The 43,090-nt window shown below is 73.9% G+C and carries 11 protein-coding genes and 2 pseudogenes; 11 read left to right on the top strand and 2 right to left on the bottom strand.

Going from position 1 to position 43,090, the window contains the following annotated elements; genetic code table 11:
- The 5 genes and pseudogenes from OO63_RS41850 to OO63_RS47285 form a co-directional block, all read left to right on the top strand.
- Positions 1 to 5,608, top strand: a pseudogene (locus OO63_RS41850) (type I polyketide synthase); the annotation flags it as partial.
- Between the two features lie 185 nt (positions 5,609 to 5,793).
- Positions 5,794 to 9,235: pseudogene (locus tag OO63_RS47875) on the top strand (type I polyketide synthase); the annotation flags it as partial.
- 106 nt (positions 9,236 to 9,341) lie between these two features.
- Positions 9,342 to 21,416 carry a type I polyketide synthase gene (locus OO63_RS47295; protein ID WP_051811740.1) on the top strand — a complete coding sequence of 4,025 codons (12,075 nt, stop codon included), beginning with the start codon at positions 9,342 to 9,344 and terminating at the stop codon, positions 21,414 to 21,416.
- A 130-nt stretch (positions 21,417 to 21,546) separates the two neighbouring features.
- Positions 21,547 to 23,382 carry a beta-ketoacyl synthase N-terminal-like domain-containing protein gene (locus tag OO63_RS47660; RefSeq protein ID WP_051811737.1) on the top strand — a complete coding sequence of 612 codons (1,836 nt, stop codon included), beginning with the start codon at positions 21,547 to 21,549 and terminating at the stop codon, positions 23,380 to 23,382.
- Complete coding sequence (locus OO63_RS47285) at positions 23,345 to 34,237, top strand: SDR family NAD(P)-dependent oxidoreductase (RefSeq protein WP_346009357.1); 10,893 nt, start codon at positions 23,345 to 23,347, stop codon at positions 34,235 to 34,237. Before OO63_RS47660 ends, OO63_RS47285 begins: the two co-directional genes overlap by 38 nt.
- Before the next feature lie 170 nt (positions 34,238 to 34,407).
- Here OO63_RS47285 and OO63_RS40005 read toward each other — a convergent pair whose 3' ends face one another.
- Positions 34,408 to 35,880 (bottom strand): ArnT family glycosyltransferase, encoded by a 1,473-nt coding sequence (locus OO63_RS40005; protein WP_199819564.1) that lies wholly within the window; start codon positions 35,878 to 35,880, stop codon positions 34,408 to 34,410.
- A gap of 416 nt (positions 35,881 to 36,296) precedes the next feature.
- Between OO63_RS40005 and OO63_RS40000 the strand changes: the two genes are divergently transcribed.
- The 5 genes from OO63_RS40000 (at position 36,297) to OO63_RS39980 (ending at position 42,068) form a co-directional block, all read left to right on the top strand.
- Positions 36,297 to 37,733, top strand: a complete 1,437-nt coding sequence (locus OO63_RS40000; protein ID WP_030363529.1) for a class I adenylate-forming enzyme family protein — start codon at positions 36,297 to 36,299, stop codon at positions 37,731 to 37,733.
- A gap of 72 nt (positions 37,734 to 37,805) precedes the next feature.
- Positions 37,806 to 38,759 carry an ACP S-malonyltransferase gene (locus OO63_RS39995; protein WP_051811733.1) on the top strand — a complete coding sequence of 318 codons (954 nt, stop codon included), beginning with the start codon at positions 37,806 to 37,808 and terminating at the stop codon, positions 38,757 to 38,759.
- A complete protein-coding gene (locus OO63_RS39990) occupies positions 38,759 to 40,030 on the top strand; it encodes a cytochrome P450 (RefSeq protein WP_051811731.1) in 1,272 nt (423 codons plus the stop codon). The genes OO63_RS39995 and OO63_RS39990 overlap by 1 nt, the downstream gene beginning before the upstream one ends.
- Positions 40,031 to 40,095: 65 nt before the next feature.
- Positions 40,096 to 41,214 carry an agmatinase family protein gene (locus OO63_RS39985; protein WP_030363526.1) on the top strand — a complete coding sequence of 373 codons (1,119 nt, stop codon included), beginning with the start codon at positions 40,096 to 40,098 and terminating at the stop codon, positions 41,212 to 41,214.
- Positions 41,215 to 41,318: 104 nt separating this feature from the next.
- Positions 41,319 to 42,068: a thioesterase II family protein gene (locus OO63_RS39980; protein ID WP_030363525.1), complete on the top strand. Its 750-nt coding sequence runs from the start codon at positions 41,319 to 41,321 to the stop codon at positions 42,066 to 42,068.
- Positions 42,069 to 42,253: 185 nt separating this feature from the next.
- Here OO63_RS39980 and OO63_RS39975 read toward each other — a convergent pair whose 3' ends face one another.
- Positions 42,254 to 42,454, bottom strand: coding sequence for a hypothetical protein (locus tag OO63_RS39975; RefSeq protein ID WP_051811729.1), 201 nt, complete (start codon positions 42,452 to 42,454; stop codon positions 42,254 to 42,256).
- 384 nt (positions 42,455 to 42,838) lie between these two features.
- Between OO63_RS39975 and OO63_RS39970 the strand changes: the two genes are divergently transcribed.
- Positions 42,839 to 43,090 (top strand): hypothetical protein (locus OO63_RS39970; RefSeq protein ID WP_157854138.1); only part of this gene is annotated, 252 nt, incomplete at its 3' end.

The raw sequence follows: 43,090 nt of genomic DNA, 5'->3' as shown, positions 1-43,090 counted from the left end.
GGCGGGCAGGGCGCGTACGCGGCGGCCAACGCCTACCTCGACGCGCTCGCCGAGGCCCGCCGCGCCCGCGGCCTGACCGCGACCAGCGTCGCCTGGGGCGCCTGGGGCGGCAGCGGCATGGCGGCGGCCGAGGAGGCCGAGGAACACCTGCGGCGCCGGGGCGTGACGGCGATGGCGCCGGAGCGGGCGGTCGCGGCGCTCGCGCAGGCGGTCGCTCACGACGAGACGTTCCTGGCCGTGGCGGACGTGGACTGGGAGCGGTTCGCGCCGTCGTTCACGTCGGTGCGGCCGAGCCCGTTCCTCGGGGACCTGCCGGAGGTGCGGCGGGCGCTCGCCGGGCCCGGGACGGCCCTCGCCCCGGGAACGCGGGGCTCGGTCACGGCCGTCGAGGTGCGCAACCGCCTCGCCGCCGCGACCGGCCTGAAGCTCCCCACCACCCTCGTCTTCGACTACCCGACGTCCGCCGTCCTCGCGGCCTACCTGCGGGCCCGCCGCTACCCCGGCGGCGCCACCAGCCCCGACGCCCTGTGGCGCCTGGTCTCCGACGGCACCGACGCCATCTCCGTCTTCCCCGCCGACCGCGGCTGGGGCCCCGACGGACTGTTCCAGCCCGAGGAGGGCCGCACCGCCGACGCCGGTTTCGCCGCGCAGGGCGGATTCCTCTACGACGTCTCCGAGTTCGACGCCGGGCTCTTCGGCATCTCGCCGCGCGAGGCCCTGGCCATGGACCCGCAGCAGCGGCTCCTCCTGGAGACCTCCTGGGAACTCTTCGAGCGCGCGGGCATCGCCCCGTCGGCCCTGCACGGCAGCAGCACCGGCGTGTTCGTCGGCGCCTGCGCCCAGGGCTGGTCCGCGGGCCTCGCCAACGCGCCGGAAGGCGTCGAGGGCTACCTCATGACGGGCGACGCCACCAGCGTCATCTCCGGCCGCCTCTCGTACTCCTTCGGCCTGGAGGGCCCCGCCGTCACCGTCGACACCGCCTGCTCCTCCTCCCTCGTCGCCCTGCACCTCGCCGCCCAGGCCCTGCGCCAGGGCGAGTGCGACATGGCGCTGGCGGGCGGCGTGACCGTCATGGTCAGCCCGGCGGCCTTCCACGAGTTCAGCCGCCAGCGCGGCCTCGCCGCCGACGGCCGCTGCAAGCCCTTCGCGGAAGCCGCCGACGGCACCGGCTGGGGCGAGGGCGTCGGCCTGCTCCTCCTGGAGCGTCTTTCCGACGCGCGCCGCAACGGCCACGAAGTCCTCGCCGTCGTCCGCGGCTCGGCGATCAACCAGGACGGCGCCAGCAACGGCCTCACGGCCCCCAACGGCCCGTCCCAGCAGCGCGTCATCCGCGCCGCCCTCACCGGCGCCGGACTCACCGGCGCCGACGTCGACGCCGTCGAGGCCCACGGCACCGGCACCACCCTCGGCGACCCCATCGAGGCCCAGGCACTCCTCGCCACGTACGGCCAGGACCGCCCCGCCGAACAGCCCCTGTGGCTCGGCTCCATCAAGTCCAACATTGGCCACACCCAGTCCGCCGCGGGCGTCGCCGGAGTCATCAAGATGGTCATGGCGATGCAGGAGGGCGTGCTGCCGCAGTCCCTGCACGTGGACGAGCCGAGCACACACGTCGACTGGTCGACCGGTGCCGTGGCGCTGCTCGCCGAGGCACGTTCCTGGCCGGAGGCCGGGCGTCCCCGCCGCGCGGGCGTGTCCTCGTTCGGCGTCAGCGGCACCAACGCCCACGTGATCGTCGAGCAGGCACCCGCGGCCGAGCCCGCGGCCGTCGCCGAGCCGGTCACCGGCACGCCCGCGACCGCCCTGCCCTGGCTGGTGTCGGCACGCACCGCCGACGCGCTGCGCGCCCAGGCCGACCGCCTCCGCGAGCACGTGCGCGCACCTGGACGGGCTGCTGGAACGCCCGCTCAAGGACGTCATGTTCGGCACGGACGCGGAGCTCCTTGAGCGGACCGAGTACGCGCAGCCCGCCCTGTTCGCCGTCGAGGTCGCGCTGTTCCGCCTCGCCGAGTCGTTCGAGGTGCGGCCCGAGGTGGTCGGTGGGCACTCCATCGGTGAGCTTGCCGCCGCGTACGTCGCCGGACTGTGGTCCCTGGAGGACGCCGCTCAACTGGTCGCCGCGCGCGGCAGGTTGATGCAGTCGCTGCCCGAGGGCGGGGCCATGCTGGCCGTGCAGGCCGCCGAAGCCGACGTACTGCCGCTGCTTGAAGGACTCTCGGAGAGTGTCGGCGTCGCGGCGGTCAACGGTCCGTCTCAGGTCGTGCTCTCCGGTGAGCGGGCCGCGCTGGCGGGCCTGGAGGAGAAGCTGCGGGGTGAGGGCCGCAAGGTGCGGTGGCTGAAGGTGTCGCACGCCTTCCACTCGCCCCTCATGGACCCCGTCCTGGAGGACTTCCGCAAGGTCGCCGAGGGACTGGCGCACGACACGGTCACCGACCCGGACGCGCAGGCCGGTCTCGTCGCGGCGGTGCGCAAGGACCGCCCGGAGCCGGACACGTTCCTGGCGGCGCTGGCCCACCTGCACGTGCGCGGAGTCGAGGTCGACTGGACGCCGCTGTACGTGTCGACGCCGAAGCGCCGCGTGGACCTGCCCACGTACGCCTTCCAGCGGCGCCGCTACTGGCCGAGCGCGGCCGTCGGCGCGGTCGGCGACGTGTCCGGCACGGGGCTCACCCCGGCCGGGCACCCGCTGCTCGGGGCGGCCGTGCCGCTGGCGGGCACGGACGGATACCTGTTCACCGGACGCCTCTCGGTGGCCACGCACCCGTGGCTCGCCGACCACGCCGTCGCCGGGCGGGTGCTGCTGCCCGGGACCGCCTTCGTGGAGCTGGCCGTGCGGGCCGGTGACGAGGTGGGCTGCGGGACGCTGGAGGACCTGACGCTTGCGGCTCCGCTCGTACTGCCTGCGCGTGGCGCCGTTCAGGTCCAGGTCAGCGTCGGTGCCGCGGACGACGACGGGCGGCGGAGCGTCGCCCTGCACTCCCGCGAGGAGCGCGACGACCACGCCGACGACGGCGGGTGGACCGCCCACGCGAGCGGTGTCCTCTCCGGCGGCGGCCAGCCGCAGGCCGCGTTCCGGCTCGCCGAATGGCCGCCCCGCGACGCCGCCGAAGTCGATGTCGAGGACCTGTACCGGCACTTGACGGAGCTGGGCTTCGCCTACGGAGAGGCCTTCCAGGGACTGCGCGCGGCCTGGCGGCGCGGCGACGAGGTCTTCGCCGAAGTCGCCCTGCCCGAGGAGCAGCACCAGAACGCGGACTCCTTCCGGCTGCACCCCGCCCTCCTGGACGCGTCCCTGCACGTGCTCGGCCTCGGCGTGCTCCGCGACGACACGCGGACTGACGGCGAGAGCGGCGGCGCACGGCTCCCGTTCGCCTGGACCGGCGTCTCGCTGCACGCGACCGGCGCCTCCGCGCTGCGCGTCCGGCTGACCCCGGCGGGCGACGGCGGCGTGGCGCTCGCCGTCGCCGACGGGCTCGGCGACCCGGTCGCCACCGTGGACTCCCTGGTGTTCCGGCCGGTCGAGGTGGACCGGCTCGGCGGCGGGTCGGCCGACGACTCGATGTTCCACGTCGCCTGGCAGCGGCAGGCCGAGACCGCGCCCGCCGAGCGGGTGCCGTCGGCGCAGCTCGGGACGGGCGCCACGGTGACCGGTGCGCCGGTCTTCGCGGACCTCGCGGCGCTGGCCGCCGCGGTGGACGCGGGGGAGGAGGTTCCGGCTGCGGTGGTGTGGTCGGCCGGGGCCGGGCCGGTCCCCGCCGCCGACGGCCGCGACGGCTCTCACGGCGCGGACGCCCGCGACGGCTTCGACGCCCGCGAGAGCTTCGATGCCCGCGACGGCTTCGTACGACCCGAGTCCGTCTCCGCCGTGCTCGCCGAAGCCCTCGCCGTCGTGCAGGGCTGGCTCGCCGACGTGCGGTTCGCCGACGCGCGGCTCGCCGTGGTGACGCGGGGCGCGGTCGCGGCAGGCGACACGGTGGCCGACCCGTTGGGCGCCGCGGTGTGGGGCCTGGTGCGGTCGGCGCAGGCCGAGCACCCCGGACGGTTCGTCCTCGTCGACACGGACACGGACACGGACGCGGATGCGGACGAGTGCCTGGTCGACGACTCGACGCTGGCCTCCGTGCTCGCATCGGGCGAGCCCGAAGCGGCGGTCCGCGACGGCGAGGTGTGGGTGCCCCGACTGGCCCGCGTCACCGCCGCCCAGGCCGCCGACGTCACCGCTCCGTTCGGCACGGGCACGGTCCTCGTCACGGGCGCCTTCGGCGGTCTCGGTCGCGTCGTGACGCGACACCTCGCCGAGCACCACGGCGTACGCGACCTCCTCCTGGTCTCCCGCCGAGGCAAGGACGCGGCAGGAGCAGACGAACTCGCCGCCGAACTCGCCGAGTCGGGCGCGGACGTCACCGTGGCCGCGTGCGACATCGCCGACCGCGACGCGCTGCGCGCCCTCCTCGAGCGGACCGGCGGCGCACTGTCGGCGGTCGTCCATGTGGCGGGCGTACTCGACGACGGGGTGATCACGTCCCTGACGCCGGAGCGCCTGGACACGGTGCTCCGCCCGAAGGTGGACGCGGCCCTCAACCTGCACGAGCTGACGGCCGGCCTTGACCTGTCCGCGTTCGTCCTGTTCTCCTCCGCCGCCGGAGTCCTCGGCGGCGCCGGGCAGGCCAACTACGCGGCGGCGAACGCCTTCCTGGACGCCCTCGCGGCCGCCCGCCACGCCGAGGACCTGCCCGCGACCTCCCTCGCCTGGGGCCTGTGGGCGCAGGGCAGCGACATGACCGACGGCCTGGCCGGCGCGGACCTGGAGCGCATGGCGCGCGGCGGCGTCGCCGCACTGTCCACGCAGGAGGGCCTCGCCCTCCTCGACACCGCGGTGACCCGCACCGCACCGCCGCACCCGTCGGCCCCCGCCGCCCTCGTACCGCTGCGCCTGGACACCGCGTCCCTGCGCGCCACTGCGGGCACGGACGCCGACGCCGTCCCGCCGCTGCTGCGCGGCCTGGTCCGCACCCCGCTGCGGCGGACCGCCGCTGGTGCCGCCACGAGCGCGCCCACCGGCCAGGCCACGCTGCTCGCCAAGCTCGGCGGCCTCGACGCGGCGGAGCGCGACAAGGTGCTCACCGAACTGGTCTGCACCCACGTCGCCGCGGTCCTCGGCTACGAGTCCGCGGCCGCCGTGGAGGCCCACCGCGCCTTCCGCGAGCTCGGTTTCGACTCCCTCACCGCCGTCGAACTGCGCAACGCCGTGAACGGAGCCACCGGACTGCGCCTGCCCGCCACCCTGATCTTCGACTACCCGAACCCGGCCGCCCTCGCGGCCCACCTGGCCACCGCCCTCCCCCTCGGCGAGGGACCGGGCGGCGGCGGGCCCTCGGTGCTCGACGAACTGGACCGCCTGGAGTCGTCGCTGCTCGCGATGGAGGCGGACGGCGGCATCCTCCACTCGAAGATCACCATCCGGCTCCAGACCCTCCTCTCGCGGTGGAGCGCACCCCAGGGCCAGGGCCCCGGCGGCGCGGGTCCGCAGGACGACGACCTGGACCTGGACGCCGTATCGGACGAGGAACTCTTCGATGCGCTCGACGACGAACTCGGACTCGACTGACGTGCCGGAAGCCCACGAAACACCCGTAGCCCACGAAACACCTGTAGCCCCCGCAACGCCTGTAGCCCCCGAAGTACCAGAAGTCCCTGAAGCATCCGTAGTCCCCGAAGCACCTGAAGCAATCGACCGCACGACCAGCGCCACCAGCGCGGCCTTCATCAACACCACGAGGAGCTGACGACCAGATGTCGAACGAGGAGAAGCTTCGGGACTACCTCAAGCGGACGACATCCGACTTGCGTCAAGCTCGTCGCCGTCTGCGCGAGGTGGAGGAGCGGGACCAGGAGCCCATCGCCATCGTGTCGATGAGCTGCCGCTACCCCGGCGGCGTCCGTACCCCGGAAGAGCTGTGGCAGCTCGTCTCCGAGGGCACCGACGCCCTGACCCCGTTCCCCACGGACCGCGGCTGGGACGCGGACGCGCTGCACGACCCGGACGGCGACGACAGCCCCTACGCCCGCGTGGGCGGATTCCTGCACGACGCCGACCGGTTCGACGCCCCGTTCTTCGGCATCTCGCCCCGCGAGGCGCTGGCCACCGACCCGCAGCAGCGCCTGCTCCTGGAGACCTCCTGGGAGCTGTTCGAGCGCGCGGGCATCGACCCGGCCTCGCTGCGCGGCAGCCACACCGGTGTCTTCGCCGGCGTCATGTACCACGACTACGCGTCGCGGCTGCACTCCGTGCCGGAGGACGTCGAGGGCTACCTCGGCACCGGCGCGTCCAGCAGCATCGTGTCCGGCCGCGTCGCCTACACCTTCGGCCTCGAGGGACCGGCGGTCACCGTCGACACGGCCTGCTCGTCGTCCCTGGTCGCCCTGCACCTGGCCATCCAGGCGCTGCGCCAGGGCGAGTGCTCCCTCGCCCTCGCGGGCGGCGTCACCGTGATGTTCACGCCCGGCACGTTCGTCGACTTCAGCAAGCAGCGCGGCCTCGCCTCCGACGGCCGCTGCAAGCCGTACGCCGACGCGGCGGACGGCACCGGCTGGGGCGAGGGCGCGGGCCTGCTCCTCCTGGAGCGCCTGTCCGACGCCCGCCGCAACGGGCACCAGGTCCTCGCCGTCGTCCGTGGCTCCGCCGTGAACCAGGACGGCGCGTCCAACGGTCTGACCGCCCCCAACGGCCCCTCCCAGCAGCGCGTCATCCTCCAGGCCCTCGCCAACGCCCACCTGGCCCCCGAGCAGATCGACGCCGTCGAGGGCCACGGCACCGGCACCACGCTCGGCGACCCGATCGAGGCCCAGGCCCTGATCGCCACGTACGGCCAGGACCGGCCCGCCGACCGGCCGCTGTGGCTCGGCTCCGTGAAGTCCAACCTCGGCCACACGCAGGCCGCCGCCGGTGTCGCGGGCATCATGAAGATGGTCATGGCGATGCGGGCGGGCGTCCTGCCCCAGACCCTGCACGTCGACGAGCCGAGCACCCACGTCGACTGGTCCGTCGGCGCCGTGGAACTCCTGACCGAGGCCCGCGCCTGGGCGGAGCGCGAGGACGGCGTGCCGCGCCGCGCGGGCGTCTCGTCCTTCGGCGTGAGCGGCACGAACGCTCACGTCATCGTGGAACAGGCCCCGGTGGAACAGGCCCCGGTGGAACAGACTCCGGTGGCGGAGTCCGCAGCGGCCCCCGAGGCCTCCGCGTCGGCCACCCCGGCCACCGCCCTCCCGTGGCTGGTGTCGGCCCGCACCGCCGACGCCCTCGGCGCACAGGCCGCCAAGCTCCGCGAACACGTGGCCGCCCGCACCGACCTCGACCCCGCCGACGTCGGCTGGACCCTCCTGTCGGCCCGCGCCCTGCACGAGCACCGCGCTGTCGTGTTCGGCCAGGACCGGGAGCAGTTCCTCACCGGCCTTGAGGCACTGGCGTCCGACGGGGGTGCGGCCGGAGATTGTCGGCGGGCACTCGATCGGTGAGCTGACGGCCGCGTACGTGGCCGGACTCTGGTCCCTGGAAGACGCGGCTCAACTGGTCGCCGCGCGCGGCCGGTTGATGCAGTCGCTGCCCGAGGGCGGGGCCATGCTGGCGGTGCAGGCCGCCGAGGCGGACGTGCTGCCGCTGCTGGCCGACCTGGAGGGCCGCGTCGGACTGGCTGCCGTCAACGGTCCTTCGCAGGTCGTGCTCTCCGGTGACCGCACGGCCCTGGAGGGCCTGGAGGGGAACCTCCGCGGAGAGAGCCGCAAGGTCCGCTGGCTGAAGGTCTCCCACGCCTTCCACTCACCCCTCATGGACCCGATCCTGGACGAGTTCCGCGCGGTCGCGCAGGGGCTGACGTACGAGACCCCGAAGCTGCCCGTCGTCTCCAACGTCACGGGCGAACTCGCCGAGCCCGCCCAGCTCAAGGACCCCGACTACTGGGTCCGGCACATCCGCGAGGCCGTCCGCTTCCACGACGGACTCGCCACCCTCACCCGCTTCGAGGCGTCCACGCTCCTCGAACTCGGCCCCGACGCCGTCCTGACGGCGATGGCCCACGACACGATCACCGACCCGGTCGCCCAGGCGGGCCTCGTCGTCGCCGCCCGCAAGGACCGCCCCGGGCCCGACACGTTCCTCACCGCCCTCGCCCAGCTCCACGTGCGCGGCATCGACGTCGACTGGACGCCGCTGTACGCCCCCGTCGCGTCCCGCGCCCGCGTCGACCTGCCCACCTACGCCTTCCAGCACCAGAGCTACTGGCTGCACGCCCCGGCCCTCACCGGCGACGTCACGTCGGCCGGACTCACCGACGCCGACCACCCCCTGCTCGGCGCGGCCGTCCAGGTCGCCGGGAGCGACGCCCGGCTCTTCACGAGCCTGCTCTCGGTCGACGCGCACCCCTGGCTCACCGACCACGTCGTCGCCGACCGGACGCTCCTGCCCGGCACGGCCTTCGTCGAACTGGCCGTGCGCGCCGGTGACGAGGTCGGCTGCGACCTGCTCGAAGAGCTGATCCTCGAAGCCCCGCTCGTCCTGCCCGACGACGGCACCGGCGTCCAGCTCCAACTGTGGGTCGAGGAGCCCGACGACACCGGCCGCCGCCCCTTCACCCTGCACTCGCGGCGCCAGAACGACGTCCCCGACGAGCCGTGGACCCGGCACGCGGCCGGTGTCCTCACCGCCGCCGACCCGTCGTCCGCGCGCCCCACGGCCACCGCCACCGGCCTCGCCCAGTGGCCCCCGGCCGGCGCCGTCGCCGTGGAGACCACCGAGCTGTACGCGGGCTTCGCCGCCGCGGGCCTCGGCTACGGCCCGGCCTTCCAGGGCGTACAGGCCGCCTGGCGCCTCGGCGACGAGGTGTTCGCCGAGGTCGCCCTCGCCGACGGACAGCGCGCCGACGCGTCCGCGTACGCGCTGCACCCGGCGCTCCTCGACGCCAGCCTGCACGGGCTCGCCCTCACCACCGTCGGCGACGACGGGACGACGGGCGCCCGGCTGCCGTTCTCCTGGACCGGCGTGACCCTGTACGCGACCGGCGCGTCGGCGCTGCGCGTCCGCCTCACGCCCGCCGCCTCCGGCGCCGTGTCCCTCACCCTCGCCGACGCCTCCGGCAAACCCGTCGCCACCGTCGACTCCCTCGTCCTGCGCGCCCTCGCGGCCGGGGAGCTTGACGCCGCGTCCGGCACCGGCGACGACGACTCGCTGTTCCGCGTGGACTGGACCGTCGTGTCCGCGCCCGCGCCCACGACGAGCGGCCCCTACGCCGTCCTCGGCACCGACGAACTGGGTCTGCGCGCCGCCCTCGCCGCCACCGGCGCGCGCCGTGGGCGTCGGCTCCGGCGACGTCGTGTCGGGCGCGGGCCTGGCCGACGCGCCCGTGTGGGGCCTGGTGCGGTCGGCGCAGTCGGAGAACCCGGGCCGCCTCGCCCTGGTGGACGTCGACGGCGCCGAGCAGGCGCTGGCGCTCCTTCCGGGGGCGCTCGGTCTTGACGAGCCGCAGGTCGCGGTGCGCGGGGACGTGGTGTGGGTGCCGCGCCTGACGCGGGCTGCGGGCGGTGACCTCGATGTTCCCGCCGGTACGTCCTGGCAGTTGGGCGTCACGGGCCGGGGCACGCTGGAGAACCTGGCGCTCCTTCCCGTGGCCGACGACGCCGACGACTTCGGCGGCAGGACCCTCGCGGCGGGCGAGGTGCGGGTCTCCGTACGCGCCGCCGGAGTGAACTTCCGCGACGCCCTCATCGCGCTCGGCATCTACCCCGGTGCCGCCCAGATGGGCACCGAAGGCGCGGGCGTGGTCGTCGAGATCGGGCCCGGCGTCACGGACCTGGCCGTCGGCGACCGCGTCCTCGGCCTCATCGACGGCGGCTTCGGCCCGCTGGCCGTTGCCGACGCCCGCATGCTGGCCCGCATGCCGCAGGGCTGGTCCTTCGCTCAGGCCGCCGCTGTGCCGACGGTGTTCCTCACGGCGTACTACGCCCTGCGGGACCTCGCCGCTCTGGAAGCGGGCGAGTCGATCCTCGTGCACGCCGCCGCCGGTGGCGTGGGCATGGCCGCCACGCAGCTCGCCCGGCACTTCGGCGCCGAGGTCTACGGCACGGCGAGCACCGGCAAGTGGGACGTGCTCCGCGCGTCCGGCATCGACGACTCCCGCATCGCCTCCTCCCGCACCCTCGACTTCGAGGCGTCCGTCCTCGCGGCCAGCGACGGCCAGGGTGTGGACGTGGTCCTGAACTCCCTGGCACGGGAGTTCGTGGACGCGTCGCTGCGGCTGCTGCCGCGCGGCGGCCGGTTCGTGGAGATGGGCAAGACCGACCTCCGCGACCCCGACGCCGTGGCCGACGCCCACCCGGGCGTGGAGTACCGGAACTTCGACCTCGCCGAACTGTCCCCCGAGCGGGTTCGGGAGATGCTGGCGGAGGTCCTGGCGCTGTTCGAGCAGGGTGTGTTGTCGCCGTTGCCGGTGCGGGCGTGGGATGTGCGTCGGGCGCCGGAGGCGTTCCGGTATCTGTCTCAGGCGCGGCATGTGGGCAAAGTCGTGCTGACGTTGCCGCCGGTGTTCGAGGCGCGGGGCACGGTGCTCGTCACCGGTGCGCTGGGCGGTCTGGGTCGGGTCGTGGCCCGGCACTTGGCGGAGCGGCACGGGGTTCGTGACCTGCTGCTGGTCTCGCGCCGGGGTGCGGACACTCCCGGTGCGGATGAAGTGCGGTCTGAACTGGAGGAGTTGGGAGCGGCGGTCACCATCGCCGCTTGCGACGTCGCCGATCGTGCGGCGCTGGCCGGGTTGATCGACTCTGTACGTGATGACCTGAGCGCGGTCGTGCATGTGGCCGGTGTCGTGGACGACGGCGTGATCACTTCGCTGACGCCGGAGCGGCTGGACACGGTGCTGCGTCCGAAGGTGGACGCGGCGGTGAATCTGAACGAGCTGACGGCGGGCCTCGACCTGTCGGCGTTCGTGCTGTTCTCGTCGGCCGCCGGTGTACTCGGAAGTGCGGGGCAGGCCAACTACGCGGCCGCCAACGCGTTCCTGGACGCGCTGGCGCAGCACCGTCGTGCCCAGGGCCTGCCCGCGACCTCGCTCGCGTGGGGCCTGTGGGCGGACCAGGGCGGCATGGCCGGAGCCCTCGCCGACGAGGACATCGACCGCATGAACCGGGCCGGAGTCGCGGCCCTCTCTGCCGACGAGGGCCTGGCGCTCCTGGACGCCTCCCTCGCCCAGCCCGACGGCGCCCTCGTCCCCATGAAGCTGCACCTCGACACGCTGCGCCGCCAGTTCGGCGCGGACGTGCCCCCGCTGTTCCGGAGCCTCATCCGCGGCGGCGGACGTACCCGCCGCGTGGTCGAGTCCGGGCCCGCGGCGGCCGGGACCTCCCTCGCCGACCAGCTGACCGCGCTGGCCCCCGAGAACCGCGAGCGCGCCCTCCTCGACCTCGTCCGCGCCCAGGTGGCCGCCGTCCTCGGCTACGCATCCGGCGAAGACGTGGCGCCCACCAAGGCGTTCAAGGAGCTGGGCTTCGACTCGCTGACCTCCGTCGAACTCCGCAACCGCCTGAACGCCGCCACCGAACTGCGGCTGCCCGCCAGCCTCGTCTTCGACTACCCGACGCCCGTCGCCCTCGCCCGGTACCTCGGCACCGAGATCCTCGGCGACCTCACGGACGCCCCGGGCGCGGCCGGCGGCCGGAGCGCGCAGGTGGCGGTCGCGGCCCAGGACGAGCCCATCGCCATCGTCGCGATGAGCTGCCGCTTCCCCGGCGGCGTCCACACCCCCGAAGACCTGTGGCGGCTGCTCACCGACGGCGAAGAAGCCATCACCGAGTTCCCGGAGGGCCGCGGCTGGGACACGGCGTCCCTCTACGACCCCGACCCCGAGCGCGTCGGCACCAGCTACGCCCGCGAGGGCGGCTTCCTGCACGACGCGGGCGAGTTCGACGCCCCGTTCTTCGGCATCTCGCCCCGCGAGGCCCTCGCCATGGACCCCCAGCAGCGCCTCCTCCTGGAGACCTCCTGGGAGGCCATCGAGCGCGCCGGGATCGACCCGGCCACGCTGCACGGCAGCCCCACAGGCGTCTTCGCCGGGCTCATCTACCACGAGTACGGCTCCCAGGTCGCGAGCGTCCCCGAGGACCTCGGCGGCTACCTCGGCACCGGCAGCTCCGGCGCCATCGCCTCGGGCCGCATCTCGTACTCCTTCGGCCTCGAAGGCCCGGCCGTCACCGTCGACACCGCCTGCTCCTCCTCCCTCGTGGCCCTGCACCTGGCCGCGCAGGCGCTGCGCCAGGGCGAGTGCTCCCTCGCGCTCGCGGGCGGTGTGACGGTCATGCCCACGGCGGGCACCTTCCTGGAGTTCAGCCGCCAGCGCGGCCTGGCTCCCGACGGCCGCTGCAAGCCGTTCGCGGCCGCCGCCGACGGCACCAGCTGGGGCGAAGGCGTGGGCATGCTTGTCCTGGAGCGCCTGTCCGACGCCCAGCGCAACGGCCACCAGGTCCTCGCCGTCGTGCGTGGCTCGGCCATCAACCAGGACGGCGCCAGCAACGGCCTCACCGCCCCCAACGGCCCGTCCCAGCAGCGCGTCATCACCCAGGCCCTCGCCAACGCCCGCCTCACGACCACGGACGTCGACGCGGTCGAGGCCCACGGCACCGGCACGCCCCTCGGCGACCCCATCGAGGCCCAGGCCCTCATCGCCACCTACGGCAAGGAGCGCCCGGCCGACCGGCCGCTGCTCCTCGGCTCCGTGAAGTCCAACATCGGCCACACGCAGGCCGCCGCCGGTGTCGCCGGTGTCATCAAGATGGTCATGGCCATGCGCCACGGCGTCCTTCCGCGCACGCTGAACATGGACGCGCCGACCCCCGAGGTCGACTGGTCGGCGGGCACCGTGGAACTCCTCGCGGAGTCCCGCGCCTGGCCCGAGCGGGACGGCGGCGCGCCGCGCCGCGCGGGTGTGTCGTCGTTCGGCGTCAGCGGCACGAACGCGCACGTGATCCTGGAGCAGGGCCCGGCCGCCGAGGAGCCGGGCGCCGACGAGGGCGGTGACGTGCCGTCGCCGGTGGTGGCGGGCGTCGTACCGCTCGCGCTCTCGGCGAAGAACGAGGACGCGCTGCGCGACCAGGCCGCACGGCTCCGGGACCACCTCCTGGCCCACACCGGCCTCGAACTCGGCGATGTCGCCTGGTCGTTGGCGGTCGCACGGTCGCGGTTCGAACACCGGTGCGTCGTCCTCGGCGGCGACCGGGACGAGCTGATCGCCGGGCTCGACCGACTGGCGCACGACGACGCGAGCGCGCAGAACGTCGTGACGGGGCGGGCGCAGGGCGGCACGGCCCGGCCGGTGTTTGTGTTCCCGGGGCAGGGGTCGCAGTGGGCGGGGATGGCCCGTGAGCTGCTGGACTCCAGCCCGGTGTTCGCGGAGCGGATGCGGGAGTGCGCAGCTGCGCTTTCGGAGTTCGTCGAGTGGGATCTGCTGGAGGAGCTGGGCGGCGACAACTTCGATCAGGTGGATGTGGTCCAGCCGGTCCTGTTCGCCGTGATGGTGTCGCTGGCTGCGACCTGGCAGGCAGCGGGTGTTCAGCCTGCGGCCGTGGTGGGGCACAGCCAGGGCGAGATCGCCGCCGCGTGTGTCGCGGGTGCTCTCAGCCTGCGCGACGCCGCCCGCGTGGTCGCGCTGCGCAGCCTGGCCATCCGTGAGCTGTCGGGCAAGGGCGGCATGGTCTCCGTGCCGCTGCCCGAGGCCGAGGTGCGGGAGCTGATCACCGCGTGGGACGACCGCATTTCCGTCGCCGCCGTCAACGGTCCCGCCCAGGTCGTGGTCTCCGGTGAGCCGGACGCGCTGGAGGAACTGGTCGCGCAGTGCGTGGCCCGCGATGTCCGCGCCCGCACGATCCCCGTCGACTACGCCTCGCACTCCGCATACGTGGAGCAGATCGAGCAGCAGACAGCCGAGGCCCTGGCCGGGGTGACCCCGCAGGCCGCCGAGGTCCCGCTGTACTCGACCCTCACGGGACAGTGGCTGGACGCCGATACCCCGATGGACGCCGGGTACTGGTACCGCAACCTCCGGCAGACGGTCCTCTTCGAGCACGCCACCCGTGGTCTCCTCGTCGAGGGGCATGACCTGTTCCTGGAGATGAGCCCCCATCCGGTGCTCACCGTCCCCGTGCAGGCCACCATCGAGGCTGCCGGACGCGAGGGTTCGGCCGTGGCCCTCGGGTCCCTGCGCCGTGACGAAGGCGGTGCGGACCGTCTGGCGGCGTCCTTCGCCGAGGCCCACGCGTACGGCGCCGAGCTGGACTGGAAGTCCCTCTTCCCGGGCGCCCGTACCACCGTCGACCTGCCCACGTACGCCTTCCAGCGCCGGCACTATTGGCTGCTCGCGCCGGAGCAGGAGGCGGGCGCCGAGCCCGCCCCCGTCGTGGACGAGGTCGAGGCACGGTTCTGGGAGGCCGTGGAGCGCGAGGACCTGGCGGGCCTCGCGGCCGAGTTGGACGTGGCGGAGGGTTCCGCCGCCGGGCTCGGCGAGGTCCTGCCCGTCCTGTCGTCGTGGCGGCGGCAGCGGCGTGAGAAGTCCACCGTGGACAGCTGGCGCTACCGGGTCACCTGGAAGCCGCTGGCGAGCGGTGCGCTGCCCGGGCCCGTCCTGACGGGCCGCTGGCTCGTCGTCGTACCGGAGGAAGCCGCCGCCCACCCGTGGACCGCGGGCGTCACCGAAGCACTGGCGCAGGCCGGTGCGGAGGTCGCCGAAGTCCACGTAGACGCGGCGGAGTTGAACCGGGAGGCGCTGGCCGGGCGGCTGCGCGAGTACACCACCGGCACCCCCGACGGGGCGGAGCCCGTCGGCGTGGTGTCGCTGCTCGCCCTCGCCGAGGAGCCCCACCCCGAGCAGCCCGTGCTGCCCGCCGGTCTCGCGGGTTCCGTGGCGCTCGTCCAGGCCCTGGGCGACACCGGGACCGACGCCAAGCTGTGGGTGATCTCCAGCGGAGCCGTCTCCACCGGACGCAACGACCGGGTGGAGAGCCCCGCCCAGGCGCAGACCTGGGGCCTCGGCCGCGTCGTGGCCCTGGAGCACCCCGAGCGCTGGGGCGGCCTCGTCGACCTCCCGGCCGTCCCCGACAGCCGCACCGCGGCCCGGCTCGCCGGGATCCTCGCGGGCGCCGGCGACGAGGACCAGCTCGCCGTGCGCGGCTCCGGAGTCTTCGTACGCCGCCTCGTCCGCGCCGAACCGTCCGCGTCCGTGAAGGCCGCACCCGGCAAGGGCAACGCCACCGCGAAGGACGGCGCCCCCACGAAGGGCAGCACCGGCGCCTCGCCGTGGACCCCCCGCGGCACCGTCCTCATCACCGGCGGCACCGGCGCCCTCGGCCCCCACATGGCGCGCTGGCTGGCCCGCGAGGGCGCCGAGCACCTCGTCCTCACCAGCCGCCGCGGCCCGGCCGCCCCCGGCGCCGACGCACTCCGCGCCGAACTGGAGGACCTTGGCGTCCAGGTCACCGTCGCGGCCTGCGACGTCGCCGACCGCGACGCCGTCGCCGCGCTCCTCGACCGGCTCGCCGCCGACGGGCACACGCTGCGCGCCGTCGTCCACGCCGCCGCGCTCATCGAGCTGGCGCCGATCGCCACCACCACGCTCGCCGAGTTCGCCGAGATCGTCGCCGCGAAGGTCGCGGGCGCCGTCGTCCTCGACGAGCTCCTGGACAGCGCGGAACTCGACGCGTTCGTGCTGTTCTCGTCCATCGCGGGTGTCTGGGGCAGCGGCGACCACGCCGCGTACGCCGCCGCCAACGCGCACCTCGACGCCCTCGCCGAGCACCGCAGGGCACGTGGCCTGACCGCGACCTCCATCGCCTGGGGCGTGTGGAACGTCGTCAACCCGTACCTGAGCGGCAGCGCGCCCATCGACGTCGACCCGGAGCAACTGCGCCGCCAGGGGCTGCCGTTCCTCGACCCCGACCTCGCGTTCGCGGGCATGCGGCAGACCCTCGACGACGACGAGACGTTCCTGGCCCTCGCCGACGTGGACTGGGACCAGTTCGTGCCCGTGTTCACCTCGCGGCGCGCCCGCCCGCTCCTCGCCGACCTGCCCGACGCCCAGCGCGTCCTCGCCGCCCAGGGCGGACCCGCCGGTGACGGGGACGCGGCGGACGGCGGCGACACGTCGTCCAAGGCGGCCGCGCTGCGCGAGCGCCTGACCGGCCTCGCCGCACCCGAGCAGAACCGCGTCCTGCTCGACCTCGTCCTCACCCACGCCGCCGCGGTGCTCGGCTACGAGTCCGCGCAGGCCCTCGACCCCGAGCGGGCCTTCCGCGAGTTCGGGTTCGACTCCCTGACCGCCGTCGACCTGCGCAACCGGCTCGGCGCGGCGACCGGCCTGAAGCTGCCCACCACGGTCGTCTTCGACCACCCCAACGGCACCGCCCTGGCCGCGTACCTGCGCACCCAGGTCCTCGGCGCCGACAAGGCCACCACCGCCGCGCCGGTCGCCACCGTCGCCGCGGCCACCGACGAGCCCATCGCCATCGTCGCTATGAGCTGCCGCTACCCGGGCGGCATCAGCAGCCCCGAGCGGATGTGGGAGGTCCTGGAAGGCCGCGCCGACGTCGTCGGCGGCTACCCCGCCAACCGGGGCTGGGACATCGCCCACCTCTACGACCCGGACCCGGAGACCCCCGGCACCACCACGACCAGGGGCGGCGGCTTCCTGCGCGACGCGGGCGCCTTCGACCCGGCCTTCTTCGGCATCTCGCCGCGCGAGGCCCTGGCCATGGACCCGCAGCAGCGCCTGCTCCTGGAGACCTCCTGGGAGGCCTTCGAACGTGCGGGCGTCGACCCGCGCGCGGTCCGCGGGGAGGCCGCCGGAGTGTTCGTCGGCACCAACTACCAGGACTACGGCACCGGCCCCGGCCAGGTGTCCGCCGGATCCGAGGGCCACATCCTCACCGGCAGCGCGCCCAGCGTCATCTCCGGGCGCATCGCCTACACCTTCGGCCTCGAAGGCCCCGCGGTGACGGTCGACACGGCCTGCTCGTCGTCGCTCGTCGCCATGCACCTGGCGGCCCAGGCGCTGCGCCAGGGCGAGTGCTCCCTCGCGCTCGCCGGAGGCGTCGCCGTCATGTCGTCGCCCGGCGCGCTGATCGCCTTCAGCCAGCAGCGCGGCCTCGCCGACGACGGCCGCTGCAAGGCCTTCGCCGCCTCCGCCGACGGCATGGGCATGGCCGAGGGCGTCGGCATGGTGCTCCTGGAGCGCCTGTCCGACGCGCGCCGCAACGGCCACCAGGTCCTCGCCGTCGTGCGTGGCTCGGCGATCAACCAGGACGGCGCCAGCAACGGCCTCACCGCCCCCAACGGCCCGTCCCAGCAGCGCGTCATCCGCGCCGCCCTCGCCAACGCCCGCCTCACCCCCGCCGACGTCGACGCCGTCGAGGCCCACGGCACCGGCACCACCCTCGGCGACCCCATCGAGGCCCAGGCGCTCCTCGCCACCTACGGCCAGGACCGCCCGGAGACCGGCGAACCCCTCTGGCTCGGCTCCATCAAGTCCAACATCGGGCACAGCCAGGCCGCTTCCGGCGTCGCGGGCGTCATGAAGATGGTTCTCGCCATGCACCACGGCGTACTGCCCCAGACCCTCCACATCGACGAGCCCACCCCCGAGGTCGACTGGACCGAAGGCGCCGTCGAGCTCCTGACCGAGGCCCGCGACTGGCCCGCCCGCCAGGGCGCGCCCCGCCGCGCGGGTGTCTCCTCCTTCGGCATGAGCGGTACGAACGCCCACGTCATCCTGGAACAGCTCCCTGCGGCCGAGCAGCCGCAGCCCACCGGGGCCGACACCGGGGACACCGGTGACGCGCCGTCGCCGGTGGTGGCCGGAGTCGTACCGCTCGCCCTCTCGGCGAAGACCGACGGCGCCCTGCGGGACCAGGCCGCGCGACTCCGGGAACACCTGGTCGCGCGGGACGGCCTCGAACTGGGCGATGTGGCCTGGTCGTTGGCGGTCGCGCGGTCGCGGTTCGAGCACCGGGGCGTCGTCCTCGGGCGGGACCGGGACGAGCTCCTTGCCGGGCTCGACGCGCTCGCTCAGGACGACGCGGCGGCCACGCAGGTGGTGTCCGGTCGTGCGCTCGGCGGTGTCGTCCGTCCGGTGTTCGTGTTTCCGGGGCAGGGGTCGCAGTGGGCCGGTATGGCGCGCCAACTCCTGCACGAGTCGCCGGTGTTCGCGGATCGGATGCGGGAGTGCGGTGACGCGCTGGCGGAGTTCGTGGAGTGGGAGCTTTTTGAGGAGTTGAGCGGGGGCCACTTCGATCAGGTGGACGTGGTCCAGCCGGTCCTGTTCGCCGTGATGGTGTCCCTGGCCGCGACTTGGCAGGCGGCTGGCGTGGAGCCTGCGGCCGTGGTGGGTCACAGTCAGGGCGAGATCGCTGCGGCCTGCGTGGCGGGCGCGCTCAGCCTGCGCGATGCCGCCCGTGTGGTGGCCCTGCGCAGCCTCGCGATCCGGGAGTTGTCGGGCAAGGGCGGGATGGTGTCCGTGCCGCTGCCCGAGGCCGAGGTGCGTGAGCTGATCGGCGCGTGGGACGGCCGGATCGAGCTTGCCGCCGTGAACGGCCCTGCTCAGGTGGTGGTTTCCGGTGAGCCGGAGGCGCTGGAAGGGCTGGTCGCGCAGTGCGTGGCTCAGGACGTGCGGGCGCGGACGATCCCGGTGGACTACGCCTCGCATTCCTCGTACGTGGAGCAGATCGAGCAGCAGATAGCCGAAGCGCTGGCCGGGGTGGACCCGCAGGTCGCCGAGGTCCCGCTGTTCTCGACCCTCACGGGGGAGTGGCTGAACGCCAACACCCCGATGGACGCGGGCTATTGGTACCGCAACCTCCGCCAGACGGTCCTCTTCGAGCACGCCACCCGCGGCCTCCTCGCCGAGGGGCACGGCCTGTTCTTGGAGATGAGCCCCCACCCGGTCCTCACCGTCCCGGTCCAGGCGACGATCGACGCGACCGACAGCCAGGCCGTCACCCTCGGCTCTCTCCGCCGCGACGAGGGCGGCGCCGACCGCCTGGCCACCTCCCTCGCAGAAGCCCACGCCCACGGCGCCGAGCTGGACTGGAAGGCCCTCTTCCCCGGCGCCCGCACCACCGTCGACCTCCCCACCTACGCCTTCCAGCGCGAGCACTACTGGCTGCTCGCCCCGGAGGCGGAGGAGGAGCCCGAAGGCGCGTACCTGGCCACGGACGAGGTCGAGTCGCGGTTCTGGGACGCCGTGGAGCGCGAAGACCTGGAGCAGTTGGCCAGTGAGCTGGACGTGGCGGACGGACCCGCCGCCGAGCTGGGCGCGGTCCTGCCCGCCCTCTCGTCCTGGCGGCGGCAGCGGCGCGAGCGGTCGACGCTCGACGGCTGGCGCTATCAGGTCGCCTGGGAGCCCCTCGCGGGCGGTCTCCCGGCGGCCGGTCCGACGGGCCGCTGGCTGGTCGTCGTACCGCAGAAGCCGTCGGAGCAAGGCGGCGACGCGTGGGCGGCGGCCGTCACCGAGGCCCTGGCGCGGTCCGGGGCCCAGACACGCGAACTCCGCGTCGCAGCAGGCGAGATGACGCGCGAGGCGCTCGCCGAGCGGCTGCGGGAGCACGCCGCAGGGCCGGACGAGGAACCGGCCGGTGTGCTCAGCCTCCTCGCCCTCGACGAGGGCGCAGCCGCCGACCAGCCCGGCGTCTCTGTCGGCCTCGCCGGCACCGTCGCCCTCGTCCAGGCCCTCGGCGACGCCGGGATCGGCGCGCGGATGTGGGCCGTCACCAGCGGCGCCGTCGCCACCGGCCCCGCCGACCACGCCGCCCTGCCCCCGCAGGCGCAGGTGTGGGGCCTCGGCCGGGTCGCGGCCCTGGAGTGCCCCGACCGCTGGGGCGGCCTCGTCGACCTGCCGCAGGAACCCGACCAGCGGGCCGTGGCCCAGCTCGTCGGGATCCTCGCCGGTGCCGGGGACGAGGACCAGCTCGCGGTGCGGCAGGCGGGCGTGCTCGTGCGCCGGTTCGTGCGGGCGCCGCTCGGTGCGGGTGCGACACCGGAGTGGACGGCGCGCGGCACGGCGCTGGTCACCGGCGGCACGGGTGCGATCGGCGGGCACGTCGCGCGCTGGCTGGCCCGTGCGGGCGTCGAGCACCTGGTGCTCACCAGCCGTCGCGGCCCGGACGCCCCCGGCGCCGACGAACTCCAGGCGGAACTGGAGGAGTTGGGCGCCAAGGTGACCGTCGCGGCCTGCGACGTGGCCGACCGCGACGCCGTCGCCGCGCTGCTCGGCCGCCTCGTCGAGGACGGGCACACGCTGCGCTCCGTGTTCCACGCGGCGGGCGTCGGCCAGGGCCAGCCGCTCGCGGAGACCACCGCCGCCGACATCGCCGGTGTCCTGGAGGCCAAGGTGGCGGGCGCCGCCCACCTGGACGCCCTCCTCGACACCGACGCGCTGGACGCGTTCGTGCTGTTCTCGTCCAACGCGGGCGTGTGGGGCAGTGGCAGTCAGGGCGCCTACGCCGCCGCCAACGCCCACCTCGACGCCCTCGCCGAGCGGCGCCGGGCCCGCGGCCTGACCGCCACGTCCGTGGCGTGGGGCCTGTGGGCCGGGGGCGGCATGGCCGGGGACGACGGCGAGGAGCAGTTCCGCAGGCGCGGCCTCAGGCCGATGGCACCGGACCTCGCGGTCGCCGCGCTCGCCCAGGCCGTGGCGCGCGACGAGACGTTCGTCGCCGTCGCCGACCTGGACTGGGAGCGGTTCGCGCCCGCCTTCACCTCGGCGCGCACGAGCCCGTTCATCGGGGACCTGCCCGAGGTGCGCAGGTACGCGCGGTCCGTGGCCACCGAGCCGGGGGCCGACGCGGGCACCGGCGACGACGCGGCCACCGGCCTGCGGCGCCGCCTTGCCCCGCTCACCGAGCCTGAGCGCGAGGTGATCCTGCTCGACATCGTGCGCACCCACGCGGCCGCCGTGCTCGGCTACACCGGAGCGGAGTCCGTCGACGCGCACCGCGCCTTCCGGGAGCTCGGCTTCGACTCCCTGACGGCCGTGGAGGTCCGCAACCGCCTCAACAAGGCCACGGGGCTGCGGCTGCCCGCCACCCTCGTGTTCGACTACCCGACGTCCGTCGTCCTGGCCCAGTACCTGCGCACGCAGCTGCTCCAGGACGACTCCGCCGGGGTGGACTCCACCCTCCAGGAGCTGGACCGCCTGGAGGCGGGCCTCAGCTCCATCGCGCCCGACGACAGCGCCCGCATGCGCATCACGATGCGCCTGGAGGCACTGATGTCGAAGTGGAAGGGCGCGGACGCCGAGGCGCCGGCCGACGGCGAGGAAGTCTCCTCGCGGCTCGAGTCGGCGTCCGCCGACGAGGTCTTCGACTTCATCGACAAAGAACTCGGCATTTCTTGAATCAGCACAGCCTGAATCAGCACAGCCTGAATCAGCACAGCCTGAATCAGTCCGACCGGGGCCGGTCTCCGGCCCGGTCGGCCCGACCAGTGCGGTTTTTCTTGTGACTACGCGAACAGGTGAGTTTCCGATGGCGGACCAGCAAAAGCTCCTCGACTACCTCAAGCGGGTGACCGCCGACCTCCACGAGACGCGCCAGCGGCTGCGCGACGCCGAGGCGGAGGAGCCCGAGCCCATCGCCATCGTCGGAATGAGCTGCCGCTACCCCGGCGACGTCAGCAGCCCGGAGGACCTGTGGCGGCTCGTGGCCGAGGGGCGCGACGCGCTCTCCGCCTTCCCCACCGACCGGGGCTGGGACGTCGAAGCCCTCGGTGGCCGCACCGAGGAAGAGGCGACGGCCGACCCCGGGCGCCCCGCGCGCGGCGGCGGCTTCGTCTACGACGCCGGTGACTTCGACGCCGCCTTCTTCGGGATCTCGCCCCGCGAGGCCATGGCCATGGACCCCCAGCAGCGCCTCCTCCTGGAAGCCGTGTGGGAGACCTTCGAGCGGGCCGCCATCCCGCCGACCTCGCTGCGCGGCAGCCGCACCGGCGTCTTCGTCGGCGCGACCGCGCAGGGCTACGGCCCCGCCCTCATGGCGTCACCCGACAACGTCGACGGCTACCTGCTCACCGGTGACGTCTCCAGCGTCATCTCCGGCCGCGTGTCGTACGTCTTCGGCCTGGAAGGCCCGGCGGTCACCGTCGACACGGCCTGCTCGTCCTCGCTCGTCGCCCTGCACCTCGCGGCCCAGGCCCTGCGGCAGGGCGAGTGCGACCTCGCTGTCGCCGCCGGTGTCGCCGTCATGGTCACCTCCGGCGCGTTCGCGGAGTTCAGCCGTCAGGGCGGCCTCGCCTCCGACGGCCGCTGCAAGCCCTTCGCCGAGGCCGCCGACGGCACCGGCTGGGGCGAGGGCGTCGGCGTCCTCGCCCTGGAACGCCTGTCCGACGCCCGCCGCAACGGCCACCAGGTCCTCGCCGTCGTCCGTGGCTCCGCCGTGAACCAGGACGGCGCGTCCAACGGCCTGACCGCCCCCAACGGCCCCTCCCAGCAGCGCGTCATCCGCCAGGCCCTCGCGGCCGCCCGCCTCGCCACCGACGACATCGACGCCGTCGAGGGACACGGCACCGGCACGGTCCTCGGCGACCCCATCGAGGCCCAGGCACTCCTCGCCACGTACGGCCAGGACCGCCCCGCCGACCGGCCGCTGCTCCTCGGCTCCGTGAAGTCCAACATCGGCCACACCCAGGCCGCTTCGGGCGTCGCCGGAGTCATCAAGATGGTCATGGCGATGCGGCACGGCGTCCTGCCCGAGAACCTGCACACGGACCGCCCCAGCACCCACGTCGACTGGACGGCGGGCGCCGTCGAACTCCTCGACCGGGCCCGCGACTGGCCCGAAGCCGGACGCCCCCGCCGCGCGGGCGTCTCGTCCTTCGGCGTCAGCGGCACCAACGCCCACGTCATCGTGGAGCAGGCCCCCACGGACGAAGCCGCCCCCGCCGAGCCGCAGCCGACGGCGCCCGTGACACCCCCGACCGCCGCGCCGTGGCTGGTGTCGGGCCGCAGCGCCCAGGCCCTGCGCGCCCAGGCCGCCCGGATACGCGACCACGTCACCGCCGACGAGGACCTCCGCCCCGTCGACGTGGGCTGGTCCCTCCTGTCGGGCCGCTCCGCCCTCGAACACCGCGCCGTGCTCTTCGGCCAGGACCGCGACGACTTCCTCTCCGGCCTGGAGACGATCGCCACCGGCGGCGACGGCCCGGGAGTGGTGTCGGGCGCGGTGGTCGAGGGCCGTCTCGGGGTCGTCTTCACCGGTCAGGGCAGCCAGCGCCTTGGTATGGGGCGTGAGTTGTACGAGGCGTTCCCGGTGTTCGCGGATGCGCTGGGTGCGGCCGGAGATTGTCGGCGGGCACTCGATCGGTGAGCTGACGGCCGCGTACGTGGCCGGACTCTGGTCCCTGGAAGACGCGGCTCAACTGGTCGTCGCACGCGGCAGGTTGATGCAGTCGCTGCCCGAGGGCGGGGCCATGCTGGCCGTCCAGGCCGCCGAGGCCGACGTACTGCCACTCCTTGAGGGCCTTTCCGAGAGCGTGGGTGTGGCGGCGGTCAACGGTCCTTCGCAGGTCGTGCTCTCCGGTGACCGCACGGCCCTGGAGGGCCTGGAGGAGAAGCTGCGCGGCGAGGGCCGCAAGGTCCGCTGGCTGAAGGTCTCGCACGCCTTCCACTCACCCCTCATGGACCCGATCCTGGAGGACTTCCGCAAGGTCGCCGAGGGTCTGACGTACCAGGACACCACCCTCCCGGTCGTCTCCAACGTCACCGGGCGCCTCGCCACCGCGAGCGAGCTGAAGGACCCCGGCTACTGGGTCCGCCACATCCGCGAGGCCGTCCGCTTCCACGACGGAGTCGGCGCGCTCACCGGGTTCGGCGTCGCGACCCTCCTCGAACTGGGCCCCGACTCCGTCCTGACGGCCATGGCGCACGACACGCTCGCCGAGACGGACGCTCAGGTCGGCCTCATCGGTGCCCTCCGCAAGGACCGCCCCGAACCGGACACATTCCTGACCGCCCTCGCCAAGGCGTACGTGCGCGGAGCCGACGTCGACTGGACGCCGCTGTACGCCTCCGTCGCCTCGCGCACCCGCGTCGACCTGCCCACGTACGCCTTCCAGCACGAGCGCTACTGGCCCCGCCCCGGCGTCGGCGGCACCGGCGACGTGCACGCGACCGGTCTGAGCCCGGCGGAGCACCCGCTGTTCGGCGCCGCCGTCGCGCTCGCCGACATGGACGGCTACCTCTTCACGGGCAGACTGTCCCTCGCGACCCACCCGTGGCTCGCGGGCCACGCCCTCGGCGGCACGGTCCTGCTGCCCGCCACGGCCTTCGTCGAACTCGCCCTGCACGCCGGGCACCGCGTCGGCTGCGCGCACCTGGAGGAGCTGACCCTCCAGGCGCCCCTCGTCCTGCCCCAGCGGGGCGGCGTACAGGTGCAGCTCGCCGTGGGCGCCGCCGACGCTTTCGGGCGCCGCCCGGTCAACCTCTACTCGCGCCCTCAGCAGACGGCACCGGACGAACTCTGGTCCGACGAGCCCTGGCAGCGCCACGCCACCGGCACCCTCGCCCCCGCCCCGGCCGCCCGCCCCGCCGACGCCGACCTCACCCAGTGGCCCCCGGCCGACGCCGAACAGGCCGACACCGGCGCCCTGTACGACAGCCTCGCCGCCGCCGGATTCAGCTACGGCTCGGCGTTCAAGGGCCTGCGATCGGTGTGGCAGCGCGGCGACGCACTCTTCGCCGAGGTCGCGCTGCCCGAGGACGACCAGGACGGCGCCGCCGCCTACGGCCTGCACCCGGCGCTCCTCGACGCCGCCCTGCACCCGCTGGGCCTCGGCACCTTCGTGTCCGACACCGAGCAGGGCCGCATGCCCTTCTCCTGGACCGGCGTGACACTGCACGCCACGGGTGCGTCCGCGCTGCGGGTCCGGCTCACCGCCGCCGGGACCGACGGCGTGGCCCTCGTCGTCGCCGACGCCTCCGGCGAGCCGGTCGCCACCGTGGACTCCCTCGTCCTGCGGCCCCTCGCCGTGCCCGACGCGGGCGCCGAACAGGGCACCCGCCACGACTCGCTGTACCGCGTCGACTGGAGCGTGGCGCCCGCGTCGGCTCCCGCGACCGGCGGATTCCACGCCGTCCTCGGCGCCGACGAGCTGGGGCTGCGCGCGGCACTGGAGCGCGCCGGAGCGACGGTCACGGCGTACGCGGACGTGCCCGCCCTCGCGGCCGCCGTGGGCGTCGGCTCCGGCGACGTCGTGTCGGGCGCGGGCCTGGCCGACGCGCCCGTGTGGGGCCTGGTGCGGTCGGCGCAGTCGGAGAACCCGGGGCGCCTCGTCCTGGCGGACGTCGACGGCGCCGAGCAGGCGCTGGCGCTCCTTCCGGCGGTGCTCGGTCTGGACGAGCCGCAGGTGGCGGTGCGCGGGGACGTGGTGTGGGTGCCGCGCCTCGTGCGCGCCGGTGGCGGCGCGCTGCCGGTACCGGCGGGCGACACCTGGCAGCTGGGCGTCACGGGCCGGGGCACGCTGGAGAACCTGGCGCTCCTTCCCGTGGCCGACGACGCCGAGGTGTCCGGCGGCCGGGCCCTGGATGCCGGAGAGGTCCGCGTCGCGGTCCGCGCGGCGGGCGTCAACTTCCGTGACCCGCTGATCGCGCTCGGCATGTACCCGGGCGATGCCGTCATGGGTACCGAGGGCGCGGGCGTGGTGGTCGAGATCGGGTCCGAGGTCACGGATCTGGCCGTCGGCGACCGCGTCCTCGGCCTCCTGGAGGGCGGTTTCGGGCCGCTGGCCGTCGCCGACTCGCGGATGCTGGCCCGCATGCCGCGGGGCTGGTCCTTCGCTCAGGCCGCGTCCGTGCCGACGGTGTTCCTCACGGCGTACTACGCCCTGCGGGACCTCGCCCGCCTCGAAGCCGGAGAGTCGGTCCTGGTGCACGCCGCCGCCGGTGGTGTCGGCATGGCCGCAGTGCAGCTCGCCCGGCACTTCGGCGCCGACGTGCACGCGACGGCCAGCGCCGGCAAGTGGGACGTGCTGCGGGGCCTCGGCCTCGACGACTCCCGCATCGCCTCCTCCCGCACCCTCGACTTCGAGACGTCGGTGCTCGCGGCCAGCGACGGCCAGGGTGTGGACGTGGTCCTGAACTCCCTGGCACGGGAGTTCGTCGACGCGTCGCTGCGGCTGCTGCCGCGCGGCGGCCGGTTCGTGGAGATGGGCAAGACCGACCTCCGCGACCCGCACACCATCGGCGAGGACCACCCCGGAGTCACGTACCAGAGCTTCGACCTGATCGACGCCGGACACGACCGCATCAAGGAGATGCTGGCGGAGGTCCTGGCGCTGTTCGAGCAGGGCGTGTTGTCGCCGTTGCCGGTGCGGGCGTGGGATGTGCGGCGGGCGCCGGAGGCGTTCCGTTATCTGTCTCAGGCGCGGCATGTGGGCAAGGTCGTGCTGACGTTGCCGCCGGTGTTCGAGGCGCGGGGCACGGTGCTGGTGACGGGTGCGCTGGGTGGTCTGGGTCGGGTTGTGGCCCGGCATCTGGCCGAGCACCATGGCGTGCGGGATCTGTTGTTGGTGTCGCGTCGGGGTGAGGACACTCCGGGTGCGGGTGAAGTGCGGGCGGAACTGGAGGAGTTGGGTGCGTCTGTCGCCATCGCCGCGTGTGATGTGGCGGACCGTGCGGCCCTTGAGACGCTTCTCGGTTCTGTGCGTGATGACCTGAGTGCGGTCGTGCATGTGGCCGGTGTCGTGGACGACGGGGTGCTGACCTCGTTGACGCCGGAGCGGTTGGACACGGTGTTGCGTCCGAAGGTGGATGCGGCGGTGAATCTGCATGAGCTGACGGCGGGCCTGGATCTGTCGGCGTTCGTGTTGTTCTCGTCGGCTGCTGGTGTTCTGGGCAGTGCTGGGCAGGCCAACTACGCGGCCGCGAACGCCTTCTTGGATGCCCTGGCTCAGTACCGGCGTGCCCAGGGCCTGCCCGCGACGTCCCTCGCGTGGGGTCTGTGGGCGGACCAGGGCGGTATGGCGGGTGCGCTGGCGGACGAGGACATCGACCGCATGAACCGGGCCGGAGTCGCTGCCCTGTCGGCGGCGGAAGGCCTCGCTCTCCTGGACGCCTCCCTCGCCCAGCCCGACGGCGCCCTCGTCCCCATGAAGCTCGACACCGACGTCCTGCGTCAGCAGTTCGGCGCCGACGTGCCCCCGCTGTTCCGGAGCCTCATCCGCGGCCAGGTCCGCAAGGCCGTCACCGCGCAGGCGGGCGGCACGGCGGCCGACGGCCAGGAGCCCCTGGCCGAGCGTCTCGCCGGGCTCGCCGCGGAGGACCGCGAACAGTTCCTCGTCGACGTCGTACGCGCCAACGTGGCCGCCGTCCTCGGCTACCCGTCGCCCGAGTCCGTCGACGCGGCCAAGGCGTTCAAGGAGCTGGGCTTCGACTCGCTGACCTCCGTCGAGCTCCGCAACCGCCTCGGCGGCGCCACCGAACTGCGGCTGCCCGCCAGCCTCGTCTTCGACTACCCCACGCCCGTCGCCCTCGCCGCCCACCTGCGCACGGAACTGCTCGGCTCGCTCCCCGAGCCCACCGCTCCGAGCGCCGCCCCGGCGGACCGCGAGGACGCGTCCCGGGGCGCGGCCGACGAGCCCATCGCCATCGTCGCGATGAGCTGCCGCTACCCCGGCGGCGTACGCTCCCCCGAGGACCTGTGGCGCATGGTGGCCGCGGGCGAGGACGGCCTGTCCGGGTTCCCCGTGAACCGGGGCTGGGACGTCGCCGCCCCCGCGGGCCTCGACGGCTCGGGCGCGGACGGCGACGACGGCCTGACGTACGTCACGACCGGCGCCTTCCTGCACGACGCCGACGAGTTCGACCCGGACTTCTTCGGCATCAACCACCGCGAGGCCCTGGCCATGGACCCGCAGCAGCGGCTCCTCCTGGAGACCTCCTGGGAGGCCGTGGAGCGCGCGGGCATCGTCCCGGCGTCCGTGCGCGCCAGCGACACCGGCGTCTTCGTCGGCCTGTCGACCCAGGGCTACTCGACGACGCTGAACGGCGCCGAGGGCGTCGAGGGCTACGTCATGACCGGCGACGCGGCCAGCGTCGCCTCCGGCCGCCTCTCGTACTCCTTCGGCTTCGAGGGCCCCGCCGTCACCGTCGACACGGCCTGCTCCTCCTCGCTCGTCGCGCTGCACCTCGCCGTGCAGGCGCTGCGGCAGGGCGAGTGCTCGATGGCGCTCGCGGGCGGCGCGGCGGTCATGCCGACGCCCACTTCGTTCGCGGAGTTCAGCCGCCAGCGCGGCCTGGCCCCCGACGGCCGCTGCAAGTCCTTCGCCGCGGGCGCGGACGGCACCGGCTGGGGCGAGGGTGTGGGCATGCTCGTCCTGGAGCGCCTGTCGGACGCTCAGCGCCATGGCCACCAGGTCCTCGCCGTCGTGCGTGGAACCGCCATCAACCAGGACGGCGCGAGCAACGGTCTGACGGCGCCGAACGGCCCCTCCCAGCAACGCGTGATCCGTGCCGCCCTCGCCAACGCCCGCCTCACGCCCGCCGACGTCGACGCCGTCGAGGCCCACGGCACCGGCACCACCCTCGGCGACCCCATCGAGGCCCAGGCCCTCATCGCCACCTACGGCAAGGACCACCCCGAGGACCGGCCGCTCTGGCTGGGCTCGCTGAAGTCCAACATCGCCCACACCCAGGCCGCCGCCGGTGTCGGCGGCGTCATCAAGACGGTCCTGGCGATGCGCCACGGCACCCTGCCCAAGACGCTGTACGTGGACGCCCCGACCCCCGAGGTCGACTGGTCCGGCGCGGGCGTCGAGCTGCTGACCGAGGCGCGCGACTGGCCCGGACGGGAGGACGGGGCGCCGCGCCGCGCGGGCGTGTCCTCGTTCGGCATCAGCGGGACGAACGCCCACGTCATCCTGGAGCAGGCCCCGGAGGCGTCCGGGGTGTCCGAGGCGTCCGGGGTGTCCGAGGCCGCCGCCGCACCCACCGGCGCCCCCGAGCTGTCCCGGCCCGCCGTCATCCCCCTCGCCCTCTCCGCCAAGACCCCGGAGTCGCTCCCGGGCCAGGCCGCCCGGCTGCGGGACCACCTCCTGGCCCACCCCGACCTCGAACTCGGCGATGTGGCCTGGTCGTTGGCGGTGGCCCGGTCGCGGTTCGAGCACCGGGGTGTCGTCCTCGGCGGCGACCGGGAGGAGCTGCTCGCCGGACTTGAGGCGCTGGCGCAGGGTGACACGACCGCGCGGAATGTGGCTGTGGGCCGTGCTCAGGGCGGCACGGTCCGCCCGGTGTTCGTCTTCCCTGGCCAGGGCTCGCAGTGGGCCGGGATGGCCCGTGAACTCCTCGACACCAGCCCGGTGTTCGCCGACCGCATGGGCGAGTGCGCCGACGCGCTCGCGGAGTTCGTCGACTGGAACCTGTTCGACGAGCTGAGCGGGGACAACTTCGACCAGGTGGACGTGGTCCAGCCGGTCCTGTTCGCCGTGATGGTGTCCCTCGCCGCGACCTGGCAGGCGGCCGGCGTCGAACCCGCCGCCGTCGTGGGTCACAGCCAGGGCGAGATCGCCGCCGCATGCGTGGCGGGTGCGCTGTCGCTGCGCGACGCCGCCCGCGTCGTGGCCCTGCGCAGCCAGGCCATCCGCGAGCTGTCCGGCAAGGGCGGCATGGTCTCCCTCGTCCTGCCGCAGGACGACGTCGCGGCGCTCCTGGAGGCCTGGGGCGGCCGCATCGAGATCGCCGCCGTCAACGGGCCCTCCCAGGTCGTCGTCTCCGGCGACCCCGAGGCACTCCAGGAGCTGATCGCCGAGTGCGCCGCGCGGGAACTGCGCGCCCGCGCCGTCCCCGTCGACTACGCGTCGCACTCCTCGTACGTGGAGGAGATCGAGGCCCGCATCGCCGAAGCGCTCGCCGAGGTCGCCCCGGGCACCCCCACGACCCCGCTGTACTCGACCCTCACCGGCACCTGGCTGGACGCGGGAACGCCGATGGACGCGGGCTACTGGTACCGCAACCTGCGCCACACCGTCCTCTTCGAGCAGGCCACCCGCGGCCTCCTCGCCGAAGGGCACGGTCTGTTCCTGGAGATGAGCCCGCACCCGGTCCTCACCGTCCCCGTGCAGGAGACCATCGACGCCACGCCGCACACCGGCGCGGTCGCGCTCGGCTCCCTGCGCCGCGACGAGGGCGGCACCGAGCAGCTGTACGCCGCCCTCGCCGCGGCGCACGTCCACGGCGCCGCACTCGACTGGCGGGCCCTCCTGCCCGGCGAACGCACCGTCGTCGACCTGCCCACGTACGCCTTCCAGCGGCAGCGCTTCTGGCCCGCGCCCGCCGCCGCGGGCACCGGCGACGTCACCGCCGTCGGCATCGAGTCCGCGGGACACCCGCTGCTCGGCGCCAGCGTGGAACTCGCCGACGCCGACCAGTACCTGCTCACCGGAAGGCTCACCCGCCGCACCCACCCCTGGCTCGCGGACCACGCGGTGGGGGACACCGTGCTGCTGCCCGGCACCGCGTACGTCGAGATGGCGCTGCGCGCCGGGGACGAGGTCGGCTGCGGGCTCGTCGAGGAGCTGACGCTCCAGGCGCCGCTCGTCGTCGCCGAGGACGACACCGTCACCCTCCAGGTGTGGGTCGGCGCCCCCGACACCGCGGGCCGCCGCCCGCTCACCGTGTCCTCGCGCACCCAGGGCGCCACCGACGCCCCGTGGACGCGGCACGCCACCGGCACCCTCGGCGACACGCAGGCCGCGCCCGCGTCCGCCCGGGACGGCGAGGCGCTGACCGTGTGGCCGCCCGAGGGCGCCGAAGCGGTCGCCGTCGACGGGTTCTACGAGCGCCTCGCCGAGGGCGGACTCGGCTACGGCCCGGTGTTCCAGGGCCTGCGCGCCGCCTGGCGGGACCCGGCGGGCGACGCCGTCTACGCCGAGGTCCACCTGCCCGAAGAGGCCCACCGGGACGCCACCGCGTTCGGCGTGCACCCGGCGCTGCTCGACGCCGCCCTGCACGCCGTCGCCCTCGCGCCCTTCGCGGAGACCGACGGCGTGCGGCTCCCGTTCGCCTGGACCGGCGTCACCCTGACCGCACAGGGCGCCACCGTCCTGCGCGTGCGGGTGCGTCCCGACGGCACCGGGGGAGTGGCGCTGCTGTTCGCCGACGACACCGGCGCGCCGGTCGCCCGCGCCGACTCCCTCGAACTGCGCCCCGTCGCTCCCGAGCAGCTGCGCGCGGCCTCCGGCGGCGGGCACCGCGACGCCCTCTTCCACGTCGAGTGGACGCCGCTGCCCACCGGCACGGCCGACGCGACCGGCACGACCTGGGCGACGGTCGGCCCCGACCCGCTGCGGTCCGGCGCCGAACTCACCGCGTCCGGGGCGCGCGTGGCGGCGTACGAGGACATCGACGCGCTGTACGCGGCGCTCGACGGCGGCGCCGACGCACCGGACACCCTGCTCGTCACCTTCATGGACGAGTCGGGCGCCGACGGGACGGACGTCGGGGGTTCGGGCGCCGTGGCCCCGGGCGGGACGGCCGACTCCCTGGACGCCGATGCCACCGCCGCGCGTGCCCGCGCCGCCCTGGGCCGGGCCCTCGCCCTGCTCCAGACCTGGCAGTCCGACGCGCGCCTGTCCGCCACCCGGCTCGTCCTGGTGACCCGGGGCGCTGTCGCCGCCGACGGCGGCGACGTACCGGACCTCGCGCACGCCCCGCTGTGGGGCCTGGCCCGCTCGGCCCAGTCCGAGCAGGCGGGCGGCCCGGACGGAGCCGGGTGCGTGCTGATCGACCTGGAGGGGGCGCGCGGCGGCGACGCGGTGCGCGGCGTCGGCAGCGCGGGTGAGGAGGGGGACGCGAGCGCCGAGGGCCACGGTCACTCGGTCGACCGGCCCTCTGCCGCCGCCCTGCTCCTCGCCGGACTGGCCCTGGACGAGCCGCAGTTGGCGGTGCGCGAAGGGGTACTGCTCGCGCCCCGGCTCGTGCCCGCCCCGGCGAGGGCCGCGGCCTCCGCTCCGGCGGCCGGAGCCGACACCGCCGAGGCCGACACCGTTGGGGCCGACACCGCCGGGCCCGACACCGCCGAGTCCCCCGCGACCACCACCCCCCGCACCCCCGACCCCGACGGCACCGTCCTCATCACCGGCGGCACCGGCACCCTGGGCGCCCTCGTCGCCCGGCACCTGGTCGCCGAGCACGGCGCCCGGCACCTGCTCCTGACCGGACGCCGGGGCCCCGACGCGCCGGGCGCCGCCGAACTGGTCGCCGAACTCGAAGGACTCGGCGCCGAGGCCCGCGTGGTCGCCTGCGACGTCGCCGACCGTGACGCGCTGGCCGCCGTGCTCGCCGCGGTCCCGGCGGCGCACCCGCTGACCGCCGTCGTGCACACGGCCGGAGTCCTCGACGACGCCCTCGTGGGGTCCCTGACGCCCGAGCGCGTCGACACGGTCCTGCGGCCCAAGCTGGACGCGGCCCTCAACCTGGCGGAGCTGACGGCAGATCAGGACCTGGCGGAGTTCGTCCTGTTCTCCTCCGCGGCCGCCACCTTCGGCAGCCCCGGCCAGGGCAACTACGCGGCGGCCAACGCCTTCCTCGACGCCTTCGCGCACCACCTGCGGTCCCGGGGCGTGCCCGCCACGGCGCTCGCCTGGGGCCTGTGGGCCGAGGCCAGCGACATGACCGGCCACCTCGACGAGGCGCGCCGCACCCGCATCTCGCGCGGCGGCGTCCTGCCGCTGTCGTCGGACGAGGGCGTCGAACTCTTCGACGCGGGCCGCTCGTCGGGCGCTCCGCTGGTCCTGCCCGTACGCCTCGACACGGCGGCCCTGCGGGCCGGCGCGCGTCAGGGCGAGGCCGTGCCGCCGCTGCTGCGGCGCCTGGTGCGGGCCCAGGCCCGCCGTGCCGCCGCCGGGGCGGCGGCGTCCGAGGCGGAGGTCTTCGCGCGCCGTCTGGCCGCCGCGTCCGCCGACGAGCGGGCACAGCTGCTCATCGCCCTGGTGCGGGACCAGGCGGCGGCCGTGCTCGGGCACGCCTCCGCCGACCGGGTCGAGGACGAACGCGGCTTCCTGGAGCTGGGCTTCGACTCCCTCACCGGCGTCGAGCTGCGCAACCGCCTCATGGCCGCGACCGGCCTGCGCCTCCCGGCGACCCTGGTCTTCCAGAACCGCACCCCGCGGGCCCTGGCCGACCGCCTCGCCGCGGACCTGGACCAGGCCGCGCCCGCGGGCCAGGGCACGACGGCCCCGCGCGAGCGGACCGCCGGACAGGCGCGGGGCGCCGGGACGGCCCCGGCCGCCCGGCAGCCCGCCCCCGCGTCCGCCCCCGTGTCCACGCCCACGGCCGCGCGGCAGGCCGCCGAGGCCCCGCCCGCCGTCGCGGCGCCCCGGTCCGCGACCGGCCTCGCCGAGCTGTACGACGAGGCCGCGCGGCAGGGCAGGGCCGACGACCTGATCCCGCTCCTGCGGACCATGGCCCAGTTCCGTGCCTCGTTCACGGGCGAGGCCGAACTCGACGCGCCGCGCGCCCCGTTCACGCTCGCGCGCGGTGAGGACCCGGTCGGCGTGGTCCTGTTCACGTCGTACGTCGGCCGCTCCAGCGCGTACGACTACGCCCGCTTCGGCGCGTACTTCCGGGACCGGCGCGACGTCAGCGTCATCACCCACCCGGGCTTCCTGGAGGGCGAGTTGCTGCCCGCCGACAAGGAGGCCCTGGTGCGGCTGCACGCCGACACCGTGCAGCGGCACACCGGAGGCAAGCCGTACGTCCTCGCCGGGCACTCCTCCGGAGGGCTCGTCGCGCACGCGGTGGCCCGGGAGCTGGAGGAGCGCGGCGTCGGACCCGCGGGCGTGGTCCTCGTGGACACGTACGTCGAGGAGAAGGCGCTCGGCGACATGGCCGCCGCGATGGGCAAGCAGCTCAGCGACCGCTATGACTCCGCACCGGACGCCGAGGGCGCGGTCGTCACGGACGCCGACGGCGACGACTGGGGCGACGCCTGGGTCACCGCCATGGCCCGCTACATGTTCCTCGGCCTGCTGCCCGACGCCATCGAGGCGCCGACGCTCCTGGTCCGGGCGAGCGAGCCCCTCATGGAGTGGACGCGGGAGTACGACTGGCGGCCGTCCTGGAAGCTGGAGCACACGACGGTGGACGTGCCCGGCACCCACTTCACGGTGATGGAGGAGCACTCCCACACCACGGCGCGCGCCGTCGAGGAGTGGCTGGACCGCCTCTGACACAGGCGCTCCGACACAGCGGTACGGCGACGGCCCCGCCCCTTGCATCCGGGGGGCGGGGCCGTCGCCGTACCCCCGCCCCCCGCCCGAGCGCCGCACGCACGACGAGGGCCCGCCCCCGCGTTCCTCGGCGGGGACGGGCCCTCGTGCGATGAGCCCTCAGAGCAACCTCAGGACAAGTGGCCGTAGTCCGGCCAGATCTTGGACCAGGGCTTCGTGCGGCCCTCCAGGATCCAGACGGGGACGCCGTCTACGAAGCTCTCGCCGGGGCCGCCCGCGGCCGTCGCGGCCTTCTGCACCTTCGTGAAGTACGGCTTGAGCTTCGCGACGTCGGAGCCCACGTACAGGACCGGGCCCGAGGAGTCGGCCGGCGCGCCGAAGTACCAGTAGCCGCGGTGGCCGCTGTAGGCGGGCGGCAGGTCGCGGTCGGGGCCGAAGTGATCCACGGCGCCCGCCTCCTGGTAGTACTGCGTGACCACCACGGCACGCTTCCGCTCGGCGGCGGGCAGCGCCTTGTTGGCCTTGTCGACCGCGTCGATGAGATGCGGCCAGCGCAGGGTCTCGGCGGTCATCGGGTTGTTCTTCGGCTGCTCGGTCTTCGTCACCTGCGACACCGGATACACCGGCAGCGAGAGCGCCACGCACACCAGCGCCGTCAGGGCCACCACCGGCCACGTCGCGAGCCACCGCCACCAGCGGGCCCCGCCCCCGCGCGCCAGCTCCACCGCGCCCGCGGCCCACAGCGGCGCGAAGGCGCCCACCACGTACGCGGGACGGCCGCCGGTGACCAGGAACACGGCAGTGAGACCGAGGAACGTCCAGGCCAGGAAGCGGTAGGGGGCGAGCTGCGGCGACCGCAGGAGGCGGATCAGGCCGTAGACCAGGACGACGGTGAACACTCCGCCGGACAGCACGATCAGATACGGCAGGAAGCCCGCGCGGCCGCCGAGGATCCCCTCGTCCGCGAGGACCTGGGACATCTCCAGCTGCGGCCAGTCGTTCCGCGCCTGCCAGATCAGACCCGGCAGGGACGTGACGGCCGCGACGGCCGCACCCAGCCACAGCGCCTTGCGGCGCAACAGGTCCCGCGGACCGACCACGAACAGGCACACGGCGAGGACGGCCCAGAAGCCGACGATCAGATACTTGCCCTGAAGGGCCAGAGCCGTCGCCAGGCCCGCGTAGAGCAGCAGCCGGTCCTCGCGGGTGCGCACCCAGCGGATCAGGAGCCAGTTCACCGTGGTCCACAGGAACAGGTCGAGCGCCATCGTCGACAGCGCGTGCCCGCTGATCAGGACGGCGGGCGCGAAGCCGTACGCGGCGGCCGTGAGCACCTGCGCCCGGCGCTCCCCGCCGAACTCGCGGGCGATGAGCGCGGCGACGAGCGCGCCCGCCACCGTGAGCAGCACCGGAAGCAGCCGCAGCGCGAACAGCGAGCCGCCGGTGACCGCGTCGATGCCGTGGGCGAGCAGCGGAAGCAGCACCGGCTGGTCCGCGTACCCCCAGTCCAGGTGCTGTCCGGCGCCGAGGAAGTACAGCTCGTCGCCCTGGAATCCGTACCGCGTGCTCACCAGGAGCAGCGCGAGTCCTGCCGCGCCCGCGACCGCGCCCACCCAGCGCCCCGCGAACGGCGGCGGTGTCACGGCATCCGGCGCCGCACCTTCCTCCTGGTCCCGCCCTGCTGATATTCCAGCCTCGGGTTCCGAAGTCGTCTGCTGGTCTTTAATATCCTGTTCGTGTTCCTGTTCCGGTACTCGACCGGTCTGTGTCCGAACTCCCACCGGGACCTCCGCGGCTTATGCGGTACATAGCGTGAACACCGTCGAAGGTAGCGCTTGGCACGTCCCGTCAGCTTGCCCCTGTAACCGGCAAGTTGGCTGCTCAGGGGGGACTAGGGGGAAGATAGGGGTTCTGCTGCTCAGGCACGCTCAATAGCTTCTACCGTAGGTCCTCGGAAGGCTCGGCTGCGCGCGGAGCCGCCCGGGGCGGGAGAAATCCTCGACCTTATCGTGCCTATCGAGCCCGATGATTCTCAAGTTTGGGAAAGGGGGCGGCTTTGATGACACCTCACATATTCACCGGGGATTCGGCGCGGACCTTCGCCGAATTCGAGCAGGAAACCTTGCGGGTCGCGATGGTCCTGCGCGCGGAGGGCGTCCGGCCGGGAGACCGGGTCCTCCTCAAGGCCGGCAACTCGGCCGCCTGGCTGAACGCCTTCTTCGCGCTGATGCACGTCGGCGCCTCCATCGTCCTCGTCGACCAGCAGGAGCACGCGCGCGAGACCGGCCGCATCGTCGAGCGCACCCGCGCCCGGCTGTGTCTCTACGACGACGACGCCCCCGTGCCGGCCGAGACGCGCGACGCCGTCTACCTGTACAAGCTGCTCGTCGAGGCGTCCGGCCTGGTCCCGGCCGAACCGTCCCTCGACTTCGACGCCTGGTGCGCGCTGCCCGACGGCCTGATCATGTGGTCCTCCGGCTCCACCGGCACCCCCAAGGGCGTGGTGAAGAACGGCGGCCGCTTCCTTGAGAACCTGCGGCGCAACGCCGACCACATGGGCCACGGCCCCGGCGACGTCCTGCTTCCGCTGCTGCCCTTCGCCCACCAGTACGGCCTGTCGATGGTCCTCATCGCCTGGCTCGCCAAGTGCTCCCTCGTCGTCGCGCCCCACCGGCGCCTGGACCGGTCCCTGCTCATGGCCGGGCAGTGCGGCGTCACCGTCATCGACGCCACCCCGGCCACGTACCGCAGCATGCTCAACCTCACCCGCCGCCAGAGCGACGTGCGCGCGGCCCTCGGCGGCGTCCGCATGTTCTGCAGCGGCGCGGCCCCCCTCGACCCGGCCCTGTCCGACGCCTACGTCGACTCCTTCGGGCAGCCCCTGCTCGACAGCTACGGCAGCACCGAGCTGGGCAACATCGCCTTCGCCACCATCGACAACCCCGTCGCCTGCGGCCGCGTCATGAAGGGCCTGGAGATGAACGTCCAGGACGACGACGGCAACGTCCTTGCCCCCGGGGAGATGGGCGAACTCGTCGTCAACACCCCCGACATGATGGCCGGCTACCTCGCCGAGGACGGCACCGTCGACCTCGTCGACCAGGGCTGGTACCGCACCGGCGACCTCGGTCACCTCGACGCCGACGGCAACCTCTTCGTCGCCGGCCGCAAGCTCGCCGTGCACCGCATGGGCTACACCCTCTACCCGGAGATCATCGAGCGGAGGGCCGCCGCTGCGGGCTGCGCCGTCAAGGTGATCGCGCTGCCCGACGACGCGCGCGGCAGCGAACTCGTCTTCTTCGTCGAGGACGCGAGCGGCCGCGACGTCGCCGAGTGGCGCACCCGCATCAAGGACGCCCTGCCCTCGTACGAACACCCCAACCGGGTCGTCGTCATCGACAGCTTCCCCCTGAACCGCAACGGCAAGCCCGACCGACGCGCCCTGGAACAGCGGGCGGCCGACCGGAGCACGGCGGAACTCGCCACCTCGGCCTGAGCCCCACGGGGACCCCCCAGGGCAGCCGCACCAGCCAGACCAGCTTGACCAGCCAGACCAGACAGAGCGGACATGATGACGACCGACCAGGCACGCAGCGCCGTGGTGTTTCCGGGCATGGGGCCCTCGCGCTTCACCGACGTGGGCAAGTTCATGATGATCGACCCCTATGTGCGGAAGCGTCTCGCGGCCGCGGACGACGCCCTCGGCCGCTCGGTCCTGGACGAATTCCGCACCGCGGGAACGGACTTCGGGGCGTTCGCCCAGGTCGCCTTCTTCATCAACTCGGTGGCCCTGGCCGACCGGGCCGTCGAGACCCAGGGCCTCGCCCCGGACGTCTGCGTCGGCTTCAGCTTCGGCCAGAAGGCCGCGACCGCGTTCAGCGGCGCCCTGCCGTTCGCCGAGGCCGTCCGCCTCACCCATGAACTCGCCCTGTGTGAACAGCGGTTCTTCGAGGAGGAGCACCAGGACCTGGTGACGCTCACCATCACCCGGGTGCCCGCGGCGGCCCTCGACGAGGTCCTCGGGGAGCTGGCCGAGCGCGGCGAGTTCCACGAGGTCTCCGGCCACCTCGACGAGGGCATGCACATGGTCACGATGCGCGAGCAGGTCCTGGAGCCCTTCCAGCGCCGCATCAGCGCCGTCGGCGGCTACTCGCTGTACTCCATGAAGCCGCCCGCGCACTGCCGGGTCCTCACCGGTCTGCGGGCCCGCGTCGAGGAGGAGGTCCTCGCCGAGTTCGAGCTCGCCGACCCCGAACTGCCCCTGGTCGCCGACCACGACGGCGCCCTGATCACCCGCGCCGACCAGCTGCGGACCCTGCTCCTGGACACCTTCGACCACCCGGTCCGCTGGCACCCGGTCGTGGACACCCTGCGCGGCATGGGCGTGCGCACGGTCCACGTCACCGGACCCGACCGGCTCATCCACCGCCTCGACGTCACCACCCGCGCCTTCGACGTGGTGGCACTGGGACCGGAGCAGGCCCTCCGGCCCGCCAGGACCACCTCTCGCAAGGAGAAGTGATGGCCACGCTCATGGACAGCAAGTCGGCCGGGTTCAAGTTCAGCGCCAAGCTCGGCGCGACCCGTGCGATCCTGCGCGCCTTCGGCGTGTTCGGCGACCCGTTCACCCGCCTGCTCCAGGGCCAGGAGGACCCGTACCCGCTGTACGCGAAGGTACGGCAGCGGGGCCCCGTGCACCGCAGCCACCTGGGTACCTGGGTCACCGGCAGCCATGAACTCGGCACCCGGATCCTGCGGGACCGCACCCTGTTCCTCAACCGCGAACAGGGCGGCGTGCCCGGCCACGAGATGATGGCCGAGATCCCCTGGAACAGCTCCATCCTCGGCCTCGACCCGCCCGACCACACCCGCCTGCGCCGCCTCGCGCAGCCCGCCTTCGGCCCCCGGATGATCAGCAAGTACCGGGTCCAGGTGGAGAAGCTCTGCAACGCCCTGCTCGACGACCTCGCCACCCGCGACGGCTTCGACCTCATCGAGGACTTCGCGGGACCCCTGCCGCTGTTGGTGATCGGGGAGCTCCTCGGCGTCCCCGAGGAGTACCACGACCGGTTCATCCGCGCCGGACGCAAGGTCGGGCCCGTCATCGACGGCGTCAAGTCCCTGAAGATGGCACGGGACTTCCGCAGCGCCGTCGACGACCTCGACCAGGTCTTCACCGAGCTGATCGAGCTGCGCGCCAAGGACCCCGGCGACGACCTCATCAGCCGCCTCACCGTGGCCAACGAGGAGGGCAAGCTCAGCACCGAGGAACTCCTCGCGTTCTGCACGGTCCTCGCCGTCACCGGCTTCGAGACCACCACCAACCTCATCGGCAACGCCGTCCTCGCGATGACCGGCGACCGCGCGCAGTGGGACCTGTTGCGCGAGGACCCCGACCTCGCGCCGCGCGCCGTCGAGGAGACCCTGCGCTACGACTCGCCCGCCCTCCAGGCCCAGCGCGTCCCGCACGGCGACATCGCCCTCGCCGGCCACCACATCCGGGCCAACAGCTCCGTGGTCGTCCTCATCGGCGCCGCCAACCGCGACCCCGAGGTGTACGACGATCCGGACCGCTTCGACCTCACCCGCGAGAATCCGGCCGAGCACCTGTCGTTCTCCGGCGGCATCCACTACTGCATCGGCGCCCCGCTGGCCCGCATGGAGGGCGAGACCGCGCTGCGCGTCCTCGTCGAACGCCTGCCGGACCTGCGCGTCGCCGGGCCCGTCGTGCGCCGCAGCTCGCCCGTGATCAGCGGCTGCACCCGGCTGCCCGTCACCGGCACCCCCGGCTGAGACCGGTCATCGGCCGACCCGTGTGAGCACCCCGAAGTGAGTACCCCGCGCAACCGAGGAGAGAGATGAGCGAGACACCCGAGTCCGAGGCCTGGCGGCGGGAGGTCGATCGCTCCACCTTCCCGCGGCGCGAGGCCGGCCCCATCGACCTGCGCCGCTACTACGTCCAGCCGTCCTACTCGGGCGTGCCCACCTTCATGGGCGTCCCCCTCGCCCTCAACCAGGAGGACCTGCGCGCGGGCGGCGTGGACGTGGCCGTCGTGGGCTGCCCCGTGGACGTCTCCAGCGGACACCGCGGCGCCGCCTACGGCCCGCGCGCCATCCGCGCCGACGAGCGCTACCTGTACGCCACGCCCGAGGGCTTCGTGCACTCCGCGACCCGCGTCAACCCGTTCAACGTCCTGAAGGTCGTCGACTACGGCGACGCGGCCGTCGACCCCTTCGACATCACCCGGTCCATGGAGCCCATCCGCGGCCTGGTCCGGGAGATCGCCGAGGTCGGGGCGCGGCCCGTCGTGCTCGGCGGCGACCACTCGCTGCTCTGGCCGAGCGTGGGCGCGCTCTCGGAGGTGCACGGGCGCGGCTCCATCGCCGTCATCCACTTCGACGCGCACCCCGACTGCCACGAGGAGCTGTTCGGGCACCGGGCCACGCACACCACGCCGATCCGCCGCCTCATCGACGAGGAGATGGTGCCGGGCCCGAACATCATCCAGGTCGGCATCCGCACCATCTCGGGCCCCGACGACCAGCTGTTCAACTGGATGCGCCGGGCCGGCATGCGCTCGCACTTCATGGCCGAGATCGAGCGGATCGGCTTCCCCGCGGTCATCGACAAGGTCATCGAGGAGGCCCGCGCGGTCGCCGACCACGTCTATCTGTCCCTGGACATCGACGTCCTCGACCCGGCGTTCGCCCCCGGCACCGGAACGCCCGAGCCCGCCGGGCTCAACACCCGCGAACTGTTCATGGCCCTGCGCCGGATCGCGCACGAGACGGACCTGATCGGCATGGACGTCGTCGAGGTCGCCCCGCACCTGGACGCGGGCTACTCCACCGCCATGAACGCCCGCAGGGCCGTCTTCGAGGCCCTCACCGGCCTCGCCCTGAACCGCATCAAGATCTCCAGCAAGAACTACGCGAACCCGATCGTGGCCGGTGAGGTCCGCTTCCCGCTCCGCTGAGCGGGACGGGACTCCCGGGCGCGCACCGCGCACGCGTCGAAGGCGGGCCACGGCCCGCCTTCGGCCTGTTCACCCGCTCTTCTCACCATGGATGGAACCCCGTCATGACGACCGCCGCCTCCGCCGACCTGTGGGTCCGCAGCTATCACCCGGCCCCCGACGCCACCGTCCGCCTTGTCTGCTTCCCGCACGCGGGTGGCTCGGCCAGCTTCTACTTCCCCGTGTCGGCCGCCCTCAGCTCGGTCGCCGACGTCGTCGCCGTGCAGTACCCGGGCCGCCAGGACCGGCACACGGAGAAGGGCATCGAGTCCATCGCCGAGCTGGCCGACCGCGCCGCCGACGCCCTGCGCGCGCACGACGACTCGCTGCCGCTGACCTTCTTCGGCCACAGCATGGGCGCCGTCCTCGCCTTCGAGGTGGCGCGCCGCCTGGAGCGCGACGGCCGCGCCCCCGTGCACGTCTTCGCCTCCGGCCGCCGCGCCCCCTCCAGCCACCGCCCGGAGAACGTCCACCAGCGCGACGACGACGGCGTCATCGCCGAAATGCGCAAGCTCAGCGGCACCGACCCGCGGGTACTCGGCGACGACGAGGTGCTGCGCATGGTGCTTCCGGCCATCCGCAGCGACTACACCGCCATCGAGACCTACCGCGCCGAGCCCGGCGCCCAGATCGGCAGCCCCATCACCGTCCTCGTCGGCGACGACGACCCGCGCACGACCCTCGACGAGGCCCGGGCCTGGGAGCCGCACACCCTGGGCACCTTCGACATGAAGGTGTTCCCCGGCGGCCATTTCTACCTGACCGACCACGCCCAGGAAGTCATCGCCGTCCTCAAGGCGCACTTCACGTCGTGACGTCGTAAGACAGCACGTGGCGGGGCGGTCGGCGCGTGTCACCGCGCCGACCGACCCGCCACGTCATTTCCGGACCCGATTTCGGGCATGAAGAAACCCGGTGGCCGGTTACGGGGGAGAACCGGCCACCGGGAGCTCGGTCCCTGCGGCAGCAGGGGAGTCAAAAAACCCGGGGGAGGGGGATTTCAGTTGTGTACGGACTTACGGCTGCGTGAACTCGCGCAGTACGCAAGGACGGCCAGACCCACCACGCCGATCGCCAGGCCCACCCACGAAGGGCTGTCGTCACCCAGGAGTGCCGTGACACCGAATTTTGTGTCCCAAATACGCTCGGTCAGGAATGAACCGAATCCCTGAACCACCAGGACGATGCCGACCCACAGCATGTCGCTCCTCAAATGATCTGTTCGGGTGAGCAGTCTTGTCTCGCGCCGCGCCCCGGCCGGTGTTGCTCCGTTGTTGCTCCTGCCGGGCTGCCAACAAGACTTATTCAACCGGTTGACGCCGGTGGCGAGGCAGAGGGAAACGTTGGTACCCCTACCGACGAAAGTAGTGACCGACTCCGGCGTTCCCCCTCTCGTGGACCTGGTGTGCCGAGGGTGACAGGTGCACGACTTCCGCCGACGAGGCCTGGGCCAGGGGTCGCGAAAGCCACCGGGGGGACGTTGAAGTCCCAGGTCAGGGCTGCGGGTGGGGCCCAGCCGCCGCACGCATTAAGCTCTGGACGACCCACAGAGCGCGAAGCCGACATGTACGGGGGTGGGCTTGTCGTGCAGCCAGCCAGGACGTCCGGAGAAAAGTCCGACGACGAATCCGGCAAGCCATCCGTTTTCCGCCCGACGGCGACCGACATCACGCTGCTGACAGCCCTGATCGTCCTCAACGTCGTCGTGGCCGTCTGGAACGAGACCCACCACGAAGGCCATCCGAGGTTTGGGCCGTGGGCGGGGTTGGGGTTGCAGGTGGTTGTGGTGGTGGTGTTGGTGGTGCGGCGGGTGTGGCCGTTGTTTGTGTTGGGTGTG

This window comes from Streptomyces alboflavus (assembly GCF_000716675.1).
Classification (GTDB): Bacteria; Actinomycetota; Actinomycetes; order Streptomycetales; family Streptomycetaceae; genus Streptomyces; species Streptomyces alboflavus.
This window is presented reverse-complemented; position numbering and strand designations above follow the sequence as displayed.

Coding starts and splice junctions, on each gene's coding strand:
- OO63_RS47660 (WP_051811737.1), top strand. CDS start 21,547: ATGGCGGACCAGCAAAAGCTCCTCGACTACCTCAAGCGGGTGACCGCC.
- OO63_RS40000 (WP_030363529.1), top strand. CDS start 36,297: ATGACACCTCACATATTCACCGGGGATTCGGCGCGGACCTTCGCCGAA.
- OO63_RS39995 (WP_051811733.1), top strand. CDS start 37,806: ATGATGACGACCGACCAGGCACGCAGCGCCGTGGTGTTTCCGGGCATG.
- OO63_RS39990 (WP_051811731.1), top strand. CDS start 38,759: ATGGCCACGCTCATGGACAGCAAGTCGGCCGGGTTCAAGTTCAGCGCC.
- OO63_RS39985 (WP_030363526.1), top strand. CDS start 40,096: ATGAGCGAGACACCCGAGTCCGAGGCCTGGCGGCGGGAGGTCGATCGC.
- OO63_RS39980 (WP_030363525.1), top strand. CDS start 41,319: ATGACGACCGCCGCCTCCGCCGACCTGTGGGTCCGCAGCTATCACCCG.
- OO63_RS39975 (WP_051811729.1), bottom strand. CDS start 42,454: ATGCTGTGGGTCGGCATCGTCCTGGTGGTTCAGGGATTCGGTTCATTC.